The organism is Aliisedimentitalea sp. MJ-SS2 (genome assembly GCF_032586155.1).
Lineage (GTDB): Bacteria > Pseudomonadota > Alphaproteobacteria > Rhodobacterales > Rhodobacteraceae > JAWHTC01.
On the sequence record NZ_JAWHTC010000008.1, the window covers coordinates 1 to 57,230 of the forward strand.

The following is a 57,230-nucleotide window of genomic DNA, read 5'->3' on the forward strand; positions in this document are numbered from 1 at the left end:
CCCCCGCCCTTCTTGTGGTTTCGGACTAACCACACCCACGGTGTATGGAGCGGGGCGTTGGGGGGGCCCCGCATTTTGGGTTGGGGGGTGGGGGGGGGGGGCCCCCCCCCCCCGGGGGGGGGGGGGGGGGCCCCCCCACGCCCCCCGGGATACTTTTGGCAAGAGGAAGAAAGGCGCGTATGGGTTTATCCCAGAACGGCTTTTACGGCCTTTTCGGTCTTGCCAACAATCTCGTCCGCCTCTTTGCGGGTGAGGCAGAATGGAGGGGCGAAACCGAGAATGTCACCCTGCGGCATGGCGCGGCCGATCACGCCCTCGGCCAGAAGTGCGGCGGCAACCTGAGGGCCGATCTTATCGCTGGCCTCGAAGAAGGTCCGGCTGTCCCGGTCGCTGACGAATTCCAGCGCGCAGAGCATGCCTTCGCCGCGAATGTCGCCAACATGGGCGTGATTGCCCAGGGCCTGAACCATGCTGTCGCGTAGAAAAGTTCCGACGCTGTCCGCGTTCCCTACAAGGTTCAACTCGTTGATCAGCTTCAAGTTGGCCACTCCTGCCGCCGCGCCGATGGGATGCGCCGAATAGGTCCAGCCATGGCCGATGGGGCCGTTTTCATCCGTGCCCTGTTCCAGCACCTGCCACATCCGCTCGCTGACAATCGAGCCTGAGAGTGGCGCATAGGCCGAAGTCAGCCCCTTGGCGATGGTGATCAGGTCCGGTTTAATACCGTAGTGATCCGAGCCGAACATCGTGCCGAGGCGGCCAAAGCCGGTCACCACCTCGTCGGCGACCAGAAGGATGTCGTGCCTGTCGAGCACCGCCTGAATCGCGGGCCAATAGCCAGCAGGCGGCGGCACGATACCACCGGTGCCCAGCACCGGCTCGCCGATGAAGGCAGCAATCGTATCGGCACCTTCACGCTCGATCAGCGCCTCCAATTCGGCCACGCAATGGGCGGTGAACTGCGCTTCGCTCATTGGCAGATTATCACGACGGAAGAAATCGGGGGCAGTCGTATGCAGCACCTGCGCCAGCGGCAGATCGAATTTCTTGTGGAACAGCTCCAACCCGGTCAGCGACCCGGTCATCAGCCCCGAGCCATGATAGCCGCGCCAACGTGAGATGATCTTCTTCTTCTCGGGGCGGCCAAGGATGTTGTTGTAATACCAGATCAATTTGACGTTGGTCTCATTGGCGTCTGACCCGCCCAGCCCGAAATAGACCTTGGACATATGCGCGGGCGCCCGGTCGAGGATCATTTTCGACAGGGTGATCGAAGCCTCGGTGCCATGCCCGACATAGGCGTGGTAATAAGCGAGCTCGCGCGCCTGATCTGCAATCGCCTCGGCGATCTCCTGGCGTCCGTAACCGACGTTTACACAATAGAGCCCGGCAAACCCGTCGAGCAGGCGGTTACCGTCGCGATCCTCGATATGGCAGCCCTGACCGCCGGTCAGCACCCGTTGCGGGGTATCGCCGCGGGCAAATTCGGCCAGATGGGTGGAGGGGTGAAAGAAATTGTCGCGGTCCCAGCTTTCAAGCTGGTCGTTCTTGAGCATGGCTCATCTCCAAGTGCTTGGCGGCGCGCCGCCATTTGCTGATCAGGAGCCAGTTGCGCAGGTCGGGCCCCATGGGGCCGTGGCAGGCAAAAGCTCCGCTCACCCAGGCAGCAGCGCGCAATGCCTTTATTACCCAGACAGCGAATGGCTAACTTATTGTCGGGCCGCTTTCCACCCCTGTCGCAATTTGGCGCTTGGGTACGACGGCCTTGTGGTTCAATGTGCGCAATCAAGGGATCAGGGGAGCAATGAACATGGCCGAGAATCTACCTTTCACGAAGCCGGAATATGCGCGCCGGATCGACAAGACTCGCAAGGCGATGGCAAAGGCCGGGCTGGACGCCGTTTTCGTCACCGATCCGTCCAACCAAGCCTGGCTGACCGGTTATGACGGCTGGTCGTTTTATGTCCATCAAGGTGTGATCCTGACCATGCAGGGCGAGCCCGTCTGGTGGGGCCGGATGATGGATATGTTCGGCGGGCGGCGGACCTGCTGGATGGATCACGCCAACATCATTGGCTACGGCGACCACTACGTGCAATCGACCGAACGCCACCCGATGCAGGACCTTGCAGCCGTACTCTCGCGTATGGGATTGGCCAAGGCACGGATCGGCGTCGAGATGGAGAATTACTATTATTCGGCCAAGGCCCATGCGGTTCTGACAGCCGAGCTGTCTGGGGCCGCGCTTGAGGACGCGACAGCGTTGGTCAACTGGCAGCGATTGATCAAGTCGGATGAAGAGATCAGCTTCATCCGCAGGGCTGCGCGAATTTCCGAGAAGGTGGTGCGCGTGGCCATCGACAAGGCCGAGCCGGGGGTGCGCAAGAACGATCTGGTGGCTGAGATCCTGCATGCCGGTATCACCGGTGTCGGGGACGATTGGGGCGATTACCCAGCCATCGTGCCGCTCACGCCCTCGGGGATGGACGCGACCGCCGCGCATCTGACGTGGAATGGTGATCCGATGCGGGCAGGGGAGGCGACGTTTTTCGAGCTTTCGGGCTGTTATCGCCGCTATCATGCGCCCCTCTGCCGAACGGTGTTCCTTGGAAATCCCGACGATGACATGAAACGCGCCGAGACCGCCCAGATGGAAGGCATCGAGGCGGGGTTGGACGCGGCGCGCGCGGGCAACCGGACCTGCGACATTGCAAATGCCTTCATGGATGTTCTGGCCAAGCATGGGATCGAACGCGAGGGGCGTATGGGGTATCCCATCGGTCTTTCCTATCCGCCTGATTGGGGCGAGCGCACCGCTTCGATCCGCACCGAAGATGAAACCGTTCTGCAACCCGGCATGGTGTTTCATTTCATGCCGGCGCTGTGGATGGATACGTGGGGATTAGAGACCACCGAGACGATCCTGATCCGTGAAGATGGCGCGGCCGAAGCGCTCTGCGATGTCGAGCGCAAGCTCTTCGTGAAACCATGACAGCGCTCAACCAAACCCGCGTGTTGCTGGCCGAATTGATCGCCTATCCGACAATCTCGACCGACAGCAACCTGACAATGATCGAGCATCTGGCGGGGCTTTTGGAAGATTCAGGCGCCCGGGTCGAGGTGATGGCCAGCCCATGCGGCACCAAGGCCAACCTCTTTGCCACGCTGGGGCCGGACGCGCCGGGGGGCATCGTGTTGTCGGGCCATTCCGACGTGGTGCCGGTGGCCGATCAGAATTGGACCAGCGATCCGTTTGAGATGATCGAACGTGACGGGCGCTGGTATGGGCGCGGGTCCTGCGACATGAAAGGGTTCATTGCCGCAGTGGTGGCGATGGTGCCGAGCTTTGCCGCGCAGGTCAACGACCGCCCGCTGCATTTTGCCTTTACCCATGACGAGGAAACCGGCTGCATCGGTGCGGGCCATCTGGCGGCGGAGCTGCAAGCGCGCGGGATCAAACCGGGCGTGGCGATCATCGGCGAGCCGACCTCGATGCGCATCATCGAGGGCCACAAGGGATGCTATGAATACACCACGCGGTTTCAGGGGCTCGAGGGGCACGGCTCGTCCCCTGAAACCGGGGTCAGCGCGGTGGAATACGCGGTGCGCTATGTTGGCAAACTCTTGGAATTGAAGGACAGGTTGCGGGTGCTTGCGCCGGACAGCAGCAAGTTCGAACCGCCCTGGACCACGGTCAATGTGGGTGCGTTGCAGGGTGGGGTGGCCCATAACGTGATCGCCTCGAAGGCGGCGGTGGAATGGGAAATGCGCCCGGTTCAGGAAAGCGACGCCGATCTGGTGAAATCCACCCTCAGGACCTATTGCGACGAGGTATTGTTACCGCAGATGCGCGCGGTCCATCCCGAGGCCAGCATTGAAACCGAGGTGATTGGTGAGGTTGCGGGTTTGATCCCCACGGACGAAAACGAGGCGCGGCGCATCGTGGCCGAGTTGACCGGGGCGAATGGTGCCGACCTTGTGCCGTTTGGCACCGAGGCGGGGATTTTCCAGGGGCTGGGCATGGACGTGGTGGTCTGTGGCCCTGGGTCGATTGAGCAGGCGCACAAGGCTGACGAATATGTCGAGATCGACCAGATGGAGCAGTGTCTGGCGATGCTGGAGCGGTTGGCAGCACGTCTTTGATCCGCCTGTGGGACCCCGGCGAGTATCGGCTATACGATCCCGAGCCAGTCGGTATGCGTCTTGATGCGGTCTTTGCCCATCCCAAGGCGGGTAAAAACAGTATGGGTCGCTTCGACAAAATCCGGCGGACCGGCCACGTAAACGTTGAGATCTGACAAATCCGCAAATTGCGCAGCAACGGCGGAAATTGCCTCCTCGCAGTAGCTCTGGTTCGAAAGCAGCGTGATCCTCTGGGACATAAGGTTGGCAAACACATTGTCATACGCATCCGCCCAGGCGCGGCCAAGGTTGGGCAGGTATTGATGGTCTGGTGTCGGCGAAAACCGGAACAGATGGATGTCCTTTTCGACGTCCAGTGACATGGCGTGTTCGATCAGGCTGATGATCGGAGCAAAGCCGGTATGCCAGCATAGGAACAGCGAAGGGCGCTTGTCACTTTCATCGAGGAAAAAGCTGTTCCCGAACGGTCCCTCCAGGTGGATTGTCTCGCGTACGGCCAAATCACCGTCGAAGATTGCCTCGGAAAAGGCGTCGCCTGGAATATGCGGAACATGGAAATGAAGGTTCCTGTCGTCACAGGGGCAGCTTGCAACGGCCTGTTTCCTCTGGATGCCTCCGGACATGGTCAGCGTGACGGATTGGCCCGAGATGAAGCGCAAACGGCGGCTTCTGGGGGTTTGCAGATGCAGTCTCGCGACCTGGGGATCCAGGAACTCGATAGCCTTCACCTTGGTATCGATCGACTGAAGCGGAACGTCGTCGGGGCCTTGCGTGACGTCGGCCTCGATCACGATATCACCAAGCGCGCGGTTGGCGCACATCAGGAAGCTGCCATTCGCTTTTTCCGACAGGGTGAAGGCATGGTCGGAATGCCGGATTTGCTCGATCTCACCAGATTTAAGTATTGCTTTGCACTCCCCGCAATTCCCGTTGCTACATCCGTAAAGCGGTGTCAGCCCCGCGCGCAGGCAGGCCTCGAGAACAGATTCGTTGGCTTCGATCGGGCTTGATCGGCCGCTGGGAAGAAAGGTGATTGTTCGGGTCAAGGTGCGCGGGGCTTTCGCTGATCGTTATGCAGGTAACATGGGCATTCAGCGCGCATGGTCAATGCAGCATCGAAGGTGCGTGTCGCGAAAGCTGCCGGACCGACACGCCGGTGCGATCAAGTGACAAAGAAAACGCAGGCCCCGAGCCGGGACCTGCGCGCATCTTGTTAATGGTCACCCGCGTGTTACTGGCAGGCAAATTCGTCCTTCAACGTGGCCAGTAATGCCTCATTGGCGGGCATGGCCTTGCGCTCGGAATACGAGGCGTGCACCCAGCGCATGAAGGCCCAGCGGACCTCGTCAGCGGTGTTCTGGTCAGGGGCGCAGATGCCCATCGATTCCTTGGCGCCTGTCATTTTCAACGCACCGACGAACCCCATGATGTATTGTTCGCATTCGGTTTCGGCGGCTTCGCCCCAGCGGGCGTCGTTGTCGGCTTCCTGGCAGGGCGACAGCAGGTCACCCGCAGTGTAGACATCGGCATGACCGGGACTTGCCAGCGCAGCAAAGGCCATGGATGCGATGAGTAGAGCGGAACGCATGTAGTAGCTCCTTGTCTCGTAAAAGTCGTTCGCCCCGGCCGATGGTTCCGGCCGGGGCATTGGTTCAAGGCTTATTCACCAGCCATCGAGTGGATCGCTTTGTTCATCACGTCCTGGTGCTCTTTGTTGTTCACAAAGGCGGGCGTGTTGACTTTATCCCAAAGCGTCTCGTCGGTCATGTTCTGGTGACAACCCATGCACAGCCCGGTGCGTTCCATCTTCTCGCGCATATCCTGCGGAAGCGGACCGGTCAGCGGCCAGTGCGAGCCAACAGTCACAAGCTGTTTGCCATCTTCAGTCACGATCCGGCTAAGGTCGTGATCAAGCGACGGAACGGCTTGGATCTGCTGCTGGTACTGGTTGGGAATAATCTGACCGGTTGCGGTCTCCATATCCACGACCATACCGGTCGAGTTCTTGGCCATGAACCGGCCACCCGAGATGCCATACCCCAGTGCTTTGGGGTTGTTGTGGCAGCTCTCACAGCTACGTGCCTGACGGCCTGCTGTGTGCGGCTGAACGGCAGCGTGGTCCAGACCCTTGGTCCCACCGGCGTCCGGGGTCATCCAGGTCTCGTTATGGGCCACGGTGTTACCGTCCTTGTCGATCACGGTGGTGATCACCTGGCAACCCGGCATCAGCGGGCTGACTCGGCCTTCACCGTTGATCCCCAGTGTCGGCTCTTCCCACCGCAGGTAGCTGCGGGTTTCAGAGACCTTACCGGCCGAGGTAAGACCGTTCGTGCCAAGCACGTTGTCGGCGGTCAGACCATCGGGACCACGCGAGTTCGCGTTGTTGATCCAGTCGACATCGGTTTTGCCTTCGCTATAATCCACGGTCACGTGGCAGCCATAACATTGCGGCGCCCAATCGGCGTGGCAGGCATAGCATTCCATGCTTTCCATGTGTTTGCCAACCGATCCCATGGCCACTTGCGCGTCCGGGGATTTCCAGGTGCCGTCGGTGGCGATCTGTTTCAGAACCGGAACCTCGAAGTCGAGACCCGATGCCGAGTGCAGCATCACCTTGTCACCACTTTTGACCACGTTGCCGAACGGATTGCCGCGGGCGGTCAGAAGGAAACCGTCCTGGGCTTCATAGTCCTGGGCGAACATGACGGTTTCATCACCGGCTTCTTCGCTCAGACCACGTGCATCGGCCGCGATCTCGGTCTGGAACTCTTCGCCATAACCCAGCGGCAGTTCCCACGGGAACTTGGCTACCGTGCCGTGGCAGTCTTCACACTCGATCTCAACTTGCGCCAGCGTGGTGCCGGGCAAGTTGCCGTCGCCGTGCATATCCACAGAAGTGTGGCAGTCCTGGCAAAGCATACCACCCTGCGGGTTGCCCTCACGCGAGTCGATCGCATGGTGCAGGTCCGACTTGATGTAGAGATAGTTCTTGGTGTGCAGTTTCGGCTGCTTGCCACCCGAGGCGTTGTAGGGCGAACCATACGGGAATTCCATGATCCCCTGATAGCTGACGCCAATCCGTTTGCCGCGGTTGTGGCAGGTGTTGCAGGTTTCAGTCGGGATACCGGAGTATTCGACGTCGCCATGCTTGACCTTGGATTTCCGCGTGCCCTGCATCTGGTGAGTCAGCAGTTTGCCCGGTTGCTCTTTCGAGACGGTCGGGTCGCCGCCTTCATAAAGCCCTTCGTTCGAGTAGGGTACGTGGCAGGACGAGCAGCCAGCGCCACGGAAGTCACCGCGCTTTTCGCGACCGTTCACGCCAACGTGGCACCGCTGACATTGCTGGCGCGAATAGGTGATACCGGCCATGTTCGGGTGTTCCGAAATCGCGTCGACATCCACCTCGGGTACCTGCTCCATGCTCGGGGGCAGCTGATCGGGATGTGATTCCGCGAATGCGACCATGTATTCCTTGTAGGCGTCGGTGCCGACGGTCGGCGTATAGCCATCGTCGTCCACAAGATTGTAGTTGCCGTAAACCGAACGGTGCGTGTCGATCACGCCCCAGGCCCACAGGTTGCCCTGCAGCTTGCCGGCCTCGGTGTTCATCAGCGACTTGGTCAGACGTTCGGCATAGCCGTCGTGGCACTGACCGCACGAGTTCGCCGCCACCGGCAATGCGCCGGGATCGGGGTAGAACATATGCGGGCCACCGGTCTCGATCAGGTCTGCGGGCGATCCCATGTGGGCCTCTTCGGCGGTCAACCCGTCGGGCTTACCCCCGTGGCAGGTCACACAGCCGCCCGGATCGTTGTAATCTTCGGCGATGGCAACAATTTGTTCCATCATGATGCCGTCGGTGAATTTCTCGATACCTTCATGGCACGAGAGACAGCCTTTTTCAGCAGCTACCGCAGGCTCAACCTTCTCGGGCACGCCTTCTGCGGCGGCCAGAGAGGCGGAGCCGAACAGCAGCGCCATGGTTAGCAGAATAGTTCTCACGGGAATCGCTCCTTTCGAACAGACAGAATTCATCACGTAAATGCTATGACTGCGGCGCCGTGACGCGCCCTGACAAAAATCAGTTTTTCCACGATTGCACAGAAATGCCTGATTTTTAGGCAATTTTCGCAACTTTGATCCTGCTCAAAGACCGGTCAGGAAACTGTGATTATCCTCGCCACTAACGTCGAATATGGCGGCACGACGCAGGTTGTATGTTCAACGGATGCGATGGCGCCGATTGCGAGGGTGATACAATCGATACGGATATTCACTATGCCTGTTCGCGCAGGTTATGCACCTTTTTGCCCGAAGTACGTTCCGGCACCGGACCGCGTGCGCATCGCACGCTGCATCTCAAGCGCGGTGAGCGGCTTGAGACGGCTGGCGACGGTTGCCTGCGGTTCTGGGTAATGGTGCGCGGCACGGCCGCGGTCTGCACAACCTTCCCCGACGGGCGCCGTCAGATCACCGGCCTAGAGCGGGCCGGTGACACGATCTGTGGGCCGATGGCGGCGACCGAAACGCCAAGCTGGCTCGAAGCGATGGACGACTGCATTATTTGCGAGCTCGACTTTTCGCATCAAGCGGCAACGTTGCAGCGCGATCCGAAATTCCTTGATGCAATGTTCCGCGTCGTGCATCGGCGGCTTGAGGCTGCGTCGCGGCAACTGGCCACGCTGGGGCGCCTGGACAGCACCGAACGGGTAGTCCTTTTCCTTGCTGAAATGGCCCTCAAAGCGAATGCCAATGGGCCACAGACCAGGCCGGTGCGCCTGCCGATGTCGCGCGAGGATATTGCCGATTACCTTGGGCTGAATGCCGAAACCGTCAGCCGCATCATGGCGCGTTTGAAAAAATCGGGCATGTTCAAATTCCTGTCACCAACGGAATATGTCCTGACCGACCTGGATGCGGTGGAGCGCCGTTTGCCTATTCCGGTGCCGCGCCCGATGCGCGACGTTTCGATCGGTGGCGGCGGCCACGAGGCGCATCTCAAAGAGGTGGGGGCATGATGATCACGGAACTTGGCCACTTAGCGTTGTGGCTGGCGCTGGCGGCGGCGTTGGTGCAATCGGTGGTGCCGCTCTGGGGTGCTCGTTCAGCGTCGGCCTCGGCGATGCGGGTGGCGGATACGGCGGCGCAAGTCCAGTTCATTGCGGCGGCGGCGGCTTTTGCGGCACTGACCTACGCCTATGTCGGCTCGGATTTTTCGCTTCGCAACGTGGCGCTCAATTCCCATTCGACCAAGCCGATGCTCTACAAGATCACCGGCGTCTGGGCCAACCACGAAGGCTCGATGCTTCTTTGGGTGCTGATGCTGGCGCTGTTTGGCGTGCTGATCTCGGTCTTTGGCCGGATGATCCCGGTGGTGATGCGCTCGACCGTGCTGTCGGTGCAGGCGATGATCGGGGTGGGTTTTTACCTCTTTCTAGTGCTGACCTCGAACCCGTTTACCCGGATGGCCCCGGTGCCGATGGACGGGCAGGGGATGAACCCGCTGTTGCAGGACCCGGGCGTCGCCTTCCACCCGCCGCTGCTCTACCTGGGATATGTCGGCTTCTCGACGGCCTTTTCCTTTGCCGTTGCCGCGTTGATCACCGGCCGGGTTGATCCCGCATGGGCCCGCTGGATGCGGCCCTGGGTGCTAATTGCATGGTCCGGTCTGACCGCCGGCATCGCGCTGGGCTCGTGGTGGGCTTATTATGAACTGGGCTGGGGCGGGTTCTGGTTCTGGGACCCGGTGGAAAACGCCAGCTTCATGCCCTGGCTGATTGGCACCGCGCTGCTGCATTCCGCCATCGTTGTTGAAAAACGCAATGCGCTGTTGAAGTGGACCATCCTGCTGGCGATCCTGACCTTCTCGCTGTCCTTGATCGGAACATTCCTGGTTCGTTCGGGCATCCTCAGTTCCGTCCACGCCTTTGCCGTCGACCCGGCCCGTGGTGCCTTTATCCTGCTGCTTCTGTGCATTTACATCGGCGGGGCGTTGACGCTCTTCGCTTGGCGCGCCTCACAGATCAACGAAGGCGGCGTTTTTGCCCTCTGGTCACGAGAAAGCGGTCTCTTGCTTAACAACGCGCTTCTCAGCGTCGCCACCGGTGTCGTCTTTGTCGGCACACTTTATCCGTTGGTGCTGGAGCTGATCACCGGTGACAAAATCACGGTCGGCGCGCCCTATTTCAACCAGACCTTCCTGCCGATCTTTGGTTTGACCATGCTGGCCGCCGGGATCGGCCCCTTCCTGTCTTGGAAACGCGCCCGTAAATCGAACGTGCTGCGCCGGGCATTTGTCACGACCGTCGCTTCGGCCATCATCACTGCCGGTATCGCGCTGATCTGGGGGCTTTACGAATTGCTCGGCCTCGTGGGCATCTATGTCGCCACCTGGCTGGCGGTTGCCACCTTGCAAGACCTCGGCGCCCGCGCCGGTCTGCCCAATGTCGGCGCCACCACCGCCCTGCGCCGGATCATCGGCCTGCCACGCTCGGCATGGGGGCTGTATTTCGGCCATATCGGCCTGGCCATTGCCGCCGCAGGCGTGGTCGCCGTGTCGGTTTGGAAGGCCGAGGCGATCCGCTCGGTGCAACCGGGCGAGGGCCTCAAGGTCGGCGGCTATGTTTTCACACTGCACGAGATCGAGAACACCACCGGCGCCAATTTCCAGACCTCTATTGCCAAGGTCACTGTCACCCATAACGACAAGCCGGTAACCGAGCTTTACCCCGAACGCCGCTGGTACCCGGTTGAACGCAAACCCTCGACCGAGGCGGGTATCCGCTCGCTTTGGCATGGTGACCTTTATGCGGTGCTGGGCGACCCGGACGGGCGCGGCGGCTATGTCGTGCGCTATTACTATAACCCCGGTGTGCCGTGGATGTGGCTGGGTGGTGTTCTGATTTCGCTCTCGGCTCTCATATCGCTCACCGATCGACGGCTCAGGATCGGCGCGCCCAAACGCGCCCGCCGCGCCGCGTTTCAGGCGGCAGAGTAGGGGGCAGGCATGCGCATTCTTTTGATCCTCACCTTCTGGCTGGCCTCCACCCTGTCCGTGATGGCCATAGGGGCGGATGAAATGTTCGCTGACCCGGCGGAAGAGGCCCGGGCGCGCGAAATCGGACGACAGTTGCGCTGCCTTGTCTGTCAAAACCAGTCGATCTTCGACAGCAATGCCGCACTGGCCAAGGACCTGCGTGTTGTTGTGCGTGAACGGATGGAGGCAGGGGATGAGGACGGCGCGGTGCTTGACTATATCGCCTCAAAATACGGCGACTATGTGCTGTTGAACCCGCGTGTACGTGGCGCGACCATCGTCCTCTGGGCTGCGCCATTGGGCCTGTTGGTCTTCGCTATCGGCACGGTGATGCTCTATCACCGCCGCCGTCTTGCAACCCGATCCCCGGAAAAGTTGACCGAAGCCGAGCGTGAAGAAGCGCGCCGGCTGCTGGCCAAGGAGTGAGCCTATGCTGTTCTGGTCCATTGTCCTGCTGATTGCCCTGATTGCCGGGCTGTGGTTGGCGCAACCTTTCCTGCGCCGGGGCGTGGTCGAAGTGAACGACAGCGACAGCGCCATTTCGGTTTATCGCGACCAGATGGATGAGATTGACCGAGATCTTGCCACCGGTCTGATCGGCGAAGAGGAACGCGACGCTGCGATGCGAGAGATCGAACGCCGTGCATTAGGCGCCGCCCGCCACATGGATGGCGGCTTTACCGTGTCGCACCGTTCGCTGCCCGTGACCGGCGCCCTGGTGGCGGTCTGTGTGGCTGTGGCGCTGGGCGGCTATGCTTTGACCGGCGCGCCGGGGACCAAGGACCAGCCTTTGGCTGCGCGCAAGATGGAGGTTCTGTCACAGCGCGCCAAGGCGGGTGATACCAATGCTCAAATTGCCCTGATGATTGAAAAGACCAAGGACAACCCCGACAGTTTTGAGGATTGGTGGATGCTTGCCACTTCCTATAGCTCCCTGGGCGATCACGCATCGGCGGTCGAGGCCTATCGCAAGGCCGCAGAACTCGGCGGTGATCAACCCGCCGTGCAATCGGCCTATGCCGAGGCCATGGTCATGGCCAACGGCAACAAGGTACCACCCGCCGCACGTCTGATTTTCGAGCAGGTGCTCAATCGCGGACCCGACGTGCGGGCGCGCTATTACCTGGCCTTGCAAAAGGCACAGTCGCAGAATTTTCAGGCCGCGCTCGACGACTGGACCGCGCTGGCCCGCGACAGCGTACCGGATGCGCCCTGGATGCCGATGGTGCGGCGTGACATCGTCAATATGGCGCGGTTCTTGAAGGTAGAGGTGACCGACTACCTGCCCGAAGCCACGCCGGAAGAGATTGCCAAATCTGGTGGGCAGGGGCTGTTGTCCCCTGCCGATTCTTCCACGCGGATTGCCAAGCTGCGCGCCGGGCTGGCGGAGGAACCGCATAACTACAAGGCTTCGATCGAACTTGCGACGCTGCTGGCTCAGGGCGGAGATGATACCGCCGCCGTGGCTGTGCTGAACGATGCACGGCAAAGTTATGCCGCCGCGCCTTTTGTGCTGGATAAAATCGAACAGGCCGCGCGGGCGACCGGTTTGGATATGCTCGACGGCAACGTAAATCCGGCGGTCTCCGGGCCGACCCACGAAGATGTTGTGGCGGCGCAGGGCATGACAGCGCAAGAAACCGATGAGATGGTGGACGGCATGGTTGCGGGGTTGGCCGCCAAGCTGGAAGAGAACCCCGACAACCCCGATGGCTGGGTCATGCTGGTGCGCTCTTACGCGGTGATGGGGCATCCGGACAAAGCACGCGCGGCGTTGGATCGGGCCACGGCCTTTTACGCCGGAAATGCCGAGGTTCTGACGCGGCTCGAGGCGCAGGCCAGGGCGATGATCGGTGCCGATTAGGGCATTTTTAGCTTTTCCAAGAGGCCGGCCCGGATTGATGCCATTACTCTCGCAGTAATGCGGGTGTCGCTTTTTTCTGGTAAAGTGACGCAAGCATGGAGCCAGTTAAGATTGGATGTTAGGGCCAGTACAGAAGGGTCAGCTTGGGGCGCCCGACGCCGTTGCTGTTGGAAAAACAGCGTAACACTCTGAAATTCAGTTGTGAATGGCAATTGGGTTGGTCAGGCCGGCCGTAGTGATCTTGTGCGTTTTCTTGGGGTTGGGAGTCAAAAAAAACATTGATCGGCCCGGTCAAATACCTACGCTTCCACGTGGACCCTGTCTCGGTACGCGTTGCGAAGCCGTTACAGGGTATAAAGTGGCAGCAAAGCCACGCGTTAAGTACCGGACGAAAGTCCGTCTGACATGGGAGACTATAATGACACTTAAATCCAAGATTCTTGGAGCCGCTGCGGCGCTCGCGGTTCTGGCCCCCTCGGCCCAGGCCGCTGACGAGATCACCGTGGCCTACTTCCTCGAATGGCCGATGCCGTTTGAATATGCCAAGCAAATGGGCACCTATGACGAGGCGCTGGGCGTCAAGGTCAACTGGGTCAGCTTTGAGTCGGGTGTGAAAATGTCCGCCGCCATGGCCTCGGGCGATGTGCACCTCAGCGTTAGCCAGGGCCTTCCGCCCTTCGTGGTTGCCACCTCGGCCGGGCAGGATCTGCAAATCCTTGATGTTGCCGTGTCCTACGCCGACAACGACAACTGCGTTGTCCGCTCGGAGCTTGAAATCGACAAAACCAACGCCGGTGAACTGGCTGGCAAGAAGGTTGCGGTGCCGCTGGGTACTGCCGCACACTATGGCTTCCTCAAGCAGATGAGCCATTTCGGTGTGGACGTGGGCAGCATGGACGTTGTCGACATGGATCCGCCGGACGCTGCTGCTGCCATCGCTCAGGGCTCGATCGACATGTTCTGTGGCTGGGGCGGTTCGCTGCGCCGCGCGCTCGAGCATGGCAACGTGCTTCTGACCGGTGACGAGAAAACCGAGCTGGGTATCCTGGTGTTCGACGTGACCTCGGGCCCGGCAGGCTGGGTTGCAGAAAACGGCGACCTGGTCACCAAGTTCCTCAAAGTGACGGCAGATGCCAACGCGATGTGGGCCGATGAAGCCAACCGCGCCAAGATGCTGCCGGTGATCGCCAAGGATGCGGGCATGGACGAAGACGCAACCATGTCGACCATCTCGACCTTCTCCTTCCCGACTGTCGAAGAGCAGCTGGGCGCAGGTTGGCTGGGCGGCAACGCACAGACCTTCATGAAGGGCGTGGCCGACGTGTTCGTTGAAGCCAAAAGCATCGACAGCGCGCTCGACAGCTATGACGGCGCGGTCAACACCGGCCCGCTGGCTGCCGCAGGCGGCATGTAAGACCTAAACCCGTGCGCGGCCCGGAGTTCCGGGCCGCGCAAATTCCGTATCCGCTCTTCCGTCCAATCCGACGGTCTCGCAAGGCGCACACGCAAGGGCGCAAAGAGCGGCCAGCGCAAAGCAACAGATAACTAGGAAAGGCAGGCCATGTCAGGACTGTCCATCGAAAACATTTCGATGCGTTTCGATCTGCCCAATGGCAGCTCGGTTCAGGCGCTGAAAGATGTGTCTCTGCATCTCAAAGAAGGCGAATTGATGAGCGTTCTCGGCCCTTCGGGCTGTGGCAAGACCACGCTTCTCAATATCGTGGCCGGGTTCCTGGCCCCCACCGAAGGCCAGGTGGTGATGAACGGGCATGTTTGCATGGGGCCCGATGCCGAACGCGGTATGGTGTTCCAGCAAGGCGCATTGTTTGAATGGATGGACGTGCGCGAAAACGTCAGCTTCGGTCCCCGGATGAAGGGCCAGAAAGAAGCGCAATGGGCGGAACATGTCGATCACCTGCTCGACGTCACCGGCCTTGGCGACTTCAAGGACAAGGCGATTTACGAACTGTCGGGCGGCATGCAGCAGCGTGTGGCATTGGCGCGTTGCCTGGCCAACGACCCCGATGTGATCCTTATGGATGAACCGCTGGGTGCGCTGGACGCGTTGACCCGCGAGAAGATGCAGGGTCTGGTGCTGAAACTCTGGAAAGAGACCGGCAAAACCATCATCCTGATCACACACTCGGTGGAAGAGGCGCTATTGCTCGGCGAACGTCTGCTGGTTATGGCACCGCGCCCCGGGCGCATTCACAAGGAATACCGTTTGCCCTTCGCCGACCTGGGCGTTGGGGCCGACCTGCGCGAGGTCAAGAAGCACCCCGACTATGGTCCGACTCGCGAGGAAATCCTGGAAATGATCTGGGACATGGAAGAGGAAATCATGGGACGCACGGAGGACGCACAATGACCGGGTTCATCATTCTTCTCGTCTATATCGCGATTTTCGTCGGGTCGTTCCTGCTGATCCGGTTTCTGGTGCATCGCGCGACCAACGATTACACCTCGCTCAAGACGGTGACCTTTGGCGACGAAAGCGCGGTGGTGTCTAATCGCTGGGCCAGCGTGATATCAGTGGTCACGATCTTCCTGATCTGGGGTGCCTTTACCGGTTCGAAATTCGTGCCCGGGTTCTTGCAGGCACCTTCGCCATTTGTCGGCGAAACCTCGTTTGTCTACACGCTGGACGATGGCAACGGTAATCGCGACGACGCGACCGTCCATGTCAAGGTGTTCAACTTTGGTGAGGACGTGGTCAAGTTCAAGGTCGAGCCGGGCGACGGCATCGCCAAGGACGACGCCGTCGCCATGACGGCTTCACGCACACAGACGGTTTTGTTCGACAAGAACGATGAGGCCAAACGCAAGGCCGGGGCATCCGTTGTCGCCATCGAGGGTGATCCGATTTCGCCCGGTACCGTCGTCACCAACGACAAGGGCCGTTTTACCCTGACCGACAAGGGCGCGATCAGCTTTACACCGCCCAAGGGGCTGCAAATGGACCCGGTTTACCTACCTCCTCCCGAGGCCGTGGTAGAACGGGTGGTCGAGATCGGCAGCGAAGGCTATCGTGGCTCCACCCTGGCGGTTCACCTGGGCTATTCGCTGTTCCGTGTGATCGCGGGATTCATCGCCGGGGCTCTGGTGGGCATTCCGTTGGGCTATGCCATGGGGCTGAACGGCTGGTTCCGTGGCTGGTTTGACCCGATTGTCGAGTTCATGCGGCCCGTGCCCCCGCTGGCGTTGATCCCGCTGATCATCATCTGGTTCGGCATCGGCGAGGTGGGCAAGATCATCCTGCTGTTCCTGGCCGCGCTGTGGATCATGGCGATTGCCGCACGTTCGGGCGTGTCAGGCGTGAATATCTCGAAGGTGCACGCGGCCTATTCGCTGGGGGCGAGCAAGTGGCAGATCATGCGCCACGTGATCGTGCCCAACTCCCTGCCGGAAATCTTCACCGGGGCCCGTGTCGCGATGGGGGTCTGCTGGGGTACGGTTGTGGCCGCCGAACTCGTGGCTGCGTCCGAGGGCGCAGGCATGATGATCATGGTGGCATCCAAGTTCACCCTGACCGACATCGTTCTGATGGGGATCATTCTCATCGGTGTGATCGGCTTTGGTATCGACATCCTGATGCGCAAGGCCGAGAATATCCTGGTTCCGTGGAAGGGCAAGCACTGACGCCTGACCGCAGGTCCTGAAATGAAACGCGCCGGGCCTTTGGGTCCGGCGTTTTCTTTCGTGGAGTGGTGCCAAAGGTTTCGAATTGGCTGCGCCAATCCGACCGTCTGGGGGGCCAGCCCCCCAGACCCCCCGAGGTATTTTTGGTCAGATGAAGAGAAATATGCCTGGGCGCGTTAATCCAACACCTGTCGTAAATACCCGTCCGCCGCCTGCACTTGCTCATAAAGCGCGAATTCCGGCGCGCGCTTCTCGTGCAACCGGGCCTTGATTTCGGCACTGATCGGCGCGGGCAGGTCGGGCGAGACATTGTATTGTTTCAGCTTCAATTCGGTCTGGAACCGCTTTTCCAGAAATCCGCGGATTTTAGGCTGGGATTCATAGGCAAAGAGGTGATGCACCGGAACCTGACCCTTGGCCATGATCAGGAACCCCTGCTGGCTGCCCACCTTGGCAAAGGGCGGCGGGTCGTCCTCGAGTGCGGCTTCGATAAACTCGTCAAAGCTTAACCCCTTGGTCGAATTTGGTTGCCCCTCCAGCTCGTCACGCGAGCGATAACGGTACCAGCTGCGCATATGCTCCAGCGGATGGCGGATCACGGCCATGCGTTCCGGGGTCAGGCTATAGGCGCTGCGCAGGAATGGTGCCAACTTGCGCTGGTAGAACGAGACATTGGTATGTTTGCGCCGTCCGGCAAGGATGATGTCAGCGCGATGCCGCAAGGCAAGCTCATAGGATGTGGTGCCTGTCTTCGGCACCGAGAACATGACCAGATTTTCCTTGAAGAAAATCAGCATGTCAGGACTGCCATTTTCCCTCGAACCCTTCCGGAACCAGCAGGATATCGCGCCCCACCTCGTCCATACTCCGTCGCCCGCACAGCGCCATCGACACGTCCATTTCCTTGTGGATGACCTCCAGCGCCTTGGTCACGCCTTCCTCACCCATCGCGCCTAGCCCGTAGATGAAGGCGCGCCCGATATAGGTGCCCTTGGCCCCCATGGCGACGGCCTTCAAAACGTCCTGACCCGAACGGATACCGCTGTCGAGATGGACCTCGACCTTGTCGCCCACCGCGTCCAGGATCGACGGCAGGGCACGAATGGAGCTCAGCGCGCCATCAAGCTGTCGCCCACCATGGTTCGATACGATAATCGCGTCGGCGCCCACCTTGAGCGCCATCTTCGCGTCCTCGGCGTCGATGATCCCCTTCAGGATCACCTTGCCGCCCCACATTTCCTTTAGTTTGGCGATCTTGGCCCAATCCAGCGTCAGGTCGAACTGTTCGGCAGTCCAGCTGCCCAGGTCGGCCGCATCGCTGACCCCTTCGACATGGCCGACGATATTGCCGAACTCACGCCTCTGCGCCCCCAGCATCCCGATACCCCACCTCCACTTGGTCGCGAGGTTGATCAGGTTGGCAATGGTTGGCTTGGGTGGGGCGCTGAGGCCGTTTTTCAGGTCCTTGTGGCGCTGCCCCAGGATCTGCAGGTCCAGCGTGATCACCAGCGCCGAGCATTTCGCTGCCTTGGCCCGCTCGATCAAACGGCGAATGAAATCCTCGTCGCGCATGGTGTAGAGCTGGAACCAGAAGGGTTTGTTCGTCGCCGCCGCCACATCTTCGATCGAATTGATCGACATGGTCGACAGGGTGAACGGCACCCCGAATTTTTCCGCCGCCCGTGCCGCCTTGATCTCGCCATCGGCGTGCTGCATGCCGGTCAGACCAACCGGGGCCAGCGCCACCGGCATGGCCACGTCCTCGCCGATCATCTGGCTTTTGGTTGAGCGCCCCGACATGTCCACTGCGATCCGTTGGCGGAAATAGATCTCATCGAAGTCCGACGAGTTCTCGCGGAAGGTCTGCTCGGTCCAGCTGCCGCTTTCGCAATAATCATAGAACATCTTGGGCGCACGACGGCGATAGATGCGTTTGAGGTCCTCGATCTCGGTGATGACGGGCATGTTTGGCCTCCCCTTGGCATTACTAATTCGTTACCAACCCCCCGGATATGACGCAACGGCCAAGTGGCGCAACGCAGCCATGCGCGGCAGGATGGGCGGGCAACAGGAGCGCGCCCATGTTCTTTGACGATCTTCCCGTCGGCTTTGTCCACGAGACCGGCAGCACCATGCTCAGCGAGGCCGAGATCATCGCTTTTGCCGAACAATACGATCCGCAGCCGTTTCACACCGATCCTGTGGCCGCAGAAGACTCGATCTATGGCGGGCTGATTGCTAGCGGCTTCCAGACCATGACCGTGGCTTTCGACCTTGTGCTCAAGTCAAAGGTATGGACCGAGGCTTCGATGGGCTCACCCGGTATGGATGAGGTGCGCTGGAAACTGCCGGTGCGCCCTGGTGACAGCCTGCGGGTGCGCATGACCGTTACCAAATCCGAGCCCTCTACCTCGCGCCCCGACCGCGGCCGCACAACGATCTTCTACGAGATACTGAACCAGCGGGACGAGGTCGTCTCGTCCTACTACGTTGTTCAGCTGCTCAGGCGAAACACCTGAGCAGGCCCGGAGATATTTAAGAAATCCTGTCTCCTCACCGGCGGTAAATCACCGGGAACCAATCCTCGCGCAGCCGCTCACCAGGGTTCATCCCGTGCTCGGGGAAGGGGGGGGAGGTCCGACCCGCCCGCTCGACATAGCGCGCATCGTCGCCCACCAGCCGCAGCGAAAAAGCCCTGCGCGCGATGTCGCTGGTGTTGCCGCGTGCGCCATGCAGAATGTCATAGTTGAAGGCCACCGCATCGCCGGGCTCCATCGCCCATTCCAGGACCTCCATGCCCTCAGCATCGGGATCGGGAACCGGCATGTAATCGTCGATATTGGGGAAGTAGGCCTGTTCGCTGACCCAGCGCATCGGCAGCACTGGCTTTTCCCACGTATGCGATCCAGGCACCATGCGCAGGCTGGCATCGCTCACCGGGTCAAGCGGTGACCAGAAGCTGATCGTCTGCTTGCCGTCAACAAAGTAATAGGGCCCGTCCGTATGCCAGGGGGTCGCCATCGAGGTGCCCGGTTCCTTGACCAGCACGTGGTCGTGGAACACCTGCACATTGTCGGTCTGCATCAGATCGGCCGCCACTTCCGCTGCCGGACTGTTGCGAATGACCTCTTCAAATTCGGGGATGCGTTGCCAGTTGCAGTAGTCATCGAAAAAACGGCCCGTCTCGCCCGCTTTCTCGTTTTCCGAGGCATATGGGCCCGGGTCTTTCATATTGTGTGCCACGCCTGCGCGCAGGGTCTCGACGTGATCGGCGAACAGCCCACGGATGATGGTCACCCCGTCGCGGGCATATTGATCGATCTGGTCTTGCGTCAAAAGCGGGTGCATAGCGGGTCCTTTCGGTCAATGCGCGGTCAAATCTTGAACTTCCTTGGCTGGGCTGTCTACACCAGAATGATCCGGGAATTGCTCGCCTGTGGATAAGACGGAAATCGCTCCGATACCAGGTGCTTGCCGCGTGTTCCTTACAGCAAGCACTAACAATGCGTGTGGGTGGCTGACATGTTCGCGATTGTTAGCAAATCGACGCCAACCCATCGTTGGCTCGCGCCTCTAGTCAACACGAAACCGGCCCGTGTTTCATGAGTTATCCCCAGATTGTCCACCGAGTTATCCCACGCTGGGCACGGAAAAGTCAGGTTGAGATGTCATCACTTGTTTTACTTTTTAGTGATTTGGAGGTTGTTATCCACAGATCTCGTCGGATTACCGTCACTTAACGCCGAATTCGCGTTGGCTTGTTGGCAACCACGACTAAAGGACGAGCTGAATTGTGGATAGTTTTTACGCACAGGCTTGCTCAGTTGAAAACGTGGATGAATATCTGGTTATCGGTCGAAAACAACGGATATCACGCCCAAGTGTTCCTGGCGGCCAATGTCACCCCAAATCTTCAAACCAGGCGGCGTGAGGCGCCGAAAAAACGGATTCAAGTGAAGAAAGGTTCAATAAAATCAATTTGTTAGCGGGTGATTCACGTGATCGAATTGAGGCCTGTCCCGATTGATCCAACGTTCACCGGCTGCCTGATTCCAATGGCTTGTAAGGGAAAGCTCAACCAGCGCCACATCACATTTTGCAGCCACCTTGGAAAAGATTTCCACCGTGCTGAATCAATTGACATCCCCGGCCAAGGCGGTGCTCGAAAACATGCGCAATGTCGAGGCTGTCATCGCCAAGGCCACCGGAGCGGTTGACCAAAGCGGGAAGGTCGTGGGCGTTGCGGTTGAGGCGATGAAGGAATGCGATCGGCCCCCTGGGGAAATCTTGAGAATCACCGACGTGATCAAGTGCATCAGCTTTCAGGCGAATCCGCTCGCGTTGAATACCGGGCTCGAAGTCGCGCGGGCGGGTGACGCCGGGTATTGCTTTGCCGTTGTGGCATCCAAAGTCCGGACCTTGGCACAAAACTCATTGAACGCGGCGCTGGAAATCAAGTCGTTAATCTCGAACGGTTCGAGCCAGGCGACCTAGGATATCGATACGGTAGACAGGACAGGCAAGCCCCTGGACCAGACCTTACTGACAGGACAATCAAACGTACGCTAATCGTGACGTGTTCGCGGACTCTGGTTTCGGTGTCAGGGCAGACCTTCCAAGCCTAGCTTCTGTTGATAGCTTGGCCAGGTAAGGAGCAAACCACGGCCAATGGAGGTCCGTTCCTCTTCGAACGTCGGCCGAGTCGGGAAATTTTGGCCAGTTACTGAAACCTCCGGCCCAAAGCGGTTGTTGCCGCAAGTCGGACGCGAATGGTGGGATTTGTGATCAAGAGAACCCAGGTGCATGAAAAATACACCATGTTTTCAATTCGTTGTGGGGGAAGGCTGGTACCCCGTAGGGGAATCGAACCCCTCTTTCCAGGTTGAAAACCTGGCGTCCTAACCGATAGACGAACGGGGCATGGCCCAGCCGTGAGGCTGCTTCTAGAAAAACCCGGCCCCCCGCGCAAGCGGAAATTTGGCATTTGCGAAAGAAATTTTGCACAAAGCCTCAACGCCCGGCAGGGGCTGCATCCTCGAGCCGAAGTTGCGGCGTCACCCGCCCGCGCCAGTGGTTGACTTCCAGCCTCCCCGCCACGTGGAACCGCGCCCCACCATGGTTCTCGATTGCCGGGCCAAGGGCGGTGTCATAGGCGCCAAAGGCGATCCCTTCCAGCTTGGCGCCCAGCCCGTCACCGATGCTGAACTTCAGATGGCTTTCGCCCACCCGTTTTGTGAACAGCACTTGGCAATCCGGAAACGCAAATCGCGGGGCAGGGGCACCCGCTCCATAGGGGCCCGCCGCCTCCAGCTGTTCGATCATCTCGACCGTTGCTGCGCCGGGCATCAGCACCCCGTCAAGTTTAAGCGCTCGTGGCCCCAGGTCGCCCGCGCCCTGTTTGGCCAACAGCTCGCTCAAACGCGCCATGGCCTCTTCCAGCCGGCCGCGCGCCACGGTCAGTCCGGCGGCCATCTTGTGGCCGCCGCCCTTGATGAGCAGCCCTTCACTGGCCAGCCGCTGGATCGATGCACCCAGATCAATGCCCGACACCGACCGGCCGGAACCCTTGCCCTCACCGCCTTCCAGCCCGATCACCACGGCGGGCCGCCCGGTGGCCTCTTTCAGCCGCGAAGCGACGATGCCCACCACGCCCGGGTGCCAGTCTTCGCCCGCCGCCCAGACCAGCGGCGCATCCAGCCCACGTTGCTCGGCTTGATCCAGCGCTGCGGCGCGCACCCCATCCTCGATCTCGCGTCGTTCACGGTTCAGCTCGTCGAGCCGCTCGGCCATGACCCGCGCCTCGGCCTCGTTGCCGCAGGACAGAAGCCGCGCGCCCAGGTCGGCCTTGCCGATCCGCCCACCGGCATTGACCCGCGGCCCCAACAAAAACCCGAGGTGATAGGAAGACGGTGCGCTCTCCATCCGCGCCACATCGGCCAGCGCCACCAGCCCCGGGCGTTCGCGTCTTGCCATCACTTTCAACCCTTGCACCACGAAGGCCCGGTTTACTCCCACCAGCGGCGCCACATCGGCCACCGTTGCCAGCGCCACCAGGTCCAGCATCGCCATCAGTTGCGGGCCGTTGCCGTCACCCGCCTCGCGCCGCTGCCGGTTGGCTTCGACCAGCATCAGGAAAACCACCGCTGCTGCGCAGAGATGCGCCAGATCGCCGGTTTCGTCCTGCCGGTTGGGGTTCACCACCGCCAGCGCCGCCGGCAATGTCTCGCCCCCCAGGTGGTGATCGAGCACCAGGACATCAGCCCCTTCCGCCGCGGCGATTGGCTCATGCGACAGGGTTCCGCAATCGACGCAAATGATCAGGTCATGCGCCTCGGCCAGCGCCTGCATCGCCGGTACGTTCGGCCCATAGCCCTCGTCGATCCGGTCGGGCACATAAAGCGTTGCCTCGCGCCCCATCTGCCGTAACCAGTCAAGCAGCAACGCCGCAGAGGTCCCGCCATCGACATCGTAGTCGGCAAAGACCGCAATCTTTTCCTTGCGGCCCACGGCTTGTAGAAAACGTGCCGCCGCCGCCTCCATATCCTTCAACGACCGTGGATCGGGCAGCAATACCTTCAGGCTCGGCGCCAGGAAGTCCTGAGCTTCTGTGGCCTCGACGCCGCGCCGCGCCAGAACCTGCGCCACGGCCCGCGGCAACCCGGTCTCCTGCGCCAGCGCCTCGGCCGCCCGATCAAGCTCTACCCCGGGTCCCAGCCATTCGCGCCCGCTCAGCGATTGCTCGACTCCAAGAAAGCTCACCAGACCGGCCCCTTCATCTGACCATAAATATCCCGGGGAGTTTGAGGGGCTGGCCCCGCAATCCCTTCCGGTCGAATCACCCCGCCGGCATCCGGCAAAGCACCCGCCGTACCGTGTGGGTTTTCGACCGCATCAACAGCGTCTCGGTCTCCACCGACCCATTGAGCCGTCGCACGCCGCGCAACAGCGACCCGTCGGTCACGCCGGTTGCGGCAAAGATCACGTCACCCCGGACCAGCTCATCACGGGTATAGACCCGGCTCAGATCCTCGATTCCGGCGTTCACCGCGCGCCCGCGTTCGTCATCGTTGCGGAACAGAAGCTGCCCTTGGAACTGCCCGCCCATGCAGCGCAGCGCAGCCGCGGCCAGAACCCCCTCGGGCGCGCCGCCCGAGCCCATGTAGATGTCGATACCGGTGGTGTCCGCCTCGGCGCAGTGGATCACGCCGGCGACATCGCCATCCGAAATCATCCGGATCGCACAACCGGTACCGCGCAGCTCGGTCAGCATCGCCTGGTGGCGGGGCCGTTCCAACACGCAGACCGTGATTTCGTCCATGCCAACACCCTTGGCCTTTGCCAGCGCCTCGATCCGCGCGGCGGGGGGCATGTCCAGGTTAACGACACCTTCGTCATAGCCGGGTCCGACGGCCAGTTTTTCCATGTAGACATCTGGTGCATGCAGCAGCGCACCGCGCTGGGCCATGGCAATCACGGTCAATGCGCCAGGCATGTCCTTGGCGGTCAGGGTCGTGCCTTCCAACGGGTCCAGCGCGATATCGACCTCCGGCCCGTTTCCCAGCCCAACTTCTTCGCCGATATAGAGCATCGGCGCCTCGTCCCGTTCACCTTCGCCGATCACCACAGTGCCGCGGATTTCCATTTCGCCCAGTTTTTCTCGCATGGCATTGACCGCAGCCTGGTCAGCGGCTTTTTCGTCGCCGCGCCCGATATGAGAGGTCGAGGCCAGCGCCGCAGCCTCGGAAACCCGGGCCAGCGCTAGCGATAGCAGGCTGTCGTCAAAATCTGTTCTGCTCACGGTGATGTCCCTCGATGTTGCGTCCCGACCGGCATACCCCGGTTTCAAACGGGTTCACAAGTCGGGAAACATGCATCTGTGGGCAAGCGGCGAGGGGTATGGGTTACGGTTTCCACCGGTGTCGGGATGTTCGCGCTAGGTTGCGGTTCTGGAACCTCCGGGATCAGACCCGTTCGATTCTCAGTGCGACAGGCTGGCTTTCTAACACGTCCAGCTGGGCCATCGCCCCAAGCGCCTCGTCCAGTGCTGCGCGTGATGTACGGTGGGTCACGATCAGCACCGGGGCCGAGGTGTCCTCGTGCCCATATTGCCGCATGCGGTCGATCGAGATGCCCGCCTCGCCCAGAACTGTTGCCACTTTGGCCAGAGCGCCGGGTTTGTCGGCCAGGGTCATACGCAGATAGTACGGCGCGGGCAGGGCACCCTTGGCCGGTCTTGCTGCTTCCAGCGCCGGGGCCGGCACGCCGAACGTGCTAACCCGAATGCCACGTGCAATATCCATCACGTCGCCCATCACCGCGCTGGCGGTCGGGCCTTCGCCGGCGCCGGGGCCGCGCAGAACTACCTGCTCCACCTGGTCGCCTTCGATCACCACCATGTTGGTGCCGCCCTCCAGCTGCCCCAGCGGATGGTCGTCTGGCACGAGGCAGGGGCTCATCCGCTGCTCAAGACCGCGACCGGTCATCTGCGCCACGCCCAAGAGCTTGATCTTGAAGCCCATATCGGCGGCCTGATGGATATCTTCGATGGTGACGCTGCCGATGCCTTCCAGCTCGACGCCGTCGAAATTCACCTGTGTACCAAAGGCGATGGAACTGAGCAGCGACAGCTTGTGCCCGGCGTCGATCCCACCGACGTCAAGTTCCGGATCTGCCTCGAGATAGCCAAGCCCATCAGCCTCGGCAAAGGCCTCTTCATAGCTCAGGTCAGCGTTCTGCATCCGGGTCAGGATATAGTTGCAGGTGCCGTTCATCACCCCCATCACCCGGGTGATGTCATTGCCCGACAGGCCTTCGGTCAGCGCCTTGATCACCGGGATGCCACCGGCCACGGCGGCCTCAAAGCGGATCACCCGGCCCGCCTCTTCTGCGGCCTCGGCCAGCGCCTGGCCGTGATGAGCCAGCATCGCCTTGTTGGCGGTGACGACGTCCTTGCCCGCGGCAAGCGCCGCTTCGGTGGCGGCTTTGGCCGGGCCGTCGCTGCCGCCCATCAACTCGATGAACACGTCGACATCGTCGCGGGTGGCGAGCTTCACTGGGTCGTCTTCCCAGGCGTAATCGCCCAGGTTCACACCACGATCCTTGTCGCGGGTGCGGGCCGAAACGGCGGTGATCACCACCGGGCGCCCGCTGCGGGCGGCCAGCAGCTTCGCCTTTTGGCGCACAATCTTCACCACACCGGTGCCAACGGTGCCCAGTCCGGCAATGCCAAGGCGCAGGGGTTCACTCATTTTTCGGCCTCCATCGATGTGGTCGTGATGTCATCCGCCCCTGTAGCGTCTGTGCGCGCCACTTGCAACGCGGCAAAGCCGGTTCCGGCGCTCGGGGCAGAGGTTGTGTCCTCGGTGAGGGCGGGATGCCGATCCAATGGGCGATTTCGCGGGCATGGAAGCCGACAGCACTTCTATTCTTCGATAATCCCAGTCACCCCGGCGCGCATCCGGGCCCGCGTGCCCCGATCCACGATCGGCCCGCGCAGCCGCGCCGCTCGGGCGCGCAGCGCATTGGCCCGCGCTACCAGGCTGCTTTCCGTCTCGGGAGTGATCTGCACCTCTTGGGAGCCCGCCAATAGCGGTTCGACCGGAACCAACTTTGGGAACTCGGCCGCTTCCATATGCGTCGGCACTGTGCCCTCCAGTTCGGGAAAACTGGCACAGGCACTCAGAACCATGACTGGCAAAAGGGGCACTATCGCTTTCATGTCCCTTCCTTGCCCCAGCCTGCGCGCCCATGCAAGCAGGGCCTTGAAATGAACACGTGTTCAGATAAAACCTGCCTATGGCACGTACCCAAGGTTCTCATTCCGACATTACCGGCCCGCGCATCCGTCGCGCGGCGCTGTCTCTTTTTGCCCGCCACGGCTTTGCCGCCGTGTCGATGCGCCAGATCGCGGGAGAGGTCGGCGTGCAGGCCGGGGCGCTCTACAATTACACGCCGGACAAGCAAACGCTGCTTTACCAGCTGATGCGCGAGCATATGGAAGATCTCCTGTCAGCGCGCGAAACCCGCGCCGCGGTCGCCGGGGCCGACCCGCTGGCTCGACTTGAGGATTTCACCCGCCACCATATCCGTTTCCATATCGAACGCCCAGACGAGGTGTTTATCGCCTATATGGAATTGCGCAACCTGACGCCCGAAAATTTCGCCGAGATTGAGTCCCTGCGTCGCGCCTATGAGACCGAGCTGGAAACCATCCTGCGCGATGGTGTCGATGCAGGGGTTTTCACCGTGCCCGACCCGCGCATCGCCACTTATGCGGTGATCGCCATGCTGACCGGGGTTAACACCTGGTATCGCGCCGGGGGGCGCCTGTCGCTCGACGAGGTCGAGGCGATCTATTGGGACATGGTCCGCAAATTGGTGATGGTCTGAGGCTCACTCGACCCGCCAGACATGCACCACCGGCTTGTCCTGATCGGCAAATAATTCAATGACATAGAGACGCCCGCCGGCACGATCAAACGCCACCGCTCCGATGCGGTAACGCCGTTGCCTGGCCACTCCCAGAGTCGCCGGTTCGATCCCGGCGGGATTGAGGAAAAGGTGCTCGTCCAGGCTCAGGGCCGCATAGGGCTGCGGTTGCCAAGGCTCAATCTCGCCGGCGGCCACCTTTGCGAGGTCGCCCGGATCATAAAGGATGATCTGGGCCTCGAAATGCGAACCCCACCATCCGCGATAGCCATTGTGGCCGCTGCATTCGTGCAAATCCTTGGCTTCGCAGGGTGTGCCGTCGGCCAGGCGACAGACATGAAACTGTCCCACGAAATCTCCGGCGACACAGACCTTGTCCGGTCCCTCGGGATTCACGAAACCATACCATGATTTTTTTCCCACCGACTTGGTTCCGGCGAACAGAACCGCCGCCTTGCCCGCGGCAGTGGTGATCCATGCCCCGCCCTCCCATTCATCGGCATGGGAATAGCCGCGCATCGCCCGGTCGAAGCTTTCTGTCTCGCGCGAGCCGGGGTATTTGAGCAGCGTTATCGGCTCTAGCCGCGTGCCGTCCGGGGCAGACGTTCCGGCTTCATCCACCCAAGGTCGGTATGCATAGAGCGGCGGCCCCATCCCCGACCAGCCGCCATCGCGATACCGCCCCGTGGCCAGAGGGCGGCCTCCGGTGTTCAACATGGCCCATTCGGGTGGAATATCAAACAGGTAGCCGTTGGTGCTGTAACCGCTTTCCTGGCCGATGAACCACGTACCGGTGAAATCGGGATCGGACAGGTTCGGGTTTATCCAGCCATGTGACGGCGCGTCCGGGTCGGGTTGGAAATGTTGCCCCCAGGTAACGTGCAGCCTGGGCCCGGTGGCCGGGGTATCAAGATAGGCCAGCCCGGCGCGCGGCAGCTCATCCAACCCGGCAAACTGCCCCTCGGCAACATCCGCAAAAGGCTGCAGGAACCGGGCCACCGGCAAATCACCCGGCCTGCGGGCAATCACCGGCTTCGGAATCGCAATCTCGGCCACCTGGTTGCCATCGGGCAACTCGCCATAGGCGATCCGGTCGTGCCCCATGATGAACAACGAGCCGGGCAATTCCTTGGCCTTGGCCTTATGACGCCCTGCGGGCGCGAAACTCATCGCGTTGCCGCCCCAGGCAAAGGTGCGTGGTCGCGCGCCATCCTCTGGCAGACGGAAGGCGCCCAGATACTCGAAATCCTCTGGCATGACCCGGGTTTCGGCCCCGGTCGCCCCGGCCAATCCCAACCCCAAAACAACAACAAACCCTTGTAACACCCGTTGCATGATCCCCTCCCGTCTCGGCGCGGGACGACCCCGCCGACCTCTGCGCCAAGGGTGCCATGAATGGGTCTGCGCCGCCTTGGTCTCGGTCAAACCGGGCGCAGAGGATCAATGGGCAGGTTGAATGAAGGTCCCGTTGCGTAGATCGCGAAATGCCTGGCGCAGTTCGTCCTGGGTGTTCATCACGATCGGTCCGTGCCAGGCCACCGGCTCCTGGATCGGCGCACCGGATACCAGCAGGAACCGCACACCGCGCTCACCTGCCTGCACAGTGATCTCGTCGCCGGTGCCGAACCGCACCAATGTCCGGTCGCCGGACATGTCGCGGATGTTAACCTCTTGGCCCATAACCTCTTTTTCCAACAGAATCCCGGTGGGGGTGCTTGCATCGGAAAACACGCCTTCGCCGTCAAACACATAGGCAAACGCTCGGCGATAGGTGTCCACCGGCAGGGTCTTTTTCACCCCCGGTGGCACCGAGACATCCAGATATTGCGGATCGGCGGCGATCCCGTCGACCGGGCCGGACTTGCCCCAGAACGATCCGATGATCACCCGCACCACCGTGCCATCGTCATCGGTGATTTCGGGAATGTCTCGTGACTGCACGTCCTGATAGCGCGGCGCGGTCATCTTCAGTGAAGATGGCAGGTTGGCCCAAAGCTGAAACCCGTGCATCTGCCCGTTGGCGCTGCCGCTGGGCATCTCTTGGTGCAGGATGCCCGACCCGGCGGTCATCCACTGCACATCGCCTGCGCCCAGCGTGCCCTTGTTGCCCAGCGAATCCTCGTGCTCGACCTCACCGGCCAGAACATATGTGATCGTCTCGATGCCGCGATGCGGATGCCAGGGAAAGCCCTTGGCGTATTTCGCAGGGTCCTCGTTGCGGAAATCATCAAACAGCAGAAACGGGTCCAGCTCGCTTGGGTCCTGGAAGCCAAAGGCGCGGTGCAGATGCACGCCAGCCCCTTCCATCGTGGCCTGCGCCTTACGTGTCTCGATTGTTGGTCTGAGCGACATGAGTCTGTCCTTTCCTGTCAACCTCTGCCCAAGATAGGGTTGCGCGCCTTTGCGATCCATAGGTGGTTTCGAACCGCGTGTGTGCGGTACTGCACAGAAAGTTCAGGCTCCCCCGCGCCACCAAGTCGAGGGTTTCACCCGACCGCCCCGATTACGGTCCAGCCACAACGCCACCCTTCGCAACGGTGACAGGGCCAGCTTCAGCCATGCCCGGTGCCGCCACTTGCTGAAGTCGCGGTTGAACGGGCAGACCCTGAGGCAGATTGCACAGTCACTGGCCTGCGCGGCCCAGAACTTAAAGCATTTCTCGGCGTCCGAGGTCCATTTCTTCACCCCCTTGATTGCCGATTGGTTTGGCGCGTCGAACGAAGGCGGGCCAAGGGGCAGGGCCTTGACCGGGCAGGCCTCGGCGCACTTCGTGCAGATGTCGCAGAACCGCGCAACACCGGGACGTTTCGGTGCGTCATGGGCCAATGGCAGCGAGGTGAATATCTTGGAAAACCGCAGGCGGGGCCCGAACTCGGGTGTGATCACCATCTGGTTGCGGGCATATTCGCCAAGCCCCGCCTTCACTGCCATCGGAATGGCCAGCCCGGTGTCGTTCATCGACGGCACCGCCTGATAGCCCAGGTTGCGAATATAGGCGGCCAGCTGGATCACGATCGAAGCTTCGTGACTGTATTCCCGCCCCGTTGCTGCGCCCGCCAGCGCCGACGGGTAAGTCGCGACCAGTCCCTCGTCCATCTCATGGCCCAATACGATCACGCTTGTGATCCCCTCGGGCAGGTCATTGTCGGCATCCGACAGGTCGCGCACATCCACCCGTGCGCGATAAAGCCAGCGCTCGTCCAGATCGGTAACACCGCACAGGTCGGCCCCAAAGAACCGGGCAATGCGTTTGATTTCGTTCGACATTGCCACCGGGTCATCAATCTCAATAGCGTCTGGCGCCACCGGCGTGTCCTCGCGGATCGGAGCCTGGAATCCCTCGCGCCTGCCTTCATGGGCCGACCGGTCCGAGATCATGTCGGAAATGGCCCAACTGGCATTGCGAAGGGCAAAGTCGCGCTGAGTAAACCCGTCGCCGCGCCGCGGGGCGGCCTCCATCCGGTACGAAGCGAAAAACGCGTCTGTCTTGGGGCTATTGACCCGTTCGTCCCAAAACGCACGGGTAAAAATGTCGTTGCGCTGGCGAAAGCCCTCGAAGGCATCGCTCAGCTCGAAACCCGCATCGTCATCGCCATCACGCTGGGGCGGTTGATTGGAAGGCCAGACCATGGCGCGACGCTAGGGCGTTTTGCGGCGCTAGGGAAGGGCATTGGGAAAACGGCACCAAACGGGTCGCTTTCTGACGGTTCGCGCCCCGCCGTTGCGCCTTGGATAGGGAAAACCAACAGGAGACACTCATATGAAAATCGGCTTTATCGGCTTGGGAAATGTCGGCGGCAAATTGTCGGGCAGCCTGCTTAGAAATGGCATCGACCTGACCGTGCATGATCTAAACGACGACCTGGTTGCGGTCTTTGTCGATAAAGGCGCCAAATCCGGTGGCAGCCCGGCGGCGATGATGCGTGACTGCGATGCCGTCATTACCTGCCTGCCATCGCCGGCCGCGTCCGACGCGGTGATGCAGGACATGTTGCCCGAGGTTAAAGAGGGCAAGATCTGGATGGAGATGTCCACCACCGACGAGGCCGAGGTCAAACACCTGGGCGCACAGGTGATCGAACGTGGTGGTGCGGCAGTGGATTGCCCGGTCTCGGGTGGCTGTCACCGCGCCGATACCGGCAATATCTCGATCTTTGCCGGCTGTGATCGGGCCACGTTCGAACGTATCCTGCCGCTTCTCACCGTCATGGGGCGGCGCGTCCTGCATACTGGCGATCTGGGATCTGCCAGTATTCTCAAGGTGTTGACCAACTACCTCGCCACCGCCAACCTTGTGTCCTGCGCCGAGGCGCTGACGGTGGCCAAGGGCGCGGGGATGGACCTTGCCACAGCCTATGAGGCGATGCGCATTTCTTCGGGCAATTCCTTTGTCCACGAAACCGAAAGCCAGGTGATCCTGAATGGCAGCCGCGACATTTCCTTCACCATGGACCTGGTGAAAAAGGATATTGGCTTGTTTCAGGAGGTCGCCGACCGGGCCGGGGTGCCGATTGAACTGAACCCGCTCTTGATCACAATGTTCGACGATGCCATCGAACGCTTCGGACCACGCGAACTTAGTCCCAACATCATCAAACGGTTGGAAGAGGCCACCGGCCTCGACATCACCGCGCCGGGCTTCCCGCCTGAAATGCTGGACGATGAGCCCGAGGAGCCGGGGTATGAGGTGATCGTCAAAAGGTAATCAGAAATGAACATCACGGCAAAGCTGCATAAGCTTCGCCGTGATGTATTATTCTGATGTAGCCTGTCTTAGGTTGATATTGCTTATACTTCGCAGTTGCCGCTTCGGCAGAAGGGAAGCTGGGGCGCGAACCGCAGGCGGGTGAAGACGAAGGTTCTGATTTCCACCGGGTCCATCCCGATATTGAACAGCGGTGTGAACGTGCTCCAGGTTTCGACCAGGATGACCCGCTCTTCCGGTGGCAGCGTTGGCAGCTTGTCCGAGACCATCGCCACAGTCGAATCCGACATCGTGTTGATCGACCCGCCGCGGACTTCCGACCAGTCCACTTCGTACCTGTTTTTCCGTTTCGACCACTTGATCACGGAAATCCGGACCCTGGTGTCCGAGTTGGCCTCGGACATGATGTCGAACAAATCCTTGGTATTGTCGACATAAAGCGGTGTGATCGCCATGGTTTCGCGCGAATACATGTCGGCGATGGTGTTGGCGGCCTTATGGTTGATGCCGGACTGGCGATAGCCCTCGAAGAAGACGAACATTGCCAGAAGGGCCCACATAACTACCGGAAAGATCAGCGCAGCTTCGACCGAAACCGATCCGCGGGAATCGTCGCGCGCGAAGGTGGTGAACCGGGATTTAAGTGTGTTCAGAATGGTTTTCATCAGTTCGGCTCCTGAACGAAGGCGGCCATCGCGACAAGTGCGGCCTGGCCGGCACCGTCAACTACCAGTTGTTTTCCAAGCCCGCTGGTCGGAAAGATCGGGTCGATCTTCACGCAGGCGCGCAGGATCATCATGTCGTTTTCCTGACCATTGACGAAGGTCCGGACCGGCTGCACAGCTTCTGACGTGTCGACGCAATCCGCAGTCGTATCCCACGTGACGGCGTTGCGCAGATCGACCTGCACCATCTCAAGCCGCAACGTGCTGTTACAGTTCTTCAGAAGGCCGGCATATTCACAGACCTGAGCCTTGATCTCGTCATGCTGCGGGGCGGTTCCCGTGCCCAGGCGCACATTGCGCACGGCCAGGTCAAGTCCGCGTTCCAGCATGGAATGCTGCAGGGTGATCATGCCGAGTTCCACACCGCTCAGAAGGATCGTTACGAAGGCGGGGAACAGGATGGCGAATTCAACTGTCGCGTTGCCGTCTTCCTTGTGGCGCAACCGCCGAAAGGCCGATTTCATCTTAGCAAACATCATCATTGGACCAACCTCAGTTTGGAGATCGACGAGGCGATCGACACGAAGGCATCGTTGATTTCAAGCCCGTCCGTATCGAAATAGTGGCCATCCGAGCTGGCGCAGCGTTTCAGCAGGCGTTTGCCCTGGTTCGGGGCCTCGAAGGCGATGGTGAAGACGATGATACCCTGAGTTTTGGCAACTTCGCAGATCTTGTCCAGACGCTGGTCTTTCCAACCGGCGTTATGGACTTCGTATTTGCCGTAAGCCTTGTTCGCGGCGGCGTTGAGGGTGCCCAGGATGCCGCCCCAGAGGTGCTCGGCCAAGTAGAGCAGTGGATGCATCGCGTGCAACTCCGGATAGCTGATCTGTTGCGAGCCCTGGCCGTTGGTGTCCTTGTAGGGGGCGCTGTTCCAGGTGCCGTCATGCGGATAGTACCACTCGCTGTTATGCTTGACCGAGAACTTGCCCGAGTTGTGGCGCCAGATATCCGACATCTCGTCGAGATAGGGCGACAGCATATAGGGCTGCTCGGTGTTTTCGCCATCGGTCATGATGATCGCGATCTTCAGGTTTTGGTCGGGATCATATGGTTTCGGACGGTCAGCGAACGTGTTTTCAACCACGCCAGACGCGATCAGCCCGTCCACCACTGGCCCCGTTGTCGGATCAAGCAGGGCCACGCCCCATTTCATGCCAAGGTCGATCGAGGTGTTGCCACCGGCGGTCAGACCTTCGATGTGATCCTTCAGCGCGATGCTGTCATTCGAGAACGGCAGGATGCGGGTGTTCTGATTGGTCGGGCACACCGGATCGATCAGCGTTTGCCCTGACGGCAGCGGGTCCTGATTCCACGGATCGAAATGCGCGGTGCGTTGCAACGCCTCGGTCGGCAGAATCTGGGCGTTGTTGAACTCATCGGCAAGGAAGTCGACACAATGCGAATAATTGTGCTCGTTGCTGACATTGTATTCGTTCATCATGGTTTCGCCCAGCGACACCTGGGTGGCGTAGGGTACAACCGAGATCGACACGTCGCCCGGCTTGGTGTTGTCCAGAACCAGATCGACGAAATCCTTGGCGGCAACTTTCAGGTTCGTAAGCCGCGAGTACCAGCCCATCGAACCCGACACGTCCAGGATCAGCGAGATTTCAACCGCGCCCAGGCTTTCCTTGGCGGAGCCGGCGGCTTTCGCATTCAGAACCGGAACACCAACCATATGGATCAGCTGGGTGTCCATCGCGATCTCGGCGGTGGCCGACACTTGTTTGTGGGCCAGGCCTTCGTCAACGGTGATCGTCTTGAGATAGTTGCCAAGGTCCGATTTGGCGAAGTAATCCTCGACCACGAATTGCGCATCCAGCGTCTGGTCAAGGTCGGCAGCCGCCAAAACGGCTCGGTCCAGCGTGCTTTGCAGCGATGTCCGGGTGTATTCAAACCGCATGAAATCGATGCCCATGCCGCCAACGGCCAGAAGTATCAGAATGAGAAAGACACCGAAACCGACAAGAACGCCGCTTTCGTTGTCGCGAAATTCCTCAAGACGCTTCGTCAGATTTGTCCCTGAACCACAGCAGGGCAGCTTTGCAGTTCCGCGTTCCAACATGTTTCCATCTCGTTTTATTGTTTTTCCCTGTGGAAGTGCAGTCTTCCGATGGGAATCTGACTTAACTTGTGGGCCCATTGTGGGTCGGGAACCGGGCGGGAATTGGGCTTTCCCGGATCATTTTTGCAACTTTTTAAAGATGGTTTTCACCCATTCGCGGCGTGTTCGCGCCGCAATTGGGTCACATTTCGCGAAAAAGGAATGGAAAATCGGGTCAGATACAGCTTTCCCAACAGATCTGCGGGCTGAAACGTGAACGAGTAAAGACAAAGGTCTCGATGATCTGGTCGGTCAGGCCGACAATTCGGAAAGGGGCGGTGTAATCGGTCCAGGTTTCGACCAGGATCAGGCGCTCTTCGTCCACCATGATGGGAAGTTTCTGGCGCATTTCGTCGGCCGCACCCGATCCGTGCGCGGAAACCAGCCCGCGGGTTTCGGACCATTCTATATGCATCTTGTCGTCATCGCCGTCATAACGGATGACCGAGACGCGCAAACGGCGCTCATTGCCCGATCGGGTCAGGAAGTTCAGCATCTCGAACGAGCCATCCATGAATGGCCCGTCTATCGGGTTGGTCTCGCGCGAGATCATGTCCGAGATCACATAGGCCGCCTTGTGGCTCATCGAGGTTTGGCGATAGGCGTCGAAAAAGCTGTATAGCGCGCAATAGGCCCAGACCAGAAGCGGCAGCATGATCGCCGCCTCGACTGTGACCGAACCTTGCGTGTCATCGGCAAAGGCGCGCATCCGGGCGCGTAGCAGCCGGGCAGGGAAGGACAGGGCTGGGCGCGAAAGCATCATTTCGGCTCCTGCACAAAGGCGGATGACGCCACCATGGCGGCGTTGCCCGCCCCGTCCTTGGCCAGTGCATAGCCAAGACCTGAGGTCGGGAAGATCGGCGAGAACACGAAACACGCCCGAAGCAGCATCATCTGGTTCGATGTGCCGTGATTGAACGTGCGCAGTGGCGAAGGATCCTCGGAATGGTCGATACAATCGGCATCGGCAGGCGGCGCCACATAGCTACGGGGGTCGACCAGGATCATTTCAAGCCGCATGTTGGTTGAACAATTCGGCAAGACGCCTGCGAATTCACAGATCATGTTCTTGATGTCGTCATGGGTTGGGTTCGTCCCGGTGCCAAGGCGCACTTCGCGCACCGCCATGTCCAGCCCGCGTTCCAGCATCGAATGCCGGAATGTGATCATGCCAAGCTCGACCGTGGTCATGAACAGCGTCACGTAGAACGGGAAGATTATGGCAAACTCCACCGTGGCCGATCCCGCGTCGGACCGCCAAAGCCGCAGCCAGGGGCGCATCATATGCCGCATCAGGCTCATTGCGTCAGCCTCAGCTGGGCAATCGACACCGCGATCGACTGGAACACGTCGGTAATGCTGACGCCGGTGGCATTGAAAAAATGGCTTGGCGAACTGGCGCATTTCGATAGCTGGGCATTGCCATTGGCCGTGGCCTCGAACCCGATGGCATAGACCACTACGTTGTTGTCTTTGACCGCCGAGCAAATGCTCTGCAGTCGCGCGTCCTTCTCGGTGCCGTTAACGCGGTCGGGCAGATTTGTGTACCAGGTGTCCCAGGCGGTTCCGAGGCCCAGGTATGGCCCGTAGGTGTACCGAGCATTGCTGGCCACCGAGTTGTAGGCAAACAGCTGCTGATAACTGAGCCGCACCGCGGTCTTCGGTCCGGGGTCGTGATTGCCGTAGGGCTCTGGGTTCATTGTCTCGTCATCGACCCAGAAATACTCGATTGTCCCATCCGTGTGCGCTACCAAGATGGATCGGCGTCCGCTATCCGTGTCGTAGAGAACGTTGGACATGGTGCCGCGCATATGATCCGGCAACATGTATTGCGAGGTATTCTGCCCGTCGGTCATGACGACTATTACCTTGAGCGAATTCGGTTCGTCGTAGCCCAGCGGCTTGCCGGCATTGACCGCATCCACGTCGCCGTCGGTGATCATCTGGGTGATCACCGGGCGGGTCCCAGGATCAAGCAAGGTCGCTGCCCATTTCATGCCAATGTCAATCGACGTGTTGCCGCCGGCCTGCAATGCGTCAATCTGGTTCTTCAGAGTGGTGCCATTGACTTCCATCGTCATGATCTCTGAATAGGCCGCCGTGTTGCAGATCGGGCTGTTCAAGTCCGATGCGACCGGTGGAAAGCTTCCGGACGAATAGGTGAACATGTCAAAATGCATGGTGCGTTCAAGGCTTTGCGCCGTCATTAGTGCCGCCGTGCCAAAATCCGCTGTATCAAAGTTCACGCAGTGCGAATAGCTGTGCTCGTTCGAGACATTGTAATGTTTCAGCAGCGTTTCACCGGCGTTCACCTGCGTGTTGTAAGGAATGATCGAGACATTGACGTCGCCGGGTGCGGCAAGGCCCAGCATAGTGTCGATGAATTCTCGTGCCGCCGGTTTCAGATTGACCAGTCGGTTGTTCGACCTCATCGATCCGGAAACATCAAGCACCAGTGCGATTTCCACCGCTTCGATCTTTTCTTCGGCCTGCGCGGCGGCTGGCGCGCTCAGGGTATCGATGCCCAGCATGTGAATGAACTGGGTGGGCACGTTCAGGGTCGCATGTGCCGCGACATCTCGAAAGTTCAGCCCGGTGTTGACCGTCGGCGCGCTTGACAGCGTGGCGTTAATGCTGGCCTTCGCCAGGTAGTCCTCGACCACGGCGGCCGGATCAAGCGTCTGCTGCAGGTCCGCAGCTGCCAGCACCGCCCGGTCAAGGGTGTTCTGAAGTCGGGTGCGCTTCATTTCGAAATGCATGAAGTCGACGCCGATCCCGCCGACAATCAGCATGATCAGGAAGAAGAAGACCGAATAGGCGATCATCACGCCGCTTTCATCGCGGGCAAAGCGGCGGAGTGAATTCAACTTGGGAGCAGGCACGAAAAAACCGGGCGCGAGGTGACGGCGGGGCGCTGCCTTTCTGCCCTGTGGTCTGTGCAGTTTTTGCGACGTAACAATCGTCATATTCTCGTCCTCACACATGGGTTTGTTCTTCGCCCTACGCTCAGAGACACTTACCCGCCGCAGTTTCTGATCCGAAAAAGGGGCGGAATTTTGGCGTAATACGGGAAAAAATCACGTCTCTTTTGCGGTTTGAGCGTTAATGGCGGGTTTTCCGGCAAAACTGTTTTTAAACTAGAGACAATTCGAGCTGTTTTTTTCTCAATTAGCGGTTGAATCGACGTCTTGCGGCACAAAATGCGCACAAATTGGGGCAAGATTCCCCATTAGCGGGATCGAAAGTATTGTTGGCCATTCTGCATAAAACTGCGACATTCTGTCCATGGCTGGGCGAGTCGCGCCCTGTCAACCGAACCCCTTTGAGGCCTGTATGTTCATGTCCACTATCAAAGAACCCAGTTTTCGTGAAAGCGTCGACCTGATGTTCAACCGCGCGGTTGCCATCATGGACCTTCCTCCTGGGCTTGAGGAGAAGATCCGTGTCTGCAACGCCACCTATACGGTGCGCTTCGGTGTCCGCTTGCGTGGACAGATCCGGACCTTCACCGGCTACCGCTCGGTTCATTCCGAACATATGGAACCGGTCAAGGGCGGGATCCGCTATGCAATGGCGGTCAACCAGGACGAGGTCGAGGCGCTGGCGGCGCTGATGACCTATAAATGCGCCCTGGTGGAAACGCCCTTTGGTGGCTCCAAGGGGGGCTTGCGCATCGACCCGCGTGAATGGGACGAGCACGAGCTTGAATTGATCACCCGCCGTTTCGCTTATGAGCTGGCCAAACGCGACCTGATCCACCCCTCCCAGAACGTGCCAGCCCCAGACATGGGCACCGGCGAACGGGAAATGGCCTGGATGGCCGACCAATATGCGCGGATGAACACCACCGACATCAACTCGCGTGCCTGTGTGACCGGCAAGCCGCTGAATGCCGGCGGCATCGCCGGCCGGGTCGAGGCAACGGGCAGGGGGGTACAATATGCCCTGCGCGAATTCTTTCGCCACCCCGAGGATGTGGCTATGGCCGGGCTTTCCGGCACGCTTGATGGCAAGCGGGTGATTGTCCAGGGGCTGGGCAATGTGGGGTTCCACGCCGCCAAGTTCCTGCAAGAGGAAGACGGGTGCCGCATCACCGGCATCATCGAGCGCGACGGGGCACTGTTCGACCCGGCCGGGCTCGACGTCGGAGCGGTTCATGCCTGGCTGGCCAAACATGGCGGGCTGGCAGATTTCCCCGATGCCACGCACACCGCCGAGGGCGCTGTGGTGCTGGAAGAGGACTGTGACATCCTGATCCCGGCTGCCCTGGAAGGGGTGATCTCCATGGAAAACGCCGACCGGATCAAAGCGCCCCTGATCATCGAGGCGGCCAACGGTCCGGTCACCGCCGGGGCCGACGAGATCCTGCGCAAGAAGGGCACTGTGATCATCCCGGACATGTATGCCAATGCGGGCGGCGTGACGGTCAGCTATTTCGAGTGGGTCAAGAACCTGTCCCACATCCGCTTTGGTCGGATGCAGCGCCGGCAGGAAGAAGCCCGTCACCAGCTTGTCGTCGACGAACTTGAGCGACTCGACCGCTATCTCGGCGATGCCTGGACAATGACGCCGGATTTCAAGGCCAGGTACCTGCGTGGCGCAGACGAACTGGAACTTGTCCGCTCCGGGCTCGACGACACGATGCGCATTGCCTATCAGTCGATGCGTGAGGTCTGGCACAGCCGTGACGATGTCGAAGACCTGCGCATGGCTGCCTACCTGGTCTCGATCGACCGGGTCGCCGCCAGCTACCGCGCCAAGGGGCTTTAACCGCCCCGCTTTCCGCGCCTGTTTGTCAGGTGTCGCCTCGGCAGTCGAATACCGTTGGCATTCAGCCGCGAGGGGGCAATCCCGTAGCGCGGATTTGTCGTGCCCTGACCTGCATTTGTCGAAAACCCTCCGTCCGTGTCCGGGCATGGTTGCTATTGCTGGACTAACTTGGTTCACTCGCCAAGTTGGATGTTGCCACCAGGGAGGGAACCATGCGCTTTTCTGCGCTGCGCGTTTTGAAAGAGGGCCTGACAGGTAACAAAGGCTGGACACCGCATTGGCGTGATCCCGAACCAAAGGCGGAATATGACGCCGTGATCATAGGTGGCGGCGGTCACGGCCTTTCCACTGCCTATTATCTGGCCAAGAATCACGGGCTGACCAATATTGCCGTGCTGGAAAAGGGCTATCTGGGCGGCGGCAACGTGGGCCGCAACACCACCATTGTGCGCGCCAATTATGGCCTGCCGGGCAATTCCGAATTCTATTCCCATTCGCTCAAGCTCTGGGAAGGGCTCGAGGAGGAACTGAATTACAACGTGATGCATTCGCAGCGCGGTATCATCAACCTGTTCCACTCGGATGGCGCGCGCGATGCCGCCGCCCGACGGGGCAACGCCATGATCAACCAGGGCGACGACGCCATCCTTCTCGATCGAGAAGGTTGCAAGAAACTGTTGCCCTATCTGAATTATGAACAGGAACGGTTCCCTATTTATGGCGGGCTCTATCACAAGCGCGGCGGCACCGCCCGCCACGATGCTGTGGCTTGGGGCTATGCCCGTGGCGCCGACCAGCGCGGCGTCGACCTGATTCAGAATTGCGAAGTCACCGGTATCGACATCGAGGGCGGCAAGGTGGTTGGCGTGCAAACCACCCGTGGGTCAATCAAGGCCAAAAAGGTTGGCATGGTTGCCGCCGGACGCTCAGGGCAGGTGGCGGCAATGGCCGGCATGCGCATTCCAATCGAATCCCACGTCCTGCAGGCCTTTGTCACCGAAGGACTCAAGCCTTGCGTCGATCATGTTGTGACCTTCGGCATGGGCCACTTCTATATCTCGCAATCCGACAAGGGGGGGCTGGTCTTTGGTGGGGATATCGACTTCTACGCCTCCTACGCCAGCCGTGGGAACCTACCCGCTGCCGAACACGTGATTGAGGCGGGCGTCACCCTGATGCCGATGATCGGCAAGTCCAAACTGCTGCGCAGCTGGGGCGGGATCATGGACATGTCGCCCGACGGGTCGCCGATCATCGATCACACTCATGTAGATGGGCTCTACCTCAATACCGGCTGGTGCTATGGCGGATTCAAGGCGGTACCGGCTTCGGGCTGGTGCATGGCGCACCTGATGGCCACCGGTACCCCGCACGAGGCGGCGGCGAAGCTGCGGCTCGACCGGTTCGAAACCGGGCGGGGGCTAATGGATGAGGAGGGCACCGGTGCGCAGCACAATCTACACTAGTCTGTTCGCAGTTCTCCTGACCGCGCCGGCGATTGCCGAGCCTACACTGGGGTGTTTTGCCCGTGACTATTCGGATGCGCACTTGGCGGCGCATCCGGATCAGATTGTTGATCGGATCTGGCTCGAATTCTTCAAGTATCCTCCCGAGGTTTTCGACGGCGACGATCCCTACGCCTCGGTGCGCACCCTGACCGCCAACCAGGGCCATGTCGCGCGGGACGGATTTGGCGGGCAGGTGTTTGACGGCGGGATGTTTTGCTACCCCGATCAGCGGCGCGGCGGTGATGCGTGGAATTGTTCGGTCGATTGCGATGGCGGCTGGTTCCAGATCATCCGCGACGACGGAGAGGTTCTGGAACTTCGCACACGCTACGTGATGGTGGGGGATACAGAAACCTGCGGTGGTGCCATCGATCTTGCCGAACGTCCCCAGCAATTTGTGACCTATCGGCTCAACCGCGTTGATGACGCGGTCTGCGACGCCGTCTGGCCTGACGAGGAAAGCTGACATGCGTATTGACTGTCCCCTGTGCGGGTCCCGCGACCGACGCGAATTTACCTATCAGGGCGATGCCCTGGCATTGGATCGCCCCGACCCCGAGGCCGGGTCGGGTGAATGGAACGATTACCTGCATAACCGCGACAACCCGGCCGGGCCCACCCGCGAGCTCTGGTATCACGAAAGCGGATGCGCCGCCTGGCTGGTGGTCACCCGCGATACCGTCACCCACCAGGTCCATTCCGTTGAATTGGCCCGCGATGTGAAGGAGGCAGGCAAATGAGGCTCTCTTCCGGCGGGTTGATCGACCGCGAAAACCGCATTCGTTTCACCTATGATGGCCACACTTACGAGGGGTTCGATGGCGACACGCTGGCTTCGGCTCTGATGGCCAACGGTCTCAAGGTCCTGGGGCGCAGTTTCAAATACCACCGGCCCCGCGGCGTGATGACCGCCGGGCCGGAAGAGCCCAATGCACTCGTGACCCTTGGGGCGGGACAGGCACAGGAACCCAACCTGCGCGCCACCACGCTGGAGTTGTATGACGGTCTCAACGCGCGCAGCCAGAATTGCTGGCCCTCGGTCAATTTCGACATTCTGGCGATGAATGACCTTGCCGCGCCCTTCTTCAGCGCCGGGTTCTACTACAAGACCTTCATGTGGCCGCGCGCCTTCTGGGAAAAGCTTTACGAGCCGATGATCCGCCGGGCGGCTGGTCTCGGGGCGCTTTCGGGGGATGAAAACACCGACCGCTATGAACGTGCTTTTGCCCATTGCGACGTGCTGGTGATCGGGGCAGGCCCAGCCGGCTTGATGGCCGCTTACGAGGCTGCACAGGCCGGGGCCGACGTGATCCTGGCGGACGAGGATTCGCGCATGGGCGGGCGGCTGAACTCGGATACTACCGAGGTCGATGGCCAACCCGGCAGCGACTGGGCCGCTGAAATGGTGTCCCGTCTGGCCGCGATGGACAATGTTCGCTGCATGCCACGCACCACCGTCACGGGCGCCTATGACACCGGCACTTATTCCGCCATGGAACGGGTGGCGATGCACGAGGCCCACCCCGGCACCGCCCCGCGCGAAGCCTTCTGGCGTATCGTTGCCAAACGCGCGATCCTTGCCGCGGGCAGCCTGGAGCGCCCCATTGCCTTTCAGAACAACGACCGCCCCGGCATCATGATGGCAGGCGCCGTGCGGACCTATCTCAACCGCTATGCCGTGGCGCCGGGCCGCTCGGTCGCAGTATTTGGCAACAATGACAGCGCCCATGACACCGTGCGCGACCTGCAAACCGCCGGGATCCATGTCGCGGCCCTGATCGACAGCCGCCCTGGCGCGAAAACCGATCTCGACGTGCCCTTCTACCAAGGCCAGGTCTGCGGTGCCGAGGGTCGTAAGGCTCTGGAAGCCATCTCCATCGCCACCGCGTCAGGTATCGAAAAGCTGCAAACCGACTGCCTCGCAGTTTCGGGTGGCTGGAACCCGTCGCTGCACCTGACCTGCCACATGGGCGGCCGCCCGGAATGGGATGAGGCCACCGCCAGCTTCCACCCAAATCCCGGCATGGTCCCGGGTCTGGACGCGGTGGGCGCGGCCAACGGCGTATTCTCGACGGCGCAAGCCTTGCAACAAGGCCAGGCCGCTGCGCAAACCGCGCTTTCTGGTCTGGGGATGAAACCGGCTGGCACCAAACTGCCCAAGGCTGAAGACGGACAATATGACATCACCCCAATGTGGTCAGTCCCCGGCAAAGGCCGTGCCTGGCTCGACTTCCAAAACGACGTCACTGTCAAGGACGTGAAGCTCGCCGCGACAGAGGCCTATCGCAGCGTCGAGCATATGAAACGCTACACCACGCAGGGGATGGCCCCCGATCAGGGCAAGAATTCGAACATGGGGGCGCTGGCAGTTCTGGCCGATGCCACGGGGCGCTCGATTCCAGAAACCGGCACCACCACCTACCGGGCACCCTATGCTCCGATGACCATGGCCGCCGTTGCCGCCGGGACCCAGAACAAAGGCTTCGCGCCGGAACGCTTCACCACCTCCCATGCGGCCAGTGAAGAGGCCCCCAAGGTCGAGGCCGGGTTATGGTATCGCCCGTCCTATTTCCCCAAAGCAGGAGAAACCAACTGGCGCCAATCCTGCGACCGCGAAGTGGGCTACGTGCGCAACGCCGTTGGTATCTGCGACGTCTCCACCCTCGGCAAGGTCGACATTCAGGGCCCCGATGCGGGTGAATTCCTCGATTTCGTCTACACCAACATGTTCTCGACTCTGAAAGTTGGTCGCGCCCGTTATGGGCTGATGCTGCGCGAGGACGGCCACGTGATGGACGATGGCACCACCGCGCGCCTGTCGGAAAACCACTACCTGATGACCACCACCACCGCCGCGGCGGGCCAGGTGATGCGCCATCTCGAATTTGTCCGCCAGGCGCTCCGCCCCGACCTTGATGTCCAGATTATCTCGGCCACCGAGCAATGGGCGCAATTCGCCGTCGCCGGACCGAAATCGCGCGAGTTGATCAATGGCCTGCTGGACACACCGATCACGGACGAGGATTTCCCCTTCATGGGCTGCGGCCCCGTCAGCGTGGGCGGCATTAACGCACGGCTGTTCCGCATCTCCTTCTCGGGTGAACATGCCTACGAAATCGCCGTCCCGGCGCGTTACGGCGAAAGCCTGTTCCGCACCCTGCGCGCCCGCGCCGAGGAAATGGGCGGCGGGGCCTACGGGATGGAAGCGCTCAATGTGCTGCGGATCGAAAAGGGCTTCATCACCCATAGCGAAATCCACGGTCGCGTCACCGCCTTCGACATCGGCATGCAGGGCATGATGAGCAAGAAGAAGGATTTCTTCGGCAAAACCGCCAGCCAGCGCCCAGGCCTTATGGACCCGGACCGCGAGCGGCTGATTGGCCTGAAACCCGTAGGTGTTGTGAAGCAGCTCACGGCCGGGGCACACCTGTTCAACGCCGGTGACGAGGCGATCCGCGTCAACGACCAGGGCTATATCACTTCCGTCGGGTTTTCACCGACGTTGGGCCATTTCCTTGGTCTTGGCTTCCTGCGAAACGGCCCCGACCGGATTGGTGAAGAGATCCGCATGGTCGACCACCTGCGCAGGGTGGAAACCACCTGCGAAGTTGTGAACCCCGTGTTCTTTGATCCGGAAGGAGGGCGCGCCCGTGACTGATCTGACCGCCAAAACGCCATGTGAAGGGCTTTTGCCGCAAACCATCGGAACCGTCACCCTGTCCGAGATGGATATTGACGCCATTACCTCCGTCGCGCCCTTCAAAGGGCAGGAAAAAACTGTCTCTGACGCGCTCAAATCCGCCATCGGCGCGGCATTCCCGGCCGCAAACCGCCTAAACGGTAAATCGGGCGGGCGCGTGGTCTGGTCCGGCATGGGGCAGGCGATGGTTCTGGGGGCAACCCCGGGTGACATTGCCGGTGCGGCGCTGACCGACCAGTCCGATGCCTGGACCAGCGTTACCCTCGAAGGCGAGGGGGCCCGCGACGTGCTGGCCCGGCTCACGCCGCTGGACTTGCGCGCAACCCGGTTCAAACGCGGCCATGCCGCCCGGAGTGAATTGGCCCATATGAGCGCGATCCTGATGCGCACCGGCGAAAACCGCTACGACATCATGGTGTTCCGCTCGATGGCGAAAACCCTTGTGCATGACCTGAGCGAGGCGATGCTGTCGGTCGCCGGGCGGCGTGCGCTGGGTTAACCAATGTCCTGACACTTCCTTGCGCCACCGAACGCCAGACAGATACCCGACGGATAGCAGACGGATTCCAGCCCCCTGATTTTAGGTTAATCCACGGTATTAACCCAGCGGGACGGTGCCTTGATTTTTCCCCTGTAACGGCGTTGCCTGTTCACGTACCTAGGGTTCAGACCGTAGTCATTTTCGGAGCCCACATGCGCCCTGTCCTCACTGCCACATTGATCCTTGCCGTCGCCACACCGGCCTTGGCCGAAAGCAAACGCCAACGCGAAAAGCGCTGTGCCGCACAGGCCGACATTATCGCGCAAGCCGTTGAAATGCGTGTGGAAAACAAGGAGAAAGTGGCGGTCACAACCGAACTTGCCGCCGCCGCCAAGAAGAAGATCGCGACCTCGGTGCCGATCCTGGTCGACTATGTTTATTCGCTGGACGAGGCCCTGCTGGAACAGGATATCCGCACCCCGTTCGAAGAACAGTGCAACGGATTCAAGCAGTGATCTTGTTTTAAGGCAGCTTCACCCGCATATTTAACCCATGTCGCTGCCCCCCGGATTCCTTGACGAGCTCCGCTCGCGCACCTCGCTTGCCCAAGTGGTGGGCCGCAAGGTTATGTGGGACTCCCGCAAGTCGAACCAGGGCAAGGGTGATATGTGGGCGCCTTGCCCCTTCCACCACGAAAAAACCGCGTCTTTTCATGTAGATGACCGCAAGGGATATTACTATTGCTTTGGCTGTCACGCCAAGGGTGATGCGATTTCCTTTGTCCGTGAAACCGAGAATGTCGACTTCATGGAAGCAATCCGAATCCTCGCTGGCGAGGCTGGTTTGCCGATGCCAGAACGCGACCCCAAGGCCCAGGAAAAGGCTGATCGGCGCAGCCAACTCATGGAGGTCATGGAACAGGCGGTTCAGTTCTTCCGCCTGCAGCTCAAGACCGGGGCCGGAGCGGCGGCACGCGACTACCTTGACGGGCGCGGCATGCGGCTGGAAACGCAGGAAAAATTCGACATCGGCTTTGCTCCCGAGGGCTGGCAAAACCTGTGGGATCACCTCAAGGGCAAGGGCGTTGAGGACCAGTTGATCCTTGAGTGCGGCCTTGCCAAACCCTCGACCAAACAGGGCGGCCGCCCCTATGACACGTTCCGCAACCGCATCATGTTCCCGATCCGCGATGCCCGTGGCCGCTGCATTGCTTTCGGTGGCCGGGCGATGGACCCAAATGACAACGCCAAGTATCTGAATTCGCCCGAAACCCTGCTGTTCGACAAGTCCCGCACGCTCTACAATCACGGTCCGGCGCGAGAGGCCGCCGGCAAGGGTCAACCCTTGATCGTGGCCGAGGGCTACATGGACGTCATTGCCCTTTCCGAGGCCGGGTTCGGCGCTGCTGTAGCACCCCTTGGCACTGCTGTGACCGAACACCACCTGGCGCTTCTCTGGCGTATTGCTGAGGAACCGCTGATCGCGCTTGATGGTGACATTGCAGGCCTGCGCGCCGCCATGCGCACCATCGACATTGCCCTGCCTCTGCTCGAGGCGGGCCGGTCCTTGCGGTTTGCCATCATGCCCGAAGGGCAGGACCCCGACGACGTGATCCGCAGCGGCGGGGCAGGGGCGGTTCAGGCCCTTCTCGACAAGGCCATGCCGATGGTTGATCTGCTCTGGCAACGCGAGATCGAGGGCAAGGTGTTCGACAGTCCCGAACGCAAGGCCGCGCTCGATAAGGCACTGCGCGACAAGATAAAACTCATTGCCGACCCCTCGATCCGCCAGCATTACGGCCAGGCGATCAAGGATATGCGCTGGCAGCTTTTCAACCCGCGCCGCAACACGCCCAGTCGGGGCAATTGGCAGAACCGCGCGCCGCAGGTCGAAACCTCCACTCGCCATTCGATCCTGGCCGGGCAAAGCGTTGCCTCGCAATTGTCAGCCATCGACGAGGACCGGCTGGATCACCTGCGCATCTCGGTCATTCTCGCGGTGCTTCTGAAGCATCCCAAGCTTGCCGCCGAATTCGAAGGCGACCTCTACGCGCTGGAGGTGTCCGAGCCTGCCTATACCGCCCTGCGCGACACCGTGCTGAACCTTGCCTCCGCCCGCGACGACAAGGAAATCGAAACCTTCCTTGCACAGATTGATCCGGCGCATGTTGAAAAGTTGATGGCGCAATCCCATCTCGCCGTGGTTCCGGCGCTGAAACGGCCTGATGACGGCGAGCTGGCCCGGCAAACGGTTCTTGAGGAACTGACCAAATACAAGGCCCGCCTGGCCCGTCGCGCCGAGGTGCAAGAAGCCGAGGCCGATATCGGTGAGGTTGCCGACGAGGCGCTGACATGGCGTTTGCATCAGGCCGCCGAGGCCCGAAACCGCGCCGAGCATGGCCAGCAAGAGGACAAGACCCAATACGACATCGGTGACAACGGGGCCCGAATCAATCGTGAGGAACGCGATGCCTTCGACGCCCTTCTCGACCAGATCGGACATGCCAAACGGCAACAATGACACATCGCGGTGACGAAACCGTAAAGAAAACAGGGTAAACGGGTGGCCGAATCACTTTCTCAGGCCTGATGATTCGGCCTCTCGCGAATCACCCGCGAATCAGTTACTAGGTAACGACGCCCCAACGTGACCCAGCAGGAGCATTCCATGGCCGCCAAGGACACCGAAGATCGCAAGCCCGACGACCAGGAGCCGCAGACCTCGCTTGATATGAGCCAGGCCGCGGTGAAAAAGATGATCGCCGAGGCGCGCGAGCGGGGCTACATCACCTATGATCAGCTCAACCAGGTGCTGCCGCCCGATCAGGTTTCGTCCGAACAAATCGAAGACGTGATGTCGATGCTCAGCGAAATGGGCATCAACATCATCGAGGACGAAGAGGCCGAGGAAGAAGAGAACAAGAACACCGAGCTTGTCGCCGCCGGTCAGAAGGGCGAACTGACGCTCGGGTCGGGAACCGCCGAAAAGCTGGATCGCACCGACGACCCGGTGCGCATGTACCTGCGCGAAATGGGCAGCGTCGAACTGCTGTCGCGCGAGGGTGAAATCGCCATCGCCAAGCGGATTGAGGCCGGCCGCAACACCATGATCGCCGGGCTTTGCGAAAGCCCGCTGACCTTCCAGGCGATCACCATCTGGCGCGACGAACTTCTGTCCGAAGACATCCTTCTGCGCGATGTAATCGATCTTGAAACCACTTTCTCGGGCCAATTGGGCGAGGAAGAGGAAGAGGAAGAGCCTGTCGCCACGGCCGCCAACGTCACCTCGGCCCCCAAGAAAGAGGCCGAGCAGGAACTGGATGCCGACGGCAACCCGATCTCCAAGGAAGATGACGACGACGACGAGGACGAGCAGGCCAACATGTCGCTCGCCGCGATGGAAGCTGCGCTGAAACCGCGGGTTCTCGAGATGCTCGACCGCATCGCCGACGACTATGTGCAACTCTCCGAAATGCAGGACAGCCGGATTTCGGCCACCCTGAACGAAGACGACTCCTTCTCGAAGAAGGAAGAAAAGACCTACCAGAAGCTGCGCGCCGAGATTGTCGAGCTGGTGAACGAGCTTCACCTGCATAACAACCGGATCGAGGCCCTGATCGATCAGCTTTACGGCATCAACCGCCGCATCATGCAGATTGACTCAGCTATGGTGAAACTGGCCGACCAGGCCCGGATCAACCGCCGCGAATTCATCGAAGCCTATCGCAGTCGCGAACTTGACCCGACCTGGCTCGATGAGATGTCCCAGAAACCGGGGCGTGGCTGGCAGATGTTCATCGAACGCTCGACCGACAAGGTCGAGGAACTGCGCGCCGACATGGCCCAGGTCGGCACCTATGTCGGCCTAGATATCCCCGAATTCCGCCGCATCGTGCAGCAGGTCCAGAAGGGTGAGAAAGAGGCACGTCAGGCCAAGAAGGAAATGGTCGAGGCCAACCTGCGCCTGGTGATCTCGATTGCCAAGAAATACACCAACCGCGGGCTGCAATTCCTTGATCTCATTCAGGAAGGTAATATCGGGTTGATGAAGGCGGTGGACAAGTTCGAATACCGTCGCGGCTATAAATTCTCGACCTACGCGACCTGGTGGATCCGTCAGGCGATCACCCGCTCGATCGCCGATCAGGCCCGCACCATCCGTATCCCGGTTCACATGATCGAGACGATCAACAAACTGGTCCGGACCGGCCGCCAGATGCTGCACGAAATCGGCCGCGAGCCGACGCCCGAGGAACTGGCCGAAAAGCTGCAAATGCCGCTTGAGAAGGTCCGCAAGGTGATGAAGATCGCCAAGGAACCGATCTCGCTCGAAACGCCGATTGGCGACGAAGAGGACTCGCAGCTTGGCGATTTCATCGAGGACAAGAATGCCGTGCTGCCCTTGGACAGCGCCATTCAGGAAAACCTCAAGGAAACCACCACCCGCGTGCTCGCCTCGCTCACACCGCGCGAAGAACGTGTCCTGCGCATGCGCTTCGGCATCGGCATGAACACCGACCACACACTGGAAGAGGTCGGTCAGCAGTTCTCTGTGACCCGCGAGCGCATCCGCCAGATCGAGGCCAAGGCTTTGCGGAAGTTGAAACATCCCTCGCGGAGCCGGAAGCTGCGGAGTTTCCTGGATCAGTGACGGTATGGCCGTTTAAAACGGCGCTCAATTTGTCGCGGTTTTTTCTACGGCAGATTGATCGTACCGGACTGTCCCGGGTATTGCGCTTTGCTATTGTGCTGCCAAGAGATATCCAAGGTTACAGGTATATCGAACGTTTTAGATAGTATCGCGATGCTTTTGCAGGCGCGGTTGGCGTCCACTCCTTGAAAAGAGAAACCGGCGCTTTCGACAGGACGATAACCATTTTCAACGCGGGAGCCATGCACGAATTGGAGGTTCAGCATTTTGTCCAGTTCTTCCATTTTCGCAACGCTCGAAGCAATCACAAGCAGCTCTTCCAAGATATCGTTCCAATAGTGAGCCTTAGTCGCGCGCCCATTGATATGGGCTAAGCTAATTGTCGTGAAACTAACATTCGGGGTGTCTTCCAAACCGAAATTCAGCTTCAAGCTTGCTTCAGAGTGTGTCTGCGATTTAGAGGGGTGCTCACTTTTTAATGCAGAGTGTTCTGCAATAATTCGATCCAGTACAATAGCCGGCGTGTCTTCGAAGGGCACCGCTAGTTCCTTTAGGTAGGAATACGCGGTCCGTGAAATTTCAATGGTTTTCATGGCGAATCTCCTTATCAGATTTGCTGCATCATATCAGATATGTGATGGTCGTCAATATCTGATACATATCTGATTTGAGGGGTGTGCATAAAAAGTGTAGAGTGCACATCCTGCCCTCACCCTCCGACCTTCCAAAACCCACTAGCCCCATCGCCCCAAAACCGGCAAACTCCCCGAAACGGAGGTCCGCCCATGTCGCTTTTGTCAAAACTCTTCGGGGGAAAGCCCCAGGCCCAACAACAAGCCGAACCGGAACTCTACAAGGATTTCGCGATCTTCCCTGAACCCTCCAAGGAAGCTCATGGCTACCGCATCGGCGCGCGGATCGAAAAGGAGGTGGGGGGCGATCTGAAAATCCACCAGATGATCCGCGCCGACACCTATGGCGGCGAAGGCACCGCGATCGAGGCGTCGCTGAGCAAGGCCAGGCAGTTGATTGATGAGCAGGGTGAGAAGATTTTTCGCTGAGGGAACGCGCAACCGTCCGCCCAAATCCGAAACTTGATTTGATAAGCCACCCAAGCGGCCTACATTTGTAGGGTAACGCAGTTCCGGGAGGTTCCCATGCGCATATTTGCAGCCGCCACACTTGCCGCGACCCTGCTCGCCCCCACCGCCAACGCCTATACCGCCATCAACGGCCTGACGGTCAATCCCGTTGCGAACGGCTATGAGGTGATCGCCCGCGCCGGGTCGGGACCACGGCAATTCTGGTGCGCGGCGGCGCAATATGCTCGCGCCAAGGGGGCAGGGCCGACGCAGAGGGTCTATATCTCGAAGGGCTACGGCCCCAGCACCACCCAACAGGGTCGCCGCGCCGTAACCTATACCATCGCCCCGTCTGGCGCGCTTCTGCCCGGTACCCGCCCCGGCGATAACGGCAATTATTCCGTGTCGATCCGCACCCCCGGGTTCAATCTCAGCGTCGGCCATGCCGAGGGGTTCTGCTCGGATGTTTGGGAAGAATTGACGGAACGCTGGCCGTTTCACTGAACCTTGCCCATGTTGAATTGCTGGCGCATTCTGCGCCCATGCAGACCACATTCCACATCTCGACCCGCGGCCAGGGACTCTACGAGTTTACTCGCGATGTCATCCGCTGGACGGCGGGGCAGGGCGACGGCCTTTTGACCCTTTTCGTTCGTCACACTTCCTGCAGTCTGGTGATACAGGAAAATGCCGATCCCGAGGTTCAGACCGACCTGCGCAATTTTTTCCACCGGCTGGTGCCGCCGACGACTGATCCGTCGATGTCCTATCTGACCCACACCTATGAGGGCCCCGACGACATGCCCGCCCATATCAAGGCGGCAATGATGCCGGTCAGCCTGTCAATCCCGGTGGCGCAAGGCAAACCGGTCCTTGGCACCTGGCAGGGGATCTATTTGTTTGAACATAGAAATGCGCCGCACGGGCGAACCGTGGCAGCGCATTTCCAGACGTAGCACGTTCCAATCCGATCTTGGGTTTGAACGTAATGCGAACGAAACAGTGAAATGAAATGGGTGCCCCGACAAGTCACCCTAACCTGGCAATCTGTCGAGGCGCCTTTGTGCATGACCGGCTTTGGGATTGCCAGTTGGATCTACCCTAACACCCCGGTTGCTGCGCAACATGGGAACAGTTCTGCAACATTCCCACTTGTCCGTATCTTGGGGTCGCAAATGCCCTCTACCCAAACCCTAGCGGCTCCCCTATAGTGCCTGTGGATAACTGGGGCCACAGACCCCAGACCCGAGGCAGAGAATGAAAAGAAGGGGGACGGCCATGCGCTGCCCGTTTTGCGGTAACATCGACACCCAAGTGAAAGATTCCCGGCCAGCCGAGGACCACGTGTCCATCCGGCGGCGCCGTTTTTGCCCGGCCTGTGGGGGCCGGTTCACCACCTATGAACGTGTGCAGCTGCGCGATCTGGTGGTGATCAAATCCAACGGCCGGCGCGAGGATTTCGACCGCGAGAAGCTGGAACGCTCGATCCGCATCTCGATGCAGAAACGCCCGATCGAGCCGGACCGGATCGACCAGATGATCTCGGGCATTGTCCGGCGACTGGAAAGCATGGGCGAGACGGATATCCAGTCCAAGGTCATCGGCGAAATCGTGATGGAGACTCTGGCCCGGATCGACACCGTCGCCTACGTGCGATTTGCCAGCGTTTACAAGAACTTCCAGGCCGCAGACGATTTCGATAAATTCGTCTCGGAGCTGCGTCCCGACGTCAAGCCGGAAGAGTGAGCGCAGATCACCACCGATACATGGCCCATGCCTTGGCACTGGGCCGGCGCAGGATGGGACAGACATGGCCCAATCCCGCTGTCGGTTGTGTGATCGTTAAGGATGGCCGCATCGTTGGGCGCGGGGTGACTGCGCCCGGTGGTCGGCCCCATGCCGAGCCGCAAGCGCTGGCTCAGGCCGGCGCGTCGGCGCGGGGGACCACGGCCTACGTGTCGTTGGAGCCTTGCGCCCATCACGGCGAAACTCCGCCCTGTGCTGCGGCCCTGATCGATGCCGGGGTCGCGCATGTGGTGGCACCGCTGGCCGACAGTGATCCGCGCGTTTCGGGGCAGGGGTTTGCGATGCTGCGCGATGCCGGCATCAAGGTGACGACCGGTGTTCTGGCGGATGAGGCCGCCCGCGACCACGCCGGGTTCTTCCTGCGCACGGAACAGGGGCGCCCTTTCGTGACCCTGAAACTGGCCTCCAGCTTCGATGGCCGCATCGCCACTGCCACAGGTGAAAGCCAGTGGATCACCGGGCCGCAGGCGCGGCGCATGGTTCACGCGATGCGCGCCTGCCATGATGCGGTGATGGTGGGCGGCGGCACGGCACGGGCCGACGATCCGTCGCTTACCGTGCGCGACATGGGGGCCGAACGCCAGCCGGTGCGCATTGTCGTGTCGCGCAGACTCGACCTGCCAATGATGAGCCGCCTTGCGCGTTCTGCCCGCGAGATACCGCTCTGGCTTGCCCATGGCCCCGATATCGACCCTACCCTGCACGAGGCCTGGGAGGGTATCGGCGCACGATTGATCCCCTGCGCGGTCTCAGCCGGGCAATTGGATCTGACTTCGGTGCTGCAGGAGTTAGGGCGTGCCGGCCTGACCCGGGTGTTTTGCGAAGGTGGCGGCGGGCTGGCCGCGTCGCTTTTGGTTTCGGACCTGGTCGACGAGTTGGTGGGTTTTACCGCCGGTCTTGGCATTGGTGCCGAGGGATTGCCTGCGATTGGCGGTCTGGGTTTGGCTCATCTTTCGGACGCCCCACGATTTGCCCTGCGCGACACCCGCCCGATTGGCGATGATGTGCTGCATATCTGGCAGCGCAGTTAAGGCGGGATTCTCGCCCACTGCCACGCGACATACGGAAAACTCTGGAAAATTTGCCATCGCGTCATTTTGTACGCGCTTCGCGTTACGTCAGTTAAGTCTTTCGCAAAACAGCATAATCCTCAGATTGCGGATGTTGGCACCCGCAGGAAACCCGGCCGGCGGGGATATTTTTATTTCAAATTCGGGTATCTCTATGTATTAATCTGTCAGGAATTGCTGCGGTCCATTGCCACCACTGTCGTGGCCGGGGTGCGCAGCGTGATTGTGGGGTCGTAAACCGACCCGCCAACGGAGGACTAGCATGCGTATCAAGACACTCGCCAAAGGGGTCGTTTCGGCCGCTGCGCTCAGCGTGGCGCTGTTGGGCCCGGCACAGGTTGGACCGGCTCAAGCCCAGAGCCTGGCCGGCACCGGAGACTGGCTCAAATCCTTTACCAGCCCCAGCTTTTTGGGCGGGGTCAAGGAAGACCCGGGTGTCGAAGCGCTGACGGCGTGGACCAAGCTGATGTTCGATCCGGACATGATGAACGCCATGCTCAAGACATCCGTCGCGCTGGCTGACCCGGAGGTGATGACCGCCTGGATGAAGGTGGCGCTCAACCCCAATATGCTGAACGCTCTGGTCAGCCTGGGCGATCCACAGCTTCTGGCACCGGTGATCAGCGCACTGTTTTCGCCCGCTACGCTCGAGGCCGTCCTTGCCATGGCCAGCCCCGAAATGATGACGACGATGGTCAATTTCATGATCAATCCCTCTGTCTGGGAAGCAATGATCAAGATGGCTAACCCGGAATTGATAACCTCGATGCTGAAGATGGCGTTTGATCCGGACATGATCGGCATGATCATGAAATTCGCCGATCCAGAAATGCTGACCAGCTATGTCAGCTTCATGACCGATCCGAAATTCATGAGCGGCATGATGAAGATGATGGACCCGGCGCTGATGACCCAGATGGCCACAGCGATGTTCCAGATGACCATGGGGCTGGGCGGGGTTCTGGGCGACAGCAACTGATCGCCAGAGCTGGTCTGAACGCGAGATTTACGAGATGAAGAAGGAAGGCAAGACGATGAAACCCTTGCACAAGATTTTTGCAGCCGCCCTTTCGGCGCTGATGGTGATGGCGGCCCCGCTGGCGGCACAGGATGACGACTATGGCGGGTACGACAACTCGACTTCCTATGCCGGCGCGGATGCCGGGGTCGGGATCAACTGGATGCCGCAAGGCGGGTTCAGCCTGAAAATTCCGTTCCTCGGGACGCCTGAGCCGAACACCACCGTGGAAAACGTGATGTCGGCCAATGCCAAGATGATCATGATGCAGGGCATGATGGCGGGTAACCCGATGTCACTCAGGCAGTCGATCTCGATCATGGTGGCCAAGAAACGCGTCGCCGACGGGCTCTCGCTGGAAGACGTGGTCGAGTCCATGGACCTGCGGGCCAACCTTTTGAACATGAAGAAGGTTGGCCATTCGACCCCCTGGAAGGTGATCGAAGCCACCACCGGTGAGCCCTCGCCGAAGCTTGAGATGATCAGCTATTGCGACATCCCGACGATGCGCGACATCCTCAATTACGTTCCCGAGTTCTCGGTTTTCGTGCCCTGCCGGATTTCTGTGCTGGAAGATGCCGAGGGCAACCTGTGGATCATGACACTGGATTGGGACGTGCGCTGGATGGATACCTCGCCCAACCCGAACAAGATTTCGCCAGAACTGCGGGAAAAGGCGCTGATGGTGCGCGAGAACCTCGAAAGCATCATGGAAGCAGGCGCCAACGGCGACCTGTGACCTGACACGTACAGCTCACATGGGGCAGTGAGCGGAAACCCCGGCGCCGACGGAGGACGCGGCACCGGGGTTTCCTTATTTCGGGTGGCCTCAAGAGCGGTCGTTGCTCCATTTCGCAGCGAAGGTCTGCTTCGAGCCCAAACTTAGCCTTGGTGCTATCTGCAGAAACCTTCACGAAGGGCGGATTCCAGACATTCTCTGCGGGCGCACGGTAGACCAATCTGAATCTGGAAAGCAGCCATTCAGGCTGAAGAAATCCGACTGATTGCGTCAGATGTCGGCAAAGAGCCCAACGTTAACCGTTGCTGCATCTTGAAGTAATAACTGCTTTGCGGCGGTTCGAATAGTGAACGCCGGTTCCAAGAGGTCGCCAAGAGAAAGCGCCAAGTATGAACCCACCTGCGTCGGCGACTTGGCATCAAAATATGATGGTAGTCAGGAATTCATTTGATGATTTGCTTCTTCTTCCGAGAGAAAGTGTAATCCGAGAGGTCGATGTCAGTGTATTCGTGTTTGTGAGTCTTATCCCTTCGGCTCTGCCTACGGCTAAGTAGACGAGTGAGGGCGCCAATTGCGCCGGAGTATTTAGTAACAATCAAAGCAGTCGTAAGATTGACACCCAAATACCGGGCGAGGTCATATTGTATTCGGGCGCGTAACGAGTCATTAACAATAGGGGATTTTCGAGCGCGTTTTTTGGGGGCCCAAAAGTGTCAAAGCTGAACTATTGGTCATTGTTTGTCTGCTTTTTTTTGCCATTAGTGTTGGCTTTTTGCGGACCCGCGCAGGCGCAAACCGCGACAATCACTGCACTGACTGGTCAGTCATGCGTTGCTGAACGTGCGGGCGGGTCCCGGTCTTGTGTTTCCAATGATTTCGCTACGATTTTGTCTTTTGACCAACCGGCGGCTACTGCGCTTGCCAATTGCCGAGCTGGTTCTGTTGTTTCGGTCGATGTTCTTGCCGAAGTGACCAGCGGAAGCGCCCAAAGATATGATATCGGGCTTTTTGTGGGTGAAGAGGGGCAAGTGCCGGCTGATGCAGCGACGGGCTCAACGTGTTCTCTTGGGCTTTTCCCAACCTCCCCCAACCCTTTCTTGGCGCTCGATTTTGATACTTGTGGCGATTTTCAACTTAGCTCAACTGCGATTCTTGAAGTTCAAAGCGTCAATGTTCTGTGTACGCCTGCGGCGGGAACGAACCTTCTATCAGTTCCTTACACTCTTGTTTTCAACAACCGCGCTGATGGTAACACCTGTACGGCATCAAACATAACTGCTGGAACCAACGCGAAATGCATCAAATCTTCGGCAGCGACTTTGACCGGTGTCGAAGTCAACGGATACGTGACGATAACCAAGCAAACCGACCCGGACGGTGATGCCGCTAGTTTCGATTTCGCGGCGAGTTCATCGGCAACCGTGACACCGGCATCGGCGTCGTTGGGCGATGGCGGCTCTCAGACCTTCCTTGTTCCGTTGAGCGGGACGGGCTCCAGAACACTTACAATCACCGAAGCGGCGTTGGCAGGATGGGACTCTACGGCTTCAATTTCCTGCACCGATCCGTCGGGTGGCAATGCGACTTACGTGACTGTGAGCAACGCCACGCGGACAATTGAGGCTTCTCTGGATGCCATCAATTATGGCGCGGTCTGCACCATTACCAATTCGAAAATTCAGAACGCTGATCTTGTGACGGTGAAGACGCTTGCATCGGGGGATGCGACGCCTGCGGAGGGCGACACTGTGACGTATCTGAT

Annotated in this window: 51 protein-coding genes and 1 tRNA gene; 30 read left to right on the forward strand and 22 right to left on the reverse strand. The window is 60.1% G+C overall.

Features of this window, described 5'->3' with window-relative positions; genetic code table 11:
- Positions 1-185: 185 nt before the first annotated feature.
- Positions 186-1,556 (reverse strand): aspartate aminotransferase family protein, encoded by a 1,371-nt coding sequence (locus RXV86_RS21460; RefSeq protein WP_316302601.1) that lies wholly within the window; start codon positions 1,554-1,556, stop codon positions 186-188.
- 254 nt (positions 1,557-1,810) lie between these two features.
- On the opposite strand from RXV86_RS21460, the gene RXV86_RS21465 reads away from it, so the two are divergent.
- Together RXV86_RS21465 and argE are read left to right on the forward strand one after the other, a co-directional pair.
- Positions 1,811-2,992, forward strand: a complete 1,182-nt coding sequence (locus RXV86_RS21465) for a M24 family metallopeptidase (protein ID WP_316302602.1) — start codon at positions 1,811-1,813, stop codon at positions 2,990-2,992.
- Entirely contained in the window at positions 2,989-4,143 is a 1,155-nt protein-coding gene (gene argE, locus RXV86_RS21470; protein ID WP_316302603.1) for an acetylornithine deacetylase, read from the forward strand. Before RXV86_RS21465 ends, argE begins: the two co-directional genes overlap by 4 nt.
- A gap of 29 nt (positions 4,144-4,172) precedes the next feature.
- Here the strand turns inward: argE and RXV86_RS21475 are convergent, their stop codons facing one another.
- The 3 genes from RXV86_RS21475 to RXV86_RS21485 form a co-directional block, all read right to left on the reverse strand.
- Complete coding sequence (locus RXV86_RS21475; RefSeq protein WP_316302604.1) at positions 4,173-5,189, reverse strand: 2Fe-2S iron-sulfur cluster-binding protein; 1,017 nt, start codon at positions 5,187-5,189, stop codon at positions 4,173-4,175.
- Positions 5,190-5,374: 185 nt separating this feature from the next.
- A complete protein-coding gene (locus tag RXV86_RS21480) occupies positions 5,375-5,731 on the reverse strand; it encodes a Rap1a/Tai family immunity protein (RefSeq protein WP_316302605.1) in 357 nt (118 codons plus the stop codon).
- 71 nt (positions 5,732-5,802) lie between these two features.
- Positions 5,803-8,145, reverse strand: a complete 2,343-nt coding sequence (locus RXV86_RS21485; protein WP_316302607.1) for a hypothetical protein — start codon at positions 8,143-8,145, stop codon at positions 5,803-5,805.
- A 215-nt stretch (positions 8,146-8,360) separates the two neighbouring features.
- Between RXV86_RS21485 and RXV86_RS21490 the strand changes: the two genes are divergently transcribed.
- From RXV86_RS21490 to RXV86_RS21520, 7 genes are all read left to right on the forward strand, one after another.
- Positions 8,361-9,161 (forward strand): Crp/Fnr family transcriptional regulator, encoded by an 801-nt coding sequence (locus RXV86_RS21490; RefSeq protein ID WP_316302608.1) that lies wholly within the window; start codon positions 8,361-8,363, stop codon positions 9,159-9,161.
- Positions 9,161-11,140 (forward strand): heme lyase CcmF/NrfE family subunit, encoded by a 1,980-nt coding sequence (locus RXV86_RS21495; protein WP_316302658.1) that lies wholly within the window; start codon positions 9,161-9,163, stop codon positions 11,138-11,140. The genes RXV86_RS21490 and RXV86_RS21495 overlap by 1 nt, the downstream gene beginning before the upstream one ends.
- Positions 11,141-11,149: 9 nt before the next feature.
- Entirely contained in the window at positions 11,150-11,605 is a 456-nt protein-coding gene (locus RXV86_RS21500) for a cytochrome c-type biogenesis protein (protein ID WP_316302610.1), read from the forward strand.
- Between the two features lie 4 nt (positions 11,606-11,609).
- Positions 11,610-13,043 (forward strand): c-type cytochrome biogenesis protein CcmI, encoded by a 1,434-nt coding sequence (ccmI, locus tag RXV86_RS21505; protein ID WP_316302611.1) that lies wholly within the window; start codon positions 11,610-11,612, stop codon positions 13,041-13,043.
- Between the two features lie 418 nt (positions 13,044-13,461).
- Positions 13,462-14,457, forward strand: coding sequence for an ABC transporter substrate-binding protein (locus tag RXV86_RS21510; RefSeq protein ID WP_316302612.1), 996 nt, complete (start codon positions 13,462-13,464; stop codon positions 14,455-14,457).
- Positions 14,458-14,604: 147 nt separating this feature from the next.
- Positions 14,605-15,411, forward strand: coding sequence for an ABC transporter ATP-binding protein (locus RXV86_RS21515; protein WP_316302613.1), 807 nt, complete (start codon positions 14,605-14,607; stop codon positions 15,409-15,411).
- Positions 15,408-16,682, forward strand: a complete 1,275-nt coding sequence (locus RXV86_RS21520; protein ID WP_316302614.1) for an ABC transporter permease subunit — start codon at positions 15,408-15,410, stop codon at positions 16,680-16,682. Before RXV86_RS21515 ends, RXV86_RS21520 begins: the two co-directional genes overlap by 4 nt.
- Positions 16,683-16,858: 176 nt before the next feature.
- On the opposite strand, the gene RXV86_RS21525 is transcribed toward RXV86_RS21520, so the two are convergent.
- Positions 16,859-17,479, reverse strand: coding sequence for a sulfotransferase family 2 domain-containing protein (locus tag RXV86_RS21525; RefSeq protein WP_316302615.1), 621 nt, complete (start codon positions 17,477-17,479; stop codon positions 16,859-16,861).
- Position 17,480: 1 nt separating this feature from the next.
- Complete coding sequence (locus RXV86_RS21530) at positions 17,481-18,647, reverse strand: alpha-hydroxy acid oxidase (protein WP_316302616.1); 1,167 nt, start codon at positions 18,645-18,647, stop codon at positions 17,481-17,483.
- 116 nt (positions 18,648-18,763) lie between these two features.
- Between RXV86_RS21530 and RXV86_RS21535 the strand changes: the two genes are divergently transcribed.
- On the forward strand, positions 18,764-19,201 hold the full coding sequence (locus RXV86_RS21535; RefSeq protein WP_316302617.1) for a MaoC family dehydratase: 438 nt from the start codon (positions 18,764-18,766) through the stop codon (positions 19,199-19,201).
- Positions 19,202-19,235: 34 nt separating this feature from the next.
- Here RXV86_RS21535 and RXV86_RS21540 read toward each other — a convergent pair whose 3' ends face one another.
- Complete coding sequence (locus RXV86_RS21540) at positions 19,236-20,030, reverse strand: phytanoyl-CoA dioxygenase family protein (RefSeq protein WP_316302618.1); 795 nt, start codon at positions 20,028-20,030, stop codon at positions 19,236-19,238.
- A 777-nt stretch (positions 20,031-20,807) separates the two neighbouring features.
- Between RXV86_RS21540 and RXV86_RS21545 the strand changes: the two genes are divergently transcribed.
- The gene (locus RXV86_RS21545; protein ID WP_316302619.1) at positions 20,808-21,176 is read left to right on the forward strand and encodes a methyl-accepting chemotaxis protein; all 369 of its coding nucleotides are present in this window, start codon (positions 20,808-20,810) and stop codon (positions 21,174-21,176) included.
- Between the two features lie 351 nt (positions 21,177-21,527).
- Here the strand turns inward: RXV86_RS21545 and RXV86_RS21550 are convergent.
- From RXV86_RS21550 to RXV86_RS21570, 5 genes are all read right to left on the reverse strand, one after another.
- A tRNA-Glu gene (locus RXV86_RS21550) sits at positions 21,528-21,602 on the reverse strand.
- A gap of 90 nt (positions 21,603-21,692) precedes the next feature.
- Positions 21,693-23,441, reverse strand: coding sequence for a single-stranded-DNA-specific exonuclease RecJ (gene recJ / locus RXV86_RS21555; RefSeq protein ID WP_316302620.1), 1,749 nt, complete (start codon positions 23,439-23,441; stop codon positions 21,693-21,695).
- 76 nt (positions 23,442-23,517) lie between these two features.
- Positions 23,518-24,486 carry a class II fructose-bisphosphatase gene (glpX, locus tag RXV86_RS21560; RefSeq protein ID WP_316302659.1) on the reverse strand — a complete coding sequence of 323 codons (969 nt, stop codon included), beginning with the start codon at positions 24,484-24,486 and terminating at the stop codon, positions 23,518-23,520.
- Positions 24,487-24,643: 157 nt separating this feature from the next.
- The gene (locus tag RXV86_RS21565; protein WP_316302622.1) at positions 24,644-25,930 is read right to left on the reverse strand and encodes a homoserine dehydrogenase; all 1,287 of its coding nucleotides are present in this window, start codon (positions 25,928-25,930) and stop codon (positions 24,644-24,646) included.
- 173 nt (positions 25,931-26,103) lie between these two features.
- A complete protein-coding gene (locus RXV86_RS21570) occupies positions 26,104-26,400 on the reverse strand; it encodes a hypothetical protein (RefSeq protein ID WP_316302623.1) in 297 nt (98 codons plus the stop codon).
- A gap of 77 nt (positions 26,401-26,477) precedes the next feature.
- On the opposite strand from RXV86_RS21570, the gene RXV86_RS21575 reads away from it, so the two are divergent.
- Positions 26,478-27,071, forward strand: coding sequence for a TetR/AcrR family transcriptional regulator (locus RXV86_RS21575; RefSeq protein ID WP_316302624.1), 594 nt, complete (start codon positions 26,478-26,480; stop codon positions 27,069-27,071).
- Between the two features lie 3 nt (positions 27,072-27,074).
- Here RXV86_RS21575 and RXV86_RS21580 read toward each other — a convergent pair whose 3' ends face one another.
- From RXV86_RS21580 to RXV86_RS21590, 3 genes are all read right to left on the reverse strand, one after another.
- Positions 27,075-28,445 carry a hypothetical protein gene (locus tag RXV86_RS21580; RefSeq protein ID WP_316302625.1) on the reverse strand — a complete coding sequence of 457 codons (1,371 nt, stop codon included), beginning with the start codon at positions 28,443-28,445 and terminating at the stop codon, positions 27,075-27,077.
- Positions 28,446-28,550: 105 nt separating this feature from the next.
- On the reverse strand, positions 28,551-29,462 hold the full coding sequence (locus RXV86_RS21585; RefSeq protein WP_316302626.1) for a pirin family protein: 912 nt from the start codon (positions 29,460-29,462) through the stop codon (positions 28,551-28,553).
- A 102-nt stretch (positions 29,463-29,564) separates the two neighbouring features.
- Positions 29,565-30,740, reverse strand: a complete 1,176-nt coding sequence (locus RXV86_RS21590; protein WP_316302627.1) for a reductive dehalogenase — start codon at positions 30,738-30,740, stop codon at positions 29,565-29,567.
- A 130-nt stretch (positions 30,741-30,870) separates the two neighbouring features.
- On the opposite strand from RXV86_RS21590, the gene RXV86_RS21595 reads away from it, so the two are divergent.
- Positions 30,871-31,815 carry an NAD(P)-dependent oxidoreductase gene (locus tag RXV86_RS21595; RefSeq protein ID WP_316302628.1) on the forward strand — a complete coding sequence of 315 codons (945 nt, stop codon included), beginning with the start codon at positions 30,871-30,873 and terminating at the stop codon, positions 31,813-31,815.
- An 83-nt stretch (positions 31,816-31,898) separates the two neighbouring features.
- Here the strand turns inward: RXV86_RS21595 and RXV86_RS21600 are convergent, their stop codons facing one another.
- The 6 genes from RXV86_RS21600 to RXV86_RS21625 all read right to left on the reverse strand — a co-directional run bounded on the left by RXV86_RS21600 (position 31,899) and on the right by RXV86_RS21625 (position 37,610).
- On the reverse strand, positions 31,899-32,480 hold the full coding sequence (locus tag RXV86_RS21600; RefSeq protein WP_316302630.1) for a pilus assembly protein: 582 nt from the start codon (positions 32,478-32,480) through the stop codon (positions 31,899-31,901).
- Positions 32,480-33,022, reverse strand: coding sequence for a TadE/TadG family type IV pilus assembly protein (locus RXV86_RS21605; RefSeq protein WP_316302631.1), 543 nt, complete (start codon positions 33,020-33,022; stop codon positions 32,480-32,482). The genes RXV86_RS21600 and RXV86_RS21605 overlap by 1 nt, the downstream gene beginning before the upstream one ends.
- Positions 33,019-34,605 (reverse strand): TadE/TadG family type IV pilus assembly protein, encoded by a 1,587-nt coding sequence (locus tag RXV86_RS21610; RefSeq protein ID WP_316302632.1) that lies wholly within the window; start codon positions 34,603-34,605, stop codon positions 33,019-33,021. Before RXV86_RS21610 ends, RXV86_RS21605 begins: the two co-directional genes overlap by 4 nt.
- A 214-nt stretch (positions 34,606-34,819) precedes the next feature.
- Positions 34,820-35,404, reverse strand: coding sequence for a hypothetical protein (locus RXV86_RS21615; protein ID WP_316302633.1), 585 nt, complete (start codon positions 35,402-35,404; stop codon positions 34,820-34,822).
- On the reverse strand, positions 35,404-35,937 hold the full coding sequence (locus RXV86_RS21620) for a TadE/TadG family type IV pilus assembly protein (RefSeq protein WP_316302634.1): 534 nt from the start codon (positions 35,935-35,937) through the stop codon (positions 35,404-35,406). Before RXV86_RS21620 ends, RXV86_RS21615 begins: the two co-directional genes overlap by 1 nt.
- 5 nt (positions 35,938-35,942) lie before the next feature.
- Positions 35,943-37,610, reverse strand: a complete 1,668-nt coding sequence (locus tag RXV86_RS21625) for a pilus assembly protein (protein ID WP_316302635.1) — start codon at positions 37,608-37,610, stop codon at positions 35,943-35,945.
- Positions 37,611-37,983: 373 nt separating this feature from the next.
- Here RXV86_RS21625 and RXV86_RS21630 point away from each other — a divergent pair, with 373 nt between their 5' ends.
- The 9 genes from RXV86_RS21630 to rpoD all read left to right on the forward strand — a co-directional run bounded on the left by RXV86_RS21630 (position 37,984) and on the right by rpoD (position 49,753).
- Positions 37,984-39,414 (forward strand): Glu/Leu/Phe/Val dehydrogenase, encoded by a 1,431-nt coding sequence (locus tag RXV86_RS21630; RefSeq protein ID WP_316302636.1) that lies wholly within the window; start codon positions 37,984-37,986, stop codon positions 39,412-39,414.
- Between the two features lie 212 nt (positions 39,415-39,626).
- A complete protein-coding gene (locus RXV86_RS21635) occupies positions 39,627-40,880 on the forward strand; it encodes a sarcosine oxidase subunit beta family protein (RefSeq protein WP_316302637.1) in 1,254 nt (417 codons plus the stop codon).
- Positions 40,858-41,388, forward strand: a complete 531-nt coding sequence (locus RXV86_RS21640) for a hypothetical protein (RefSeq protein WP_316302639.1) — start codon at positions 40,858-40,860, stop codon at positions 41,386-41,388. Before RXV86_RS21635 ends, RXV86_RS21640 begins: the two co-directional genes overlap by 23 nt.
- A 1-nt stretch (position 41,389) precedes the next feature.
- Positions 41,390-41,662 (forward strand): sarcosine oxidase subunit delta, encoded by a 273-nt coding sequence (locus RXV86_RS21645; protein WP_316302640.1) that lies wholly within the window; start codon positions 41,390-41,392, stop codon positions 41,660-41,662.
- Entirely contained in the window at positions 41,659-44,580 is a 2,922-nt protein-coding gene (locus RXV86_RS21650; RefSeq protein WP_316302641.1) for a sarcosine oxidase subunit alpha family protein, read from the forward strand. The genes RXV86_RS21645 and RXV86_RS21650 overlap by 4 nt, the downstream gene beginning before the upstream one ends.
- The gene (locus tag RXV86_RS21655; RefSeq protein WP_316302643.1) at positions 44,573-45,121 is read left to right on the forward strand and encodes a sarcosine oxidase subunit gamma family protein; all 549 of its coding nucleotides are present in this window, start codon (positions 44,573-44,575) and stop codon (positions 45,119-45,121) included. Before RXV86_RS21650 ends, RXV86_RS21655 begins: the two co-directional genes overlap by 8 nt.
- Positions 45,122-45,315: 194 nt before the next feature.
- Positions 45,316-45,618, forward strand: a complete 303-nt coding sequence (locus tag RXV86_RS21660) for a hypothetical protein (RefSeq protein WP_316302644.1) — start codon at positions 45,316-45,318, stop codon at positions 45,616-45,618.
- A 37-nt stretch (positions 45,619-45,655) separates the two neighbouring features.
- The gene (gene dnaG, locus RXV86_RS21665) at positions 45,656-47,623 is read left to right on the forward strand and encodes a DNA primase (RefSeq protein WP_316302645.1); all 1,968 of its coding nucleotides are present in this window, start codon (positions 45,656-45,658) and stop codon (positions 47,621-47,623) included.
- A 147-nt stretch (positions 47,624-47,770) separates the two neighbouring features.
- On the forward strand, positions 47,771-49,753 hold the full coding sequence (gene rpoD / locus RXV86_RS21670) for an RNA polymerase sigma factor RpoD (RefSeq protein WP_316302647.1): 1,983 nt from the start codon (positions 47,771-47,773) through the stop codon (positions 49,751-49,753).
- A 44-nt stretch (positions 49,754-49,797) separates the two neighbouring features.
- Here the strand turns inward: rpoD and RXV86_RS21675 are convergent, their stop codons facing one another.
- Complete coding sequence (locus RXV86_RS21675; protein WP_316302648.1) at positions 49,798-50,346, reverse strand: hypothetical protein; 549 nt, start codon at positions 50,344-50,346, stop codon at positions 49,798-49,800.
- 192 nt (positions 50,347-50,538) lie between these two features.
- Between RXV86_RS21675 and RXV86_RS21680 the strand changes: the two genes are divergently transcribed.
- From RXV86_RS21680 to RXV86_RS21715, 8 genes are all read left to right on the forward strand, one after another.
- Entirely contained in the window at positions 50,539-50,814 is a 276-nt protein-coding gene (locus RXV86_RS21680) for an HlyU family transcriptional regulator (RefSeq protein WP_316302649.1), read from the forward strand.
- Positions 50,815-50,910: 96 nt separating this feature from the next.
- Positions 50,911-51,339 (forward strand): hypothetical protein, encoded by a 429-nt coding sequence (locus RXV86_RS21685; protein ID WP_316302650.1) that lies wholly within the window; start codon positions 50,911-50,913, stop codon positions 51,337-51,339.
- 38 nt (positions 51,340-51,377) lie between these two features.
- Positions 51,378-51,791, forward strand: coding sequence for a secondary thiamine-phosphate synthase enzyme YjbQ (locus tag RXV86_RS21690; RefSeq protein WP_316302651.1), 414 nt, complete (start codon positions 51,378-51,380; stop codon positions 51,789-51,791).
- A 322-nt stretch (positions 51,792-52,113) separates the two neighbouring features.
- The gene (gene nrdR, locus RXV86_RS21695; RefSeq protein ID WP_316302652.1) at positions 52,114-52,581 is read left to right on the forward strand and encodes a transcriptional regulator NrdR; all 468 of its coding nucleotides are present in this window, start codon (positions 52,114-52,116) and stop codon (positions 52,579-52,581) included.
- The gene (gene ribD, locus RXV86_RS21700; protein WP_316302653.1) at positions 52,578-53,672 is read left to right on the forward strand and encodes a bifunctional diaminohydroxyphosphoribosylaminopyrimidine deaminase/5-amino-6-(5-phosphoribosylamino)uracil reductase RibD; all 1,095 of its coding nucleotides are present in this window, start codon (positions 52,578-52,580) and stop codon (positions 53,670-53,672) included. Before nrdR ends, ribD begins: the two co-directional genes overlap by 4 nt.
- A 301-nt stretch (positions 53,673-53,973) precedes the next feature.
- On the forward strand, positions 53,974-54,690 hold the full coding sequence (locus RXV86_RS21705) for a hypothetical protein (protein ID WP_316302654.1): 717 nt from the start codon (positions 53,974-53,976) through the stop codon (positions 54,688-54,690).
- A gap of 34 nt (positions 54,691-54,724) precedes the next feature.
- Complete coding sequence (locus RXV86_RS21710; RefSeq protein WP_316302655.1) at positions 54,725-55,468, forward strand: DUF302 domain-containing protein; 744 nt, start codon at positions 54,725-54,727, stop codon at positions 55,466-55,468.
- 710 nt (positions 55,469-56,178) lie between these two features.
- Positions 56,179-57,230: hypothetical protein (locus RXV86_RS21715; RefSeq protein ID WP_316302656.1), on the forward strand; the 1,052-nt coding region annotated here is incomplete at its 3' end.

What these genes read in the sequence shown, in the direction of transcription:
- RXV86_RS21650 (WP_316302641.1), top strand. Translation starts at nt 41,659, where the DNA reads ATGAGGCTCTCTTCCGGCGGGTTGATCGACCGCGAAAACCGCATTCGT.
- rpoD (WP_316302647.1), top strand. Translation starts at nt 47,771, where the DNA reads ATGGCCGCCAAGGACACCGAAGATCGCAAGCCCGACGACCAGGAGCCG.
- RXV86_RS21460 (WP_316302601.1), bottom strand. Translation starts at nt 1,556, where the DNA reads ATGCTCAAGAACGACCAGCTTGAAAGCTGGGACCGCGACAATTTCTTT.
- RXV86_RS21510 (WP_316302612.1), top strand. Translation starts at nt 13,462, where the DNA reads ATGACACTTAAATCCAAGATTCTTGGAGCCGCTGCGGCGCTCGCGGTT.
- RXV86_RS21585 (WP_316302626.1), bottom strand. Translation starts at nt 29,462, where the DNA reads ATGTCGCTCAGACCAACAATCGAGACACGTAAGGCGCAGGCCACGATG.
- RXV86_RS21675 (WP_316302648.1), bottom strand. Translation starts at nt 50,346, where the DNA reads ATGAAAACCATTGAAATTTCACGGACCGCGTATTCCTACCTAAAGGAA.
- RXV86_RS21705 (WP_316302654.1), top strand. Translation starts at nt 53,974, where the DNA reads ATGCGTATCAAGACACTCGCCAAAGGGGTCGTTTCGGCCGCTGCGCTC.
- RXV86_RS21480 (WP_316302605.1), bottom strand. Translation starts at nt 5,731, where the DNA reads ATGCGTTCCGCTCTACTCATCGCATCCATGGCCTTTGCTGCGCTGGCA.
- RXV86_RS21540 (WP_316302618.1), bottom strand. Translation starts at nt 20,030, where the DNA reads ATGCACCCGCTTTTGACGCAAGACCAGATCGATCAATATGCCCGCGAC.
- RXV86_RS21610 (WP_316302632.1), bottom strand. Translation starts at nt 34,605, where the DNA reads ATGTTGGAACGCGGAACTGCAAAGCTGCCCTGCTGTGGTTCAGGGACA.
- RXV86_RS21565 (WP_316302622.1), bottom strand. Translation starts at nt 25,930, where the DNA reads ATGAGTGAACCCCTGCGCCTTGGCATTGCCGGACTGGGCACCGTTGGC.
- RXV86_RS21580 (WP_316302625.1), bottom strand. Translation starts at nt 28,445, where the DNA reads ATGCAACGGGTGTTACAAGGGTTTGTTGTTGTTTTGGGGTTGGGATTG.
- RXV86_RS21595 (WP_316302628.1), top strand. Translation starts at nt 30,871, where the DNA reads ATGAAAATCGGCTTTATCGGCTTGGGAAATGTCGGCGGCAAATTGTCG.
- RXV86_RS21495 (WP_316302658.1), top strand. Translation starts at nt 9,161, where the DNA reads ATGATCACGGAACTTGGCCACTTAGCGTTGTGGCTGGCGCTGGCGGCG.
- RXV86_RS21530 (WP_316302616.1), bottom strand. Translation starts at nt 18,647, where the DNA reads ATGCCCGTCATCACCGAGATCGAGGACCTCAAACGCATCTATCGCCGT.
- RXV86_RS21575 (WP_316302624.1), top strand. Translation starts at nt 26,478, where the DNA reads ATGGCACGTACCCAAGGTTCTCATTCCGACATTACCGGCCCGCGCATC.
- dnaG (WP_316302645.1), top strand. Translation starts at nt 45,656, where the DNA reads ATGTCGCTGCCCCCCGGATTCCTTGACGAGCTCCGCTCGCGCACCTCG.
- RXV86_RS21710 (WP_316302655.1), top strand. Translation starts at nt 54,725, where the DNA reads ATGAAGAAGGAAGGCAAGACGATGAAACCCTTGCACAAGATTTTTGCA.
- nrdR (WP_316302652.1), top strand. Translation starts at nt 52,114, where the DNA reads ATGCGCTGCCCGTTTTGCGGTAACATCGACACCCAAGTGAAAGATTCC.
- RXV86_RS21685 (WP_316302650.1), top strand. Translation starts at nt 50,911, where the DNA reads ATGCGCATATTTGCAGCCGCCACACTTGCCGCGACCCTGCTCGCCCCC.
- RXV86_RS21660 (WP_316302644.1), top strand. Translation starts at nt 45,316, where the DNA reads ATGCGCCCTGTCCTCACTGCCACATTGATCCTTGCCGTCGCCACACCG.
- RXV86_RS21620 (WP_316302634.1), bottom strand. Translation starts at nt 35,937, where the DNA reads ATGCGGCATATGATGCGCCCCTGGCTGCGGCTTTGGCGGTCCGACGCG.
- RXV86_RS21635 (WP_316302637.1), top strand. Translation starts at nt 39,627, where the DNA reads ATGCGCTTTTCTGCGCTGCGCGTTTTGAAAGAGGGCCTGACAGGTAAC.
- RXV86_RS21615 (WP_316302633.1), bottom strand. Translation starts at nt 35,404, where the DNA reads ATGCTTTCGCGCCCAGCCCTGTCCTTCCCTGCCCGGCTGCTACGCGCC.
- RXV86_RS21515 (WP_316302613.1), top strand. Translation starts at nt 14,605, where the DNA reads ATGTCAGGACTGTCCATCGAAAACATTTCGATGCGTTTCGATCTGCCC.
- RXV86_RS21625 (WP_316302635.1), bottom strand. Translation starts at nt 37,610, where the DNA reads ATGACGATTGTTACGTCGCAAAAACTGCACAGACCACAGGGCAGAAAG.
- RXV86_RS21465 (WP_316302602.1), top strand. Translation starts at nt 1,811, where the DNA reads ATGGCCGAGAATCTACCTTTCACGAAGCCGGAATATGCGCGCCGGATC.
- RXV86_RS21590 (WP_316302627.1), bottom strand. Translation starts at nt 30,740, where the DNA reads ATGGTCTGGCCTTCCAATCAACCGCCCCAGCGTGATGGCGATGACGAT.
- ccmI (WP_316302611.1), top strand. Translation starts at nt 11,610, where the DNA reads ATGCTGTTCTGGTCCATTGTCCTGCTGATTGCCCTGATTGCCGGGCTG.
- RXV86_RS21680 (WP_316302649.1), top strand. Translation starts at nt 50,539, where the DNA reads ATGTCGCTTTTGTCAAAACTCTTCGGGGGAAAGCCCCAGGCCCAACAA.
- RXV86_RS21525 (WP_316302615.1), bottom strand. Translation starts at nt 17,479, where the DNA reads ATGCTGATTTTCTTCAAGGAAAATCTGGTCATGTTCTCGGTGCCGAAG.
- RXV86_RS21645 (WP_316302640.1), top strand. Translation starts at nt 41,390, where the DNA reads ATGCGTATTGACTGTCCCCTGTGCGGGTCCCGCGACCGACGCGAATTT.
- argE (WP_316302603.1), top strand. Translation starts at nt 2,989, where the DNA reads ATGACAGCGCTCAACCAAACCCGCGTGTTGCTGGCCGAATTGATCGCC.
- RXV86_RS21490 (WP_316302608.1), top strand. Translation starts at nt 8,361, where the DNA reads ATGTTCAACGGATGCGATGGCGCCGATTGCGAGGGTGATACAATCGAT.
- RXV86_RS21600 (WP_316302630.1), bottom strand. Translation starts at nt 32,480, where the DNA reads ATGAAAACCATTCTGAACACACTTAAATCCCGGTTCACCACCTTCGCG.
- RXV86_RS21690 (WP_316302651.1), top strand. Translation starts at nt 51,378, where the DNA reads ATGCAGACCACATTCCACATCTCGACCCGCGGCCAGGGACTCTACGAG.
- RXV86_RS21535 (WP_316302617.1), top strand. Translation starts at nt 18,764, where the DNA reads ATGTTCTTTGACGATCTTCCCGTCGGCTTTGTCCACGAGACCGGCAGC.
- RXV86_RS21570 (WP_316302623.1), bottom strand. Translation starts at nt 26,400, where the DNA reads ATGAAAGCGATAGTGCCCCTTTTGCCAGTCATGGTTCTGAGTGCCTGT.
- RXV86_RS21500 (WP_316302610.1), top strand. Translation starts at nt 11,150, where the DNA reads ATGCGCATTCTTTTGATCCTCACCTTCTGGCTGGCCTCCACCCTGTCC.
- RXV86_RS21630 (WP_316302636.1), top strand. Translation starts at nt 37,984, where the DNA reads ATGTCCACTATCAAAGAACCCAGTTTTCGTGAAAGCGTCGACCTGATG.
- RXV86_RS21605 (WP_316302631.1), bottom strand. Translation starts at nt 33,022, where the DNA reads ATGATGATGTTTGCTAAGATGAAATCGGCCTTTCGGCGGTTGCGCCAC.
- RXV86_RS21520 (WP_316302614.1), top strand. Translation starts at nt 15,408, where the DNA reads ATGACCGGGTTCATCATTCTTCTCGTCTATATCGCGATTTTCGTCGGG.